Genomic DNA, 53,288 nt, shown 5'->3' with positions numbered 1-53,288 from the left:
TTTTTCTGGGGTTCGGATCTGGTGTTGAGTGGAATGTATCTGCTCTGATTCGCGCTGTACAGACGAGAGAAGGTTCTGATGGTGGATATCACTCTGACAGGGGAAGTGTGACTCTGTGGTGACTACGTGGCGTGTTTCGGCTGACCTGATGGACCAGAGCTTACCGGAAGTAATTGCGGACCGGATATAGACCGGACTAGAACGAAAAAAGGCTTACGGATTTCTCCATAAGCCTTAAGGAATAATGGTGGCCCCTATTGGGTTCGAACCAATGACCAATCGATTATGAGTCGACTGCTCTAACCACTGAGCTAAGGGGCCAAATTAGGTGTGTGATTATAGGGGATGGAGTTATGAGTGTCTACCCGCAAAATAGGGTAAATGCGCTTAGTTTTTATCCACTTAAACCATGAGATACAAAAAAGGTGAGCTTGTGCTCACCTTTTAGATTGGATAGGTTGCGATTACTCGTCTAGGAAGCTGCGCAATGTTTCAGAGCGGCTTGGGTGACGCAGTTTACGCAGTGCTTTCGCTTCAATTTGGCGGATACGCTCACGCGTTACGTCAAACTGCTTACCAACTTCTTCTAGCGTATGGTCTGTATTCATATCAATACCGAAACGCATACGCAGTACTTTCGCTTCACGAGGGGTTAGGCCAGCAAGAACGTCACGAGTCGCTGCTCTTAGGCTGGTGGCCGTAGCAGAATCAAGTGGTAGTTCAAGGGTTGTATCCTCGATAAAGTCACCAAGATGCGAATCTTCGTCGTCACCGATAGGTGTCTCCATAGAGATTGGCTCTTTAGCAATTTTCAGTACTTTACGAATTTTATCTTCTGGCATTTGCATGCGTTCTGCCAATTCTTCTGGCAGAGGCTCACGGCCCATCTCTTGCAGCATCTGACGTGAGATTCGATTCAGTTTGTTGATCGTTTCGATCATGTGCACTGGAATACGAATAGTACGTGCTTGGTCTGCAATTGAACGTGTGATAGCTTGGCGAATCCACCAAGTGGCGTAAGTTGAGAACTTATAACCACGGCGGTATTCAAACTTATCTACCGCTTTCATCAGGCCGATATTACCTTCTTGGATAAGATCCAAGAACTGCAGGCCACGGTTGGTGTATTTCTTCGCGATAGAAATAACCAGACGCAAGTTTGCTTCAACCATCTCTTTTTTCGCTCGACGAGCTTTCGCTTCACCGATAGACATGCGACGGCTGATGTCTTTAATGTTTTGCACATTCAAAGACGTTTCTTCTTCGATCATTTTCAATTTATGAATTGAACGACGAATATCTTCTTCTTGCTGTCTGATTTTTTCTGCATAAGGCTTTTCTGAAGCAAGTACTTCATCTAACCATGCATCGCTTGATTCATTGCCAGTGAATAAGGCAATGAATGATTTCTTAGGCATTTTACCGTATTCGACCGCAGCTCTCATGATCAGACGTTCTTGAGTACGAACACGATCCATAGAGGTGCGAAGCTTGTTGACTAGGTAGTCAAATTGCTTTGGCGTGAGTCGGAATTCACGGAAAATATCCAGCATCAACTCGGTAGCTTGGGCGGCTTTATTGCTGTCATAGCCATGCTCATTTTTCGCGAGTTGAAGATTTTGATACTTGTTGCGTAGTTCGGTGAATTTTTCTAGCGCAAGCTCAGGGTCGATTCCTGCATCTTCTTCAGAGTCAGTATCTTCGCTGTCGTCATCGTCGTCATCATCAAGGTCGTCTTCATCAGCAAGGTCAGCGCTAGCAAGCTCTGAACCGATATGGGTCGCTGTTGGGGCGTTCGTTGCATCTGAGTCAGGATCAACAAAACCTGAGATCAGGTCTGTTAAACGAAGTTCTTCAGCAAGAACTTTGTCAAATTGCTCTAAGATGTATGGAATGGTGCCTGGATATTCAGCCACTGCGCGTTGAACTTGGTTAATACCATCTTCAATACGCTTAGCGATATCAATTTCACCTTCGCGAGTCAGCAGTTCTACGGTACCCATTTCGCGCATATACATGCGCACAGGGTCGGTAGTACGACCAATTTCGCTTTCTACACTGGATAATGCAGCGGCTGCAGCTTCGGCAGCATCCTCATCGGTGATTGCGTTGTCATCATTTAGAGCAAGATCATCGGCATCAGGGGCAGTTTCTACCACCTTAATACCCATGTCATTGATCATCTGAATGATATCTTCTACCTGCTCGGAATCTACGATTTCTGCTGGTAGGTGGTCATTTACTTCGGCGTAGGTCAGATAGCCTTGCTCTTTGCCTTTAATGACAAGTAGTTTTAGCTGTGACTGCGGATTTTGATCCATAGACGGTATCCAACTTCATATCTGGTGAAGGAATTAGTATGCGAAATGCAAACCACATATACTAACAAATTTATTCATTGCTGACTATTTAAACTGGGTTACGCTTTCAAGTCTTTCATTAAGTCTTGAAGCTCCCGTCTCTCTTCGGCTGATAAACCGACGCTTCTTTCTTTTGCCTGCAGGTTTTCAATTTGCTTTTCGATGCATTGAGCCAATATTTTGTCCAATGAATCTAAAAATAGTTCTTCTTGGTTGTCTTCAACAAGTGGAATTTCCCAACTTGCGAGGCGAGACAGAAGGGTCTCGTTTTTATTACCGCGCCAGTGTTCAAGCAATTGGCCTGTAGTAATATTGGGGTACGCTTGACAATTCTCAAGTACCTCAATTAATAAACTTAAACCGGGTATGGGCAAGGATTGAACGCTGGAAATATCAGGCACCATTTCAGCATAGCTTGGATTTTGAATAAGCAAAGCGATCACTTCACGCATCGGTGTGCGTTTGAGCTCTTTGTGTGGCTGTGAGCGGTGTTTGTCTGATTCTGGCAGTGATGGCTTTTTATAAATCCCAGTCTTTTGCCCTAATATTTTGAGCAATTGCGCTTGTAGAGATGTGTCTGGCACTTTATTAATCAGTGGTAATGCCAGCGCCTCAAGCGCTGCTTTCCCTTCGTTATTACCGACATCAACTTGTGACAGTAGGTTGGTAAATAGGTATTTGGATAAGGGTTCAGCATCTTGCACTAACTGTTCAAAGGCCGCTTTTCCATGGGTTCTGATGTAGCTATCTGGGTCTTCACCATCAGGTAAAAACAGAAATTTAAGAATATTGCCACTTTTGAGATAACTCAACGCATTTTCCAGTGCGCGCCACGCCGCTTCTCGTCCTGCTCGGTCACCATCATAGCAACAGACCACCGTATTGGTTTGGCGAAAAAGCAGTTGCAGGTGATCGCCAGTAGTTGAGGTTCCTAGCGAAGCAACCGAGTAGTCCACTCCATATTGCGCCAGAGCCACCACATCCATATAACCTTCAACAACTAATATTTGCGGGGGTTCACGATAGGCTTGCATGACATCGTATAGGCCATACAGCTCTTTACCTTTATGGAAAATAGGAGTTTCTGGTGAGTTCAGGTATTTTGGCGTTCCATCACCAGTAACGCGTCCACCAAAGCCGATCACTCGTCCGCGGCGGTCGCGAATGGGAAACATAATACGTCCACGAAAACGATCGTAGCGATTGCCTTTGTCATTTTCGATCAACATGCCGCCAGTGACGAGCATCTCTTGGCTTTCTTGTTGTTGGCCGAAGTTTTTGCGCACTAAATCCCATTCGTCAGCAATATAGCCAATACCAAATTTCTGCACGATTTCGCCAGAAAGACCGCGATCTTTCAGATACTCGATGGCATGACGATTACCCGGAACTTTGAGTTGGTTGCGGTAAAACTGCGCAATGCTGCCCATTAAGTCATAAAGGGTGCGTTTTTCTTCACTATTGGCTTTAGGGGCTGATGAGAAATGGCCACTAGAGCGTTGCTCTCGGGGAACTTCTAGCCCCACAAAAGAAGCCAATTCTTCGATGGCCTCGACGAATTCAAGGCGTTCATATTCCATCATGAAGTCGATGGCGTTGCCATGCACGCCACAACCAAAGCAGTGATAGAACTGTTTTTCTTGGCTTACACTAAATGAGGGCGTTTTTTCATTATGGAATGGGCAGCAAGCACCGTAGTTCTTACCTTTTTTCTTAAGTTTCACACGTGCGTCTATGATGTCGACAATATCAAGTCGAGCAAGGAGATCATCAATAAAACTGCGAGGGATGTGTCCTGCCATAAAACCTAAAAGAAAAGATTAAAACGAATGATTAGATACAAACAAGCCGTGCGCTCCAGAGGATAGCACGGCTTGATGCAATTTGATGCGGGCATTTAAGCGAGTTTAGTTCGAACTAATCCGCTGACTTTACCCATATCTGCACGCCCTTGAATTTGCGGTTTCAAGACAGCCATCACTTTCCCCATGTCTTGCATGCCAGCAGCAGCGGACTGGGTGATCGCATCATCAATTAATGCGCTCACTTCATCATCGCTCAACGGCTGAGGCATAAATGCCTCAAGGATAGTGATTTCTGCTTGCTCTGCATCTGCGAGATCTTGACGATTGGCAGCTTCATATTGAGCGACAGAGTCGCGACGCTGTTTAACCATTTTTACCATCACAGCAAGAATATCGTCGTCGTTCAGAGTGATCTGCTCGTCGACTTCTCGTTGTTTGATCGCGGATAAGGCTAAACGAATAGTGCCAAGGCGTACTTTATCCTTGGCTTTCATCGCTAATTTTTGCTCTTCTTTGAGGATATCAATTAGAGCCATAACTCTCGTTCCTTAATGGAAAAAGGTTATTAGTACAGGCGAACGCGACGTGCGTTTTCGCGAGCTAGCTTCTTAGCGTGACGCTTTTGAGCTGCTGCTTTAGCGCGTTTGCGAACGGTAGTTGGTTTTTCATAGTGCTCACGACGACGCACTTCAGAAAGGATACCTGCTTTTTCGCAAGAGCGCTTGAAACGACGTAATGCAACATCGAACGGTTCGTTTTCACGTACTTTAACTATTGGCATATGCCTTTCACCTCAGGGGTTATTCGTTAACGCTGATATTTTGAGGCTTAAACCACAAGATTTCTTGTCTGTTTGCTCGGTTATCAGCTTGATCAAAAATGGTGCGGAATTTTAATCCGATCGCAATAGCTTTGTAAAGCACTTTGTCGATTATAGTCTGTACAAAATTTGTTTACGGAGCCAAGGCGGGGTAACATGGCGGCCATTTCCAATTGTTGATGAAAGCGTGCTGAGAAAATTATGCGCATTATTGGTATTGAAACCTCGTGTGACGAGACTGGCATCGCCATTTATGACGAAGAGAAAGGCTTACTTTCTCATCAATTGTACAGCCAAGTAAAACTGCACGCCGATTACGGCGGTGTGGTGCCGGAGCTTGCTTCTAGAGACCATGTTAAAAAGACCATTCCACTGATAAAAGCAGCGATGGCTGAAGCGAATTTGACGCCAGCGGATATTGATGGCGTGGCTTACACCGCAGGTCCTGGTTTAGTGGGTGCGCTGCTTGTTGGCGCGACGATTGGCCGTAGTTTGGCTTATGCGTGGAATGTGCCAGCGGTGCCTGTTCACCATATGGAAGGGCACCTTTTAGCTCCGATGCTTGAAGATAATCCGCCTCCGTTCCCGTTTGTGGCCGTACTGGTTTCCGGTGGTCATTCCATGATGGTAGAGGTGAAAGGGATTGGTGAATATAAGATCCTCGGTGAGTCTATTGATGACGCGGCCGGTGAGGCGTTTGATAAAACCGCGAAGCTGATGGGGCTTGATTATCCCGGGGGTCCATTGTTGGCTCGTTTGGCTGAAAAAGGAACGCCAGGGCGTTTTAAGTTTCCGCGTCCGATGACGGATCGACCAGGGTTAGACATGAGTTTCTCTGGTTTAAAAACATTTACAGCCAATACGATTGCAGCTAATGAGAATGATCATCAGACCCGAGCAGATATTGCGTATGCCTTTCAAGAGGCGGTGTGTGGCACTTTAGTGATTAAGTGCAAGCGAGCCCTTGAGCAAACTGGCATGAAACGTATTGTTATTGCCGGTGGCGTGAGTGCCAATAAACAGTTACGCGCAGAGCTTGGCGCACTGGCGAAAAAAATCGGTGGTGAAGTATATTACCCGCGTACTGAATTTTGTACCGACAACGGTGCAATGATTGCTTATGCGGGTATGCAGCGTTTAAAAAATGGTGAAACAGTCGATTTAGCGGTGCAGGCAACACCTCGCTGGCCGATTGATCAACTTAAACCCATTATTTAGCGGGTGTCGCAACGGTCTCTTTATTAGAGGCCGTTTTGTTCTTTGGTACTTCCGTTTCTGTGGCGTTCTGTATTGATTTTAATTAGCCATTGCTTACATTCTGCTCTGAGCTGTTATCGCTCATATCAATGCTACAATGCCAACCTACTTTACTAATATTGGATTCACAATGAAGACATTTGTTATTGATGATTGCCAGATGCGTTATTTGGATCAAGGGCAAGGTGAAGTGCTTGTTTTCGGTCACAGCTATCTGTGGGATAGCGCAATGTGGGCACCTCAGGTGGAAGCGTTGAGTCAACACTACCGCTGTATCGTGCCTGATTTATGGGCGCATGGTCAGTCAGATTTCGCACCGTCATCCATGAACACACTAAAAGATTATGCTCAGCATATTTTGGCTTTGATGGACCACTTATCGATTGAGCAGTTTTCTATCATTGGTCTTTCTGTAGGTGGAATGTGGGGGGCTGAGTTAGCCGTTCTTGCGCCTGCGCGCGTGAAATCATTAGTGATGATGGATACCTTTGTTGGTCTAGAGCCTGAAGTCAGCCATGCAAAATATTTTGCCATGCTCGATGCGATTGCGGCGATGCAGCAAGTGCCAGCACCGATTGTTGATGCAGTTGTACCGATGTTTTTTGCAAAAGATGGCGAGCAGAAATCTCCGGCATTAGTGGCTGGATTCAAGCAACATTTATCGGCGCTTACTGGTCAACAAGCGGTGGAAGTGGCTCGGTTGGGGAAAATGATCTTCGGTCGTCGTGACATGATTGAAGAGGTGGAGCAATTGAGGTTGCCAGTGTTGATTGCAGCTGGCGCTGAAGATATGCCTCGTCCGCCTCTTGAGGCTTACTTAATGAATGATGCCATTCACGGCAGTGAGTTAGAGGTTATTGCTAATGCTGGACATATCAGTAACTTAGAGCAACCTGAATACGTTACCGCCATGTTGACCCGTTTCTTGAAAAAAGCGCTTAGCTAGTCTTCCCTTATTAGCGGGTCATGCTTAATCAAAAAAGGCTTCGTAAGAGGCCTTTTACTTATTCGTCATTGACGTTATTTGCAAGCGGGTTTATCCATCATCCAAGCTAGCTCAAGAACCAAGCGTTTTTTTCTCACCCACTTTCGGCTCTGTGCCAGCCAATAACCGTTTAATATTTTGGTGATGACGAAACACGATAAGGCAGCACAGCATTGCTACCGGTAAGGTATATTGCGGTTTGATCAACCAAGTGTAGAACGGAGCGAGCAGCACGGTAACCAAAGCCGCTAAGGATGAATAGCGAAATAAAAATGCAACGCTGACCCAAGTCAATATGATAAGTGCGGTGAGATCTAAACCGATCGGTGCGATTGCTCCCAGTGCTGTTGCAACACCTTTTCCGCCTTTAAAATGAAAGAAAATAGGATACATATGGCCAAGGCAAGCGGCGATGGCGACTAGGCCCAATAGAATGGGGTCAATCCCCAAATAGTAGCTGCCCCATACTGGAATAGTACCTTTGAGCATGTCACACAGCAGTACCGCGATGGCGGCTTTTTTTCCACCAATGCGTAATACGTTAGTTGCACCGGGGTTATTTGAGCCCATATTGCGAGGATCGGGCAGGCGTAATAAACGGCAGATCAACACCGCACTTGAGATCGAACCCAGTAAATAGGCAGAAATGATCATTATCAGTGCGAGTGGTGTCATAAGTACCTCTGCAGTGGAAATGCCCTAAAGCAAGTTCACAAGCCATTGTTAACCATGATGAAAAGCAAAAAAATGTTTTGGATTTCGCATCTCGACTCAGTTTGGGTATATGATATCGCGATTAGGCAAAATAGTACGATTTTTTACGTAATTAGGGTATCCGACCTCTAGAGGAAGAGACGCAAAAATGGACAAAGTCTTTATTGAACAGCTGACGGTAATTACGACCATTGGCGTGTATGATTGGGAACAAGAGATTAAGCAGAAGTTGGTGCTCGACATCGAAATGGCGCACGACAATCAACCCGCAGGTAAAAGTGATGATGTGAGCGATGCATTAGACTACGCACAAGTGAGTCAAGCGGTGATCGCACATATTGAAAATGGTCGCTTTTTATTGGTAGAGCGTGTTGCAGAAGAAGTAGCAGAGCTTCTGATGCAGCGTTTTTCCGTTCCTTGGGTTAAAATTCGCTTAGCAAAGCCCGGCGCGGTAGCACAGGCATCCAGTGTTGGCGTTATTATTGAGCGAGGCGATGCATGACTACGGTCTATGTTGGCGTCGGTTCTAATATTGAAAGACGCAAACATATCGAAGTGGCCATCGAGGAATTGTCGACCATCGGAAATCATCTACAGATCTCGACCATTTACGAATGTGCATCGGTTGGGTTCAATAGTGCGGCCTTTTATAATTTAGTCGTTGTGCTGGAAACAAGGCTTTCGTTGAGTGATTTCGTGGCGCAACTTCGAGCGATTGAATCTCGATGGGGGCGCGACCCGCAGGCGAAAAAATTTCAAGATCGCACCTTAGATCTCGATATCATCTTGTTTGGTGAAGACATTTCAGCGCAAGATCCTGAACTGCCACGCAGTGATATCTTTAAATATCCATTTGTCATACAACCACTTTACGATTTGTCACCGGAACGGATCGTTCCCAATGATGGTCGTAGTGTGCGTCAAATATGGCAACAGGCGATCAACTTAGAATCGCTCACCCCTGTCAAACTTTGGTTCGACATTAATTAATAAGAGTCAGTAATGAGTTATTTAGAAGCGTTTTTTTTGGCTTTGATTCAAGGCTTAACCGAATTTTTACCTATCTCCAGCTCCGCCCATTTGATTTTGCCTTCAGCTATTTTAGGCTGGGAGGATCAAGGTCTTGCCTTTGATGTGGCGGTGCATGTCGGCACATTAGCTGCCGTGGTTATCTATTTTAGGAAAGAAGTCGTGACTTTACTGCGCGCTTTTTTTGCCTCGATTTTTAAAGGCGAGCGCAGTAAAGAATCGAAACTGGCATGGATGATCGTACTAGCCACCATCCCTGCCTGTATTTTCGGCTTTTTTATGAAAGATATTGTTGAACTCTACCTACGCAGTGCTTGGGTGATAGCAACCACCACTATTATTTTTGGTCTATTACTGTGGTATGTCGATAAAAACGCTCCATTAGCGGATGATGAATACCAAGCCGATTGGAAAAAATCGCTGATGATTGGTTTGGCACAAGCGGTTGCGGTTATCCCCGGTACCTCTCGCTCAGGAGCGACCATCACTGCGGCGTTGTATCTTGGTTTTACTCGTGAAGCGGCCGCGCGTTTTTCTTTCTTGATGTCGATTCCCATCATTGTTTTGGCGGGTGGTTATTTAGGGTTAAAGCTGGTGACCAGTGGCGAACCTGTGCATTTTGGTTTCTTAATGACGGGTATCCTTACCTCCTTTATCAGTGCTTATATTTGTATCCATTTCTTCTTAAAACTGATTTCTAAAATGGGTATGACTCCGTTTGTCATTTACCGTTTAATTCTCGGTGGCGGCTTATTTGCGTTCCTAATGATGAGTTAAATAAAGGCTTGTGGTATAAATAGCCATCATTTTCGTGCTGTGTTAGAGCGTCACTTTTTTTAAACAGCACGCTTTGTTTATCGTTTACGTTCTCTTTCATAGTGAACGTTTTGAATGGTTATAGATGTGATGCGACTTTTTGCGGTGACATTGGCGTTATTATTCGGTTTATTACAGTACGATTTGTGGCTCGGTAAAAATGGCATTGCTGATTATCGAACCATTGTCGATGAAATTGACGTGCAGCAACAAGTAAACGAAAACCTAACGCTACGAAATTCGGAAATGTTCGTCGAAATTGATGATTTACGACAAGGATTGGACGCGATTGAAGAGCGAGCGCGTCATGAATTAGGAATGATAAAAGAAGGTGAAACTTTCTATCGATTGGTCGGTGAGGATAGTCAATAAATGCCGCACAGTACGCTTTCTCTTACCGCGATTGTACCGGCTGCTGGTGTTGGCAGCCGAATGCAAGCAGATCGTCCGAAACAGTATTTAACCATACACAACAAAACCGTTCTCGAACACACAATAGCGACGCTGCTCGCGCACCCTAATATTGATCGCGTTGTTGTCGCCATTAGTGACGATGATCCTTACTATTTTGCTCTGCCATTAGCCACTAATCCCAATGTTATTCGCGTCAGCGGTGGTCAAGAGCGAGCCGACTCGGTGCTCTCTGCGCTGCAATATGTTTTAGCTAATTCCCTAGGTGAATGGGTTCTCGTGCATGATGCAGCGCGGCCTTGTCTTACTTTTGCAGATATTGACCGATTGATTACGACAGCTAAAGAGCATCCGGTAGGTGCGATTTTAGCTGCACCCGTTCGAGACACAATGAAGCGTGCTGATGGCGAAAACAACATTGATCATACCGTTGATCGCGTCGCATTATGGCATGCACTCACCCCCCAGATGTTTAGAGCCAAGCCGCTTTTTGAGGCTTTGTCGGATGCGTTAGATCAGCAAGTCATCATCACCGATGAAGCATCCGCAATGGAGTGGCAAGGGTTACATCCAGCGTTGGTCGCTGGGCGGGCGGATAATCTCAAAATTACGCAACCCGAAGATCTCGCTTTAGCTGAGTTTTATTTAGGTCGTACTTCTTCACTAGCCGCAATAGGAAATAACCATGATTAGAATTGGCCACGGTTTTGATGTTCATAAGTTTGGCGGTGAAGGCCCAGTCATCATTGGGGGAATTGCCGTTCCTTATGAGCAAGGCTTAATTGCTCATTCCGATGGTGATGTCGCCTTGCATGCTTTAAGTGATGCGCTGCTTGGCGCGATTGCCGCAGGTGATATTGGCCGCCATTTCCCCGATACTGATGATAAATGGAAAGGGGCAGATAGCCGTGAATTATTGAAAGATGTCTATCGCCGTGTGAAAGCGCAAGGCTACCGTTTAGGAAATGCTGACGTCACCATTATCGCGCAAGCACCGAAGATGGCGCCGTATATTGAAGCGATGTGCGCTGCCATTGCGCAAGATCTTGAAACGACGCTAGATAATATTAACGTCAAAGCAACCACAACCGAACGCCTTGGTTTCACTGGGCGCAAAGAAGGTATTGCTTGCGAAGCGGTTGTCTTATTGATCAAATGCACTACAGATTAAATGCACTACAGATTAAATGCACGGTTGATCAAAGCATAATATTGCCTTAATAAAACGACCCAAATTGAAGAGGTAATGGCAATTCACTTGCCTCTCCTTCTATGTAAAAACTATGTAAAAACACGTTATTGATGGACTACCGCCAATGAATGGCACGCTCAGTAACGCGCAATAGCGGCTCATGCGTCGCTGTTTTTATTATTACCGCCAACTCGCGTCAGCGACGGATGAAAACATGTCAGATATATTATCTTCATTGGCTTACCTTTGTGGTAAACCAGCCGCTAAAGCCAAACTAAAAGCCAAGCCAGAGCACTTTAAAGTGATTGAAGACTTAGGATTCGAACTGGCAGGAAGCGGCGAGCACTTAATGGTTCATATTCGTAAAACCGGTGAAAATACCAGTTTTGTGGTCAATGAATTGGCCAAAGCATGTGGTGTGAAATCAAAAGATGTGAGTTGGGCTGGTCTGAAAGATCGTCATGCGGTCACGCAGCAGTGGCTCAGTGTGCATTTACCAAAAGGTGAGACGCCAGATTTCACCGAGTTTTTGGCTCAATATCCGAGCATCGAAATTCTGGAAACTACGCGTCACAATAAAAAGTTGCGCCCCGGAGATTTAGTCGGCAATCATTTTGAAATCACGCTTTCTGAAGTCACCGACACCGCCGAAGTAGTGACGCGATTAAAGCACATCGCCACGCACGGTATGCCTAATTATTTTGGTAGCCAACGTTTTGGCAATCACGGCAATAACCTCAGTGAAGCGCGTCGCTGGGGAAAAGAGAACGTGCGTTCACGTAACCAAAATCAGCGCAGTTTGTATCTTTCGGCGGCCCGTTCGTGGATTTTCAACCAAATTGTCTCTGCCCGTATCGAGCAAGATAAGTTACACCAATTTATCGAAGGAGATATCGCACTTGAGGGAGAGAAAACGACCTTAGCCACCTTGGCGAATCTTACCGATCTCAATAACAAGCTGGCATTGAATGAAGTGCAAATAAGTGCTGCTTTGGCGGGCGATAACGCACTACCGACGCAAGGCGAGGCTTTAGATTTAGAACAAGTTCACCTTGATGCTGAACCTGACTTGATGGCACTGATCCGCAGCAATCGTATGCGTCATGAGCGCCGGGCGGTGATGCTTAAGCCTCAGAATCTTTCTTGGACAGTTGAACAAGACAATGTGACGTTACGTTTTGATTTAGATGCAGGAAGTTTTGCTACCTCAGTCATTCGCGAATTGGTTGAAGAGATAGCGGTTGAACGCGAGTTCTAAGGAAAAAACTCGATGAAGATTTTATTAAGCAATGATGATGGTGTATACGCGCAAGGTTTAAATACCCTAGCACGCGCGCTGGCGGATCTCGCCGAGATCGTGATTGTCGCGCCGGATCGTAATCGGTCAGGAGCCTCCAATTCGCTGACATTAGAGCAGCCGCTTCGTGTGGATCTCATTTCACCCAATACCTATTCAGTGCAAGGCACACCAACCGATTGTGTGCATTTTGCACTCAATGAACTGCTCAAAGATGATCTGCCTGATTTGGTGCTGACAGGCATCAATCATGGTGCGAATTTGGGCGATGACGTGCTCTATTCGGGCACGGTTGCGGCGGCGATGGAAGGGCACTTTCTTGGGGTGCAAGCGATCGCGTTTTCATTGGTCGGGACGGCTAATTTTACTACGGCAGCGCAGATAGCACGCCAGTTGGTCGAACAACATCTCAATGCCCCGATCCCAACCAATCGATTATTGAATGTGAACGTACCAGATCGTCCATTTGAGGAGTTAGCGGGTATTCAAGTGACGCGTTTAGGTGCTCGCCATCACGCAGAAAGTATGATTAAGCAGAAAGATCCTCGTGGGCATGATATTTATTGGTTAGGTCCTCCGGGTAAAGAGCAAGATGCAGGGCAAGGGACTGATTTCTATGCGATTGAGCATGGCTATGTCTCCTTGACGCCGTTGCAAGTTGATCTCACGGCTCATGAGTCACTGCCAAGTATGGATAACTGGTTGAAGGAAAAAGGGTAATGGCCAATCCACATGCCGACAGATTAATTGAATTTCTGATCGCGAATGGTATCCAAGATCAAACCGTTTTGGATGCCATTCATTGTTTGCCAAGAGAAAGCTTTGTTTCTCAGGCGATGATGCATCAAGCCTATGACAACAACGCCTTGCCGATAGGCCAAGGACAAACGATTTCACAGCCTTACATTGTGGCAAAAATGACGCAGCTTTTAGAACTTGAGCCGCAGAGTAAGGTCTTAGAAATTGGCACAGGATCGGGTTATCAAACCGCTGTGCTTGCCCAGTTGGTTGAGCACGTGTATTCGATTGAACGGATCAAGTCATTACAGTGGGGTGCCAAGCGTCGTTTAAAGCAATTGGATATTTATAACGTCTCGACTAAGCATGGTGATGGCTGGTTGGGCTGGGATGCTAAAGCCCCTTTTGATGCGATCATTGTTACGGCGGCGGCCGAATTTGTCCCAAATGCGCTGCTTGATCAGCTTGCGGAAGGTGGCCGTTTAGTGATCCCTGTCGGCAGTAGTGAGCAACAGTTATTGAAAATAGTTCGCCAAGGCGATGATTTTATTTCTAACACCATTGAGATGGTGCGTTTTGTTCCTTTAGTTGCCGGTGATTTAGCTTAGTGATGATGAGTAACCTAAGAAACAGAGTAATAATGGTGCTAATGAGTAGCGTCCTTATCGGATGTGCTGCTCATACTCCTGCACCCGTTTCTGGGCTCAATAAAGACTATAATGCCATTCCTCGTGGTAGTTATCGCGGCAGTTTTTACGAAGTGCAAAAAGGCGATACGCTCTATTTTATATCTTATGTCACAGATAAAAATGTAAACGACTTGATCCGTTTCAATAATTTAAAAAAACCTTACACCATTCATCCCGGTCAAAAACTCAAATTATGGATCCCCAATTACACGCCTCCTGCTTATGGTGGTAATGGTGTAACAGAAGTCATTGTGGCTGCAACCCCTTCGAGCACAATGGCTGGCTTAGTTTCCCCCCCAATGGTTGTAGACGGAGTGAGTAAAAACTCTAATCAAAATAGTGGATCTAATGCCGCAAGTTCTTCGACCAAAGTCGCAAAGAAAGATCCTCCTAAGGTAGTTGAACAATCGAAATCAAAAGAGTATGTTGATTCAAAAGGTAAGCAAAATGTTAATGCTAATGTAACCTTTGCTAAACCAAAAGATGATAAAGTTTCAAAATGGTTATGGCCGACACAAGGGAGAATAATTAAAAACTTTTCAGCAGGCGATCAAGGAAATAAAGGGATCGATATCGCAGGACAGCGTGGTCAATCCATTTTATCAACTGCTGCAGGAACCGTTGTCTATTCGGGAAATGCATTAAGAGGTTACGGCAATCTTGTGATTGTTAAACATAATGATAACTACCTCAGTGCTTATGCTCATAACGATCGGTTACTGGTAAAAGAAGGACAAAGTGTTAAAGCTGGCCAAAAAATAGCAACCATGGGTAGCTCAGGAACCAGTAGTGTTCGTTTACACTTTGAAATTCGTTATCAAGGTAAGTCGGTGAATCCAAAACGCTACTTACCGTAAACATACTTGAAAGAGTCATGTAGCGACATTAGAAAGTAGTAATGTCTTGCTAGCTCGCCAGGGGGAGGCGCTATGAGTATCAGCAATGCAGTAACGAAAGTCGAAGAGTTTGAAGACCAAGAGATCATGGATTCGATTGAGGTTGATGAAGAACTCACCACCACTAAAAGCCAAAGCGATGACGATGTTCAAATCGAAGATGCCAAAGAAGGGTTTGATGCGTCAACAAAAAGCTTAGATGCAACACAGATGTATCTTAGCGAGATTGGTTTTTCTCCATTATTAACAGCCCAAGAAGAAGTACTTTATGCTCGTCGTTCACTGAGAGGCGATGAAGCTGCTCGTAAACGCATGATCGAAAGTAACTTACGTTTGGTCGTTAAAATTTCTCGCCGTTATGGTAATCGTGGCTTAGCTTTACTCGATCTAATTGAAGAGGGTAATTTAGGCTTGATCCGCGCGGTAGAAAAATTTGATCCAGAACGTGGCTTTAGATTCTCAACCTATGCTACTTGGTGGATCCGTCAAACCATTGAACGTGCATTAATGAACCAAACGCGCACTATCCGTTTGCCAATTCATGTCGTTAAAGAGTTGAATATCTACCTTCGCACGGCTCGCGAGCTGTCGCAGAAGTTAGATCACGAACCTACCGCAGAAGAAATTGCGTTCCAACTGGATAAGCCAGTAGAAGATGTCAGTAAAATGCTACGTCTGAACGAGCGTATCAGTTCTGTTGATACACCGATTGGCGGCGATGGTGACAAAGCACTACTCGATATCATCCCAGATGCGAACAACTCTGATCCTGAAATTTCTACGCAAGATGATGATATCCGTGAATCACTACTGAATTGGTTAGATGAACTGAACCCAAAACAAAAAGAGGTACTTGCACGCCGTTTTGGGCTATTAGGTTATGAACCGTCCACCTTAGAAGAGGTAGGCCGCGAAATTAACTTAACCCGTGAACGAGTTCGTCAAATTCAAGTGGAAGGCCTACGTCGTTTGAGAGAGATCTTGGTTAAACAAGGCTTGAACATGGAAGCGCTGTTTAATGTTGAATACGACTAAAGGTTGGTTCAACAAGACCTTGATTCATAGAACCATTGATTTATAAAACTATTGCATAAAAGCACAAAAGGCACCGACTTAAAATCGATGCCTTTTTTATTTGTAATATCAGATTGTTACATTAGCTTCTTCAAGCGATAAAGCGCTTCTAATGCTTGGCGAGGCGTTAGATCGTCAGGATCAATAGCTGCTAATGCCTGTTCGACTTCGCTTGGCTCTGGGATCAAACTGAGTTGATTAGCAATATCTACGGTTGAGTTTTTGCTGCCATTGGGTTGTTGTTGACTCAATAACTCGAGCTGCGACAGTTTAGCGCGCGCGTTTTTGATCACTGTTTTAGGCACGCCAGCAAGACCAGCCACTGCTAGGCCGTAAGATTTACTTGCCGCCCCTTCTTGAACCGCATGCATAAAGGCAATGCTATCGCCATGTTCCACGGCATCTAAATGCACGTTGGCTAAGTGAGGTAGCTGGTTTGGCAGCTCGGTCAGTTCAAAATAATGAGTGGCAAATAGCGTTAGCGCGCCAATTTGGCTTGCGAGCCATTGTGCACTTGCCCAAGCCAGTGATAACCCATCATAGGTACTGGTGCCGCGGCCAATTTCATCCATCAATACCAAGCTATTTTGTGTCGCATTATGCAAAATGTTGGCAGTTTCGGTCATTTCAACCATGAAAGTAGAGCGACCAGAGGCGAGATCGTCCGATGCTCCAATACGGGTGAAAATGCGGTCAATCGAACCGATGTGTGCTGCTTCCGCTGGTACATAACAACCGATATGCGCTAATAAAGTAATCAATGCAGTTTGGCGCATGTAGGTCGATTTACCGCCCATGTTAGGCCCGGTAATGATCAACATTTTTCGTTGCGGATTGAGCTCAATTGGGTTGGCAATGAAGGGGTCATTCATCACCTGCTCAACGACAGGGTGACGGCCAGCTTGGATATGGATCGCTGGCTCTTTACTCAAGGTCGGGCGACAGTAATCTAAGCTTTCAGCGCGCTCAGCAAGGTTTTGCAACACATCGAGCTGCGATAGCGAAGATGCAAGGTTTTGCATCTGCTCTAAATGAGGCAACAATAAGTCAAATAACTCTTCCCAAAGCTGCTTTTCCACTGCCAGTGCTTTTGATTTCGAGTTGAGCACTTTATCTTCATGCGCTTTTAGCTCAGCAATAATATAACGCTCGGCATTTTTCAGCGTTTGGCGGCGCACATAGTGGGGAGGAACAAGGTGACTCTGGCCACGGCTGACTTGAATGTAGAAACCGTGAATCGCGTTGTAGCCGACTTTGAGCGTATCAATGCCGTGACGTTCGCGCTCTTCAGCTTCTAATTTATTCAAGTATTCGGTTGCACCGTTGGCTAAATCACGCCACTCATCCAGTTCGGCGCTGTAGCCATCAGCAATCACACCGCCATCACGAATCACAACTGGTGGGTTGTCTTTGATCGCTCGCTCAAGCAGTGTGCACAGCTCATCTAATGGTTGTACATGATGAGTTAACTGAACTAAGTGGGGTTGCGATAAGGGTTGCAGTATTTCACTGAGCTGCGGTAATTGCTGCATCGCATGTCGCAGGCGTGCTAAGTCTCTTGGGCGAGCGGAACGCAATGCCAAACGAGCAAGAATACGTTCAATATCGCCAATCTGTTTCAGCACAGGTTGTAATTCACTAAACAGAGCAAGCTGTTTCAACTCGCCGATCGCATCAAGGCGTTGATTCAGCGTATCAATACAGCGCATCGGTTGGTGTAACCAGCGTTTGAGCATGCGGCTGCCCATTGGGGTGGCGCAATGATCGAGCACTTCCGCTAAGGTGTTATCAAAGCCACCGGACAAGTTCTGCGTGATCTCTAAATTACGGCGCGTGGCGGCATCTAAGATCACCGAGTGATCTTGGCGATCAAACGTCAGTGAACGAATATGAGGCAGTGCAGTGCGCTGCGTATCTTTCACGTATTGAATCAAGCAACCAGCGGCGCATAAACCCAGTTTGGCCTGTTCTACGCCAAAACCGACTAAATCACGCGTACCAAATTGTTGGTTCAACTGCTGTTTTGCTGTCTCTAATTCAAATTCCCAAATAGGGCGGCGACGGTTGCCTTTGCGATTGCTCATTAAAGTGACAGGTGTGAAATCTTCAGGAAAGAGCAGTTCGCGCGGTGCGGTGCGTTGCAGTTCGGCGGCCATCGCCTCTTCGGTTTCAGGCTCACTCAGTTGGAAACGCCCTGAAGTGATGTCTAAGGTCGCGTAGCCAAAGCGACCATCGTGGTGGTAGATGGCGGCAATTAAATTATCGACTCGCTCAGAGAGCAAGGCTTCATCCGTGACCGTGCCGGGCGTGACAATCCGCACCACTTTACGCTCAACGGGGCCTTTGCTGGTGGCAGGATCGCCAATTTGTTCACAAATCGCGACGGATTCGCCCTGCTGTACCAATTTCGCTAAGTAACCTTCCACGGCATGATAGGGAACGCCCGCCATTGGAATAGGCTCACCCGCAGAAGCACCGCGTTTGGTGAGTGATATTTCCAGCAATTGCGATGCGCGTTTAGCGTCATCGTAAAACAGCTCGTAGAAATCGCCCATCCGATAAAAGAGCAGAATATCGGGGTTTTCGGCTTTCAATTGCAGATATTGCCGCATCATCGGGGTGTGCTGTGGTGAAGACTCGGCGGAAGATGCGCTGGATTTGCTCATGTTATTCGTCACTCGATTATCAATGGCTGACTGTGAAAATGACCACCCTACAGGAATGGCAGCGGTCTTAGCTCTGACATGAGTTAGAAAGAATCGTCAGAACATGCATTTAAAGAGTTGGAGAGGATAACAAACTTCGCTATTGCTGAGCAATCAAGGGATGCTGATGTGGAAGCAAAGCCAAGGGCTAAAGAGTGATGAGCGCGTCAGCACTGATTAGCCCGTTGGGTTGGAGATTTGATCTAAGAAAAAAGACCGGATGAGAGATAACGATCGCCTCGATCGCAAATGATGGCAACAACCACCGCTCCGGGATTTTGTTGCGCGATTTGTAACGCAGCGAAAACGGCGCCTCCAGAGCTGACGCCAGCGCAAATACCTTCTTGGGTTGCCAAAGCACGAGCCGTATTGATGGCATCTTGCTCTTCGATATCGAGTACCACATCAACACGTGATGATTCAAAAATGCCGGGTAAATAAGCTTGAGGCCAGCGGCGAATGCCCGGAATTGCACTGCCTTCTGCTGGTTGTAAACCGACAATGCTTATCTCTGGATTTTGCGTTTTTAGATAGCGAGAAGTGCCCATGATGGTGCCCGTTGTGCCCATACTTGAGACAAAGTGGGTGATTTCCCCGTGGCTTTGTTGCCAAATTTCTGGGCCAGTTGAATCAAAATGAGCTTGCGGGTTGTCGGGGTTATTGAATTGATCGAGTACTTTTCCTTTGCCTTCACTTTGCATTTTTAATGCTAAATCGCGCGCTCCTTCCATGCCTTGCTCTTTGCTGACTAAAATGAGCTCACAACCATACGCTTTCATCGCGTCTTTGCGCTCTTGGGTAGCATTATCTGGCATGATTAAAATCATTTTGTAGCCTTTGATGGCGGCCGCCATTGCCAGCGCGATACCCGTGTTGCCGCTGGTCGCTTCAATGATGGTATCGCCCGGTTGGATCTCTTGGCGAAGCTCTGCTTGCACTATCATATTGAGCGCTGGGCGATCTTTGACTGAACCTGCTGGGTTATTGCCTTCTAGCTTGACCAATACGGTGCTTGAGGTGTGAGCCGCCAGTCGCTGCAAGCGAACTAAAGGCGTTTGCCCGACATATGCTTCAATCGTTGGAAAGTCCGCCATCATGTTGTCCTTAATTTTTTAGTCGGAAGAGTAAGATGACGTATCCACCTTACCGAGCACTACTATAAAGTCGTGCTGGTAATTGGCATACAATTTATTGCTAGAGTTTATTCCAAAAAGTTCTAGTTATCCTCTTTGTTATAATTCATTTTCCTCATACTCTAATTGCCAAGGACGCCATTTTGGCCGTAGTGATTAGGGAGTAGCAATATATGAAGTTCATCAAGTCAGCCTTAGCAAGCTTATTAGCCGTAGGATCGTTGAATGTTTCGGCCGCGGATCAAACCATTCTCAACTCATCGTACGACATCGCTCGCGAGCTGTTTGCTTCTTATAACCCAGTGTTTGAAAAACACTGGCACCAAAAGACAGGCCAAACAGTGGAGATCAAACAGTCGCACGGTGGGTCATCTGCGCAAGCTCGCTCAATTTTGCAGGGGTTAGCCGCCGATGTAGTGACATTCAATCAGGTAACGGATGTTCAGGTGCTGCACGATCGCGGCAAGCTTATCGATGTTAATTGGCAAGAAAAATTGCCCAATGCAAGCTCACCTTACTACTCCACGACCGCATTTTTAGTGCGCAAGGGGAATCCAAAAAATATTCAAGATTGGGGCGATCTCGCCAAAGCTGATGTGGCTTCTGTATTCCCCAATCCTAAAACTTCAGGCAATGCACGTTATACCTATTTGGCCGCGGTCGGTTATGCACAAAAGACTTTTGGCAAAGAGAACCAAGCCGAACAGGATCAATTCCTCAAACAATTTTTAGCCAATGTCGCGGTATTTGATACTGGTGGCCGTGGTGCGACTACTTCGTTTGTTGAACGTGGCATTGGCGATGTGCTGATTACGTTTGAATCTGAAGTGAACAATATTCGTCAGCAGTATGGCGTGGATGAATATCAAGTAGTGGTGCCTAAGACCTCTATCTTGGCCGAGTTTCCCGTGGCCGTGGTGGAAAAAAATGCCAAGCGTAAAGGCACGCTTGAGGTAGCCAAAGAATATCTCGCTTATTTGTACAGTGAAGAAGCGCAACGTTTACTGGCTGGGTTTAACTACCGCGTTCATGATGAGAAAGTGAACGCAGAATTTGCTGATCGCTTCCCTGAAGTTGAATTGCTGACGGTTGAGAGCATTGCTGGCGGGTGGGAAAATGCCATGAAGCTTCATTTTGCCAATGGCGCGAAGCTTGACCAACTTCAACGTCGTTAATTCGTCATCGCCACCTGCGTTGAGTGTGGGTGGTTTTCTTAGGCATCCGTTTTGTTTCGAGGGTTTATGAGCCATTCCTTCACCGCTTCTTTATCTCGCCCACGCCATAAAAGGGTGCTACCCGGATTTGGTATTAGCCTCGGTACTTCGCTGTTTTTTGTCAGCTTAGTGCTGCTATTGCCCGCCAGTGGTTTGATTATGCAAACGAGCCAAATGTCGCTCACCGAGTATTGGCAGGTGGTGGCGGACCCTCGTGTACTGGCCAGTTACAAAGTAACGGTGGGCGCGGCACTCATCGCCTCATTGTTTAATGGCTTGCTAGGATTATTACTCGCTTGGGTGCTGGTTCGTTATGATTTTTATGGCAAACGTATTCTTGATGCTTTAGTCGATTTACCGTTTGCTTTGCCTACCGCCGTTGCAGGTATTACGTTGGCGACGCTTTACTCATCCAATGGCTGGGTGGGCAGCGTACTTGGCGAGCTTGGAATTAAAGTGGCTTATACCCCCTTGGGGATTGTTGTCGCGATGGCGTTTACCAGTATTCCGTTTGTGGTGCGCACGGTACAACCCGTCTTGGAAGAGATATCCAAAGAAGAGGAAGAAGCGGGCATGACGTTAGGCGCATCAGACAGCGCCGTATTTTGGAAAGTGATCATGCCTTCGATTCGTCCTGCACTATTGGTGGGTATTGCACTCTCATTTACGCGTAGCTTGGGTGAGTTTGGCGCAGTGATTTTCATTGCGGGCAATATGCCTTACGTCAGTGAAATTACCTCATTAATGATTTTTGTACGCTTACAAGAATTTGATTTTCCGGCGGCGAGTGCCATTGCCTCGGTAGTATTGATGGCATCGTTATCGCTGCTACTACTGATCAATCTATGGCAGGGCGCATACCTGCGTCGAATTCATGGACGTTAAGGAACCGATGATGAAAGTACATCAACCGTTACGAGTCGGTGAAGCACCTTGGGTGAAGTGGAGTTTGATTGGCTTTGCGCTGTTTTGGGTTGCATTGTTGCTGATTATTCCGCTAGTGAGCATTTTCAAACAAGCTTTTGCCAGTGGTTTATCGACTTATATTAGTCATTTAATTGAACCCGATACGCGTCATGCCATTGGTTTAACGCTACTAGTTGCGCTACTCACGGTGCCAATTAACTTAGTGTTCGGCGTGTTATTGGCTTGGGCAGTGACTCGTTTTGAATTTCCGGGTAGAAAAATATTAACCACTTTAATTGATATTCCGTTTGCCGTATCACCGGTTGTTGCAGGCCTTCTGTATTTACTGCTTTACGGCAGCAGCGGTTGGTTAGGCGAGTGGTTGTTTGAGCGCGATCTGCAAGTGATGTTTGCTTGGCCGGGAATTTTATTGGTCACGGTTTTTGTGACTTGCCCGTTTGTCGCGCGTGAGCTGATCCCGCTGATGCAGCAGCAAGGCCGATCGGATGAAGAAGCGGCGGTTATTTTGGGGGCATCTTGGTGGCAACTGTTTCGTCGCGTCACCTTACCAAATATAAAGTGGGCACTGATTTACGGTGTCATCTTAACCAATGCGCGTGCCATTGGTGAATTTGGCGCAGTAGCGGTTGTGTCGGGCAATATTCGTGGTGAAACCAATACCTTACCGCTACATGTGCAGCTACTGTATGAAGATTATCAATCGGAAGCGGCGTTTGCTAGCGCCTCGCTATTGGCTTTCATTGCATTATTAACCTTAGTTTTTAAAGCTTATGTTGAATGGCGTCAACACAACAATCAGACAAAAACGAACAGAGAGCAAGAGACGGTATGAGTATACGTTTAGACAACATTTCCAAACAATTTGGTCAATTTCAAGCGCTCTCTCCGCTCTCGTTACAGATTGATGATGGCGAGATGATTGGCTTACTTGGTCCTTCAGGCTCAGGCAAAACCACTTTGTTGCGCATTATTGCCGGCCTTGAAGGAGCCGATAGCGGAACCATTCATTTTAGAGATCGCGATGTGACTCATGTCCACGTCCGCGAGCGCCGAGTTGGCTTTGTGTTTCAAAACTACGCACTTTTTCGTCATATGACGGTGGCCGACAATGTCGCGTTTGGTTTGCAAGTGATGGATCGCCGTCATAGACCAGCGGCGGCGGAAATCACCAAAAGAGTCAAACAGCTATTGGATATTGTGCAACTTGGCCATTTAGCTGAGCGCTATCCTGAACAACTGTCCGGCGGGCAAAAGCAGCGCATTGCCTTGGCTCGCGCTCTTGCAACAAAGCCGGAAGTACTACTGCTGGATGAGCCTTTTGGCGCACTGGATGCCAAAGTGCGTAAAGAATTGCGCCGCTGGTTGCGCAGCTTGCACGAAGAGCTCGGTTTTACGAGCGTATTTGTCACCCACGATCAAGATGAAGCACTTGAACTCTCTGATCGCGTGGTCGTGATGAGCAATGGCCGCATCGAACAGATCGACTCGCCAGTGCAGCTTTATGCTCAACCGAACAGTCGCTTTGTCTTTGATTTTTTTGGCAATGTGAATGTCTTCCAAGCCAACTGGAATAACGAGCAGTGGGTCAATGGTCAATCGTTTATCTTACCGCCGAAAGATCACGCGATTAATCAATCAGGAAAGTTGTATGTGCGCAGCCATGAGTTGAGCCTATCGAACAAACAAAATAGCCAAGCTTCATTGCCTTTTGAAGTGGTCTCTGTCAATCCTGTTGGCGCGGAAGTGCGAGTGGAACTCGCGCCAGTCGGCTGGGAGAGTGAGCAATTATGGGAAGCAAAATTAACCCATAGAGCATTGAGTGAACAACCACTCACACGAGGCGACAAAACCTTTGCTACACCACAAGTGGGCTACTTTTTTGGTGGGGAGAGCAGCACTCCGCACACCATTCGTTGGCCATTCTTAGACGCAGATAGTTTAATGTTTGAGATCTAAATACAACGGACGAACGATTCAGAATGGGCACGCTTGCGTGCCCATTCTGTTTTCTGATGATTCAATCTGCTATAAAGGTTCAAGCGAAAATAACGTGGCTTTGGAGAGGGCGTAATGAAAGCGATTTTTGCATTAAGTGAGCAATTAGGTCAGCAATTGTTAGCACAAAAAGAGATCCTCACCAGTGCTGAATCATGCACTGGTGGTGGTGTGGCATTTGCACTTACCGAGGTTGCAGGAAGTTCGGCTTGGTTTGAACGGTCATTTGTGACCTACAGTAATCTCGCTAAACAAGAGATGCTCGGTGTCAAAGCACAGACACTGGTGGATTTTGGCGCGGTTTCAGAACCCGTTGTGCGCGAAATGGTACAAGGAGCACTTTTGCATTCCCAAGCCACTATTGGTGTAGCGATCAGTGGTATTGCTGGTCCTGACGGCGGTAGCGCAGAAAAACCAGTGGGAACCGTATGCTTTGCATGGGCTTCTAAGCAAGGCTGGGAACGTGCTGAGACGCTTTGTTTTAAAGGCGATCGCGCACAGGTGCGCAAGCAGGCGATTACTCATGCATTACAAGTGGTGAGTCACTTTTTATCGCAGCCAAATTGAACCTAGTCGAAATTTTTTCGACACAGCTATAGACACTGTATGAATCAACAGTATAATTAACCCCAATTGGCGACTAAAGAGTCGATAAAAAATTTAACGAGCCGCTACCCACAGCGACAGTTTGGAGAAAGTAATGGACGAAAATAAGCAGAAGGCGCTAGCCGCAGCACTGGGTCAAATTGAAAAGCAATTTGGTAAAGGTTCGATCATGCGCCTTGGTGACAACCGTACAATGGATGTTGAAACCATTTCTACCGGTTCACTTTCTTTGGATATTGCATTGGGTGCTGGCGGTTTACCAATGGGACGTATCGTTGAAGTCTACGGCCCTGAATCATCAGGAAAAACAACGTTAACGCTGGAATTGATCGCAGCAGCACAACGAGTGGGTAAAACCTGTGCTTTTATCGATGCAGAACATGCCCTTGACCCAATTTATGCTAAAAAACTGGGTGTAAACATCGATGAGCTGTTGGTTTCACAACCTGATACGGGCGAACAAGCGCTTGAAATTTGTGATGCCTTGGCCCGTTCTGGTGCCATTGATGTTATCGTCATTGACTCTGTGGCTGCACTGACACCAAAAGCTGAAATTGAAGGTGAAATGGGCGATAGCCACATGGGTCTACAAGCCCGTATGCTTTCTCAAGCGATGCGTAAGTTAACGGGTAACCTAAAACAGTCCAACTGCATGTGTATCTTCATCAACCAGATCCGTATGAAAATTGGTGTGATGTTTGGTAACCCTGAAACCACAACAGGTGGTAATGCCCTTAAATTCTACGCTTCAGTTCGTTTAGATATTCGTCGTACAGGCTCTATTAAAGAGGGTGACGAAGTCGTGGGTAATGAAACGCGTATTAAAGTGGTTAAGAACAAAATCGCGGCTCCCTTTAAACAAGCGGATACTCAAATTCTTTACGGACAAGGTTTTAACCGTGAAGGTGAATTGGTTGATCTTGGCGTGAAACATAAATTGGTTGAGAAAGCGGGCGCTTGGTATAGCTATAACGGTGATAAAATTGGTCAAGGTAAAGCAAACGCTTGTAAATTCTTGAGAGAGAATCCAGCTGCAGCTATGGCTCTTGATACTAAGTTACGTGAAATGCTGCTCAATCCAGCCGAGTTAATTGTTGAAGAACCTATTTTGAGCGAAATGCCTCAAGAAGAAGAGTTGTAATCTTCTCCATGTTTATATTTCAACAAAGCCCTGCAATGCAGGGCTTTGTTTTATCCATGACTAATAGGGACAGTATGTATTCCTCTAAATTCAAATCGACGTTATCGTGCAAAGAGTGCGCATTGCAATTACTGAGCCGACGAGATCACAGCGAGCATGAGCTACAGCAAAAGCTCATGAGTAAAGGGTATGATTCGGAAATTATCGTTCAAACCATGAGTTACTGCCTTGAGAACCATTATTTGGATGAACTGCGCTATGCCGCAAGTCAAATAAGACAACATGTCACTAAAGGTCATGGTGAGCGGCGTATTCGACAAGAGCTGAGCCAAAAAAGAGTCAATAGCGATGATATTGAAACCGCTTTACATCAAGAGCCTCAAGATTGGTTTGAATTGGCAAAAGCGGTGGCTGAAAAAAAATTCAGAGAACCTGCGGAAAAAGGTTCAAAAGAACATGCCAAACAAGTGCGTTTTTTGCAGTATCGAGGCTTTAGCTTCGAGCAAATTAGCTACGCTTTATCATCATCGGAAGCTTAACTCTTCGTCTGATCCGCAATTTATTTCCTGCCATGCCTTTTCTATAAGAAAACTAGTCGAACTCTTGTCCATGCTTTACAATAACGCAAAATTCTAACTTGAGTATTTCAGGAAGAGCTGCATGTTTATGAGCACTGATGAGGTTCGCCGCGCGTTCCTCTCGTTCTTTGAAAGTAAAGGACACCAAATTGTTGATAGTTCATCATTAGTCCCCGCTAATGACCCAACCCTGTTGTTCACAAATGCAGGAATGAACCAATTTAAAGATTGTTTTCTTGGTTTAGAAAAGCGTGCTTATACACGTGCAACAACGGCTCAACGTTGTGTGCGAGCTGGTGGTAAGCATAACGATCTGGAAAACGTTGGTTTTACCGCTCGTCACCATACCTTTTTTGAAATGTTGGGTAACTTCAGCTTTGGCGATTACTTCAAAGAAGACGCTATCGCATACGCGTGGGAGTTTCTTACTGTAACACTCAAGTTGCCCGCTGATCGTCTACTGGTTACCGTGTATGAAACCGATGATGAAGCATTTGATATCTGGAACAAAAAAGTAGGCATTCCGGCTGAGCGCATTATTCGCATTGGCGATAAACCGGGTGGTAAAGCTTATGAGTCAGACAACTTCTGGCAAATGGGTGATACGGGTCCGTGTGGTCCTTGTACTGAAATTTTCTACGATCATGGCGATCATATCTGGGGTGGTCCTCCAGGTTCGGCAGAGGAAGATGGCGATCGTTTCATTGAAATTTGGAACAACGTATTCATGCAGTTTAACCGTCATGCCGATGGCACGATGGAGCCACTTCCAAAACCTTCCGTTGATACCGGTATGGGTATTGAACGTATTTCTGCGATCATGCAGGGTGTTCACTCAAACTATGAAATTGATGTGTTTCAAGCCTTGATTAAAGCCGCCGCTGATGTAACGGGTTATGACGATCTTTCCAATCAATCGCTACGCGTTGTTGCTGATCACATCCGTTCTTGTGCTTTCTTGATTGTGGATGGTGTGATGCCATCGAATGAAGGCCGTGGCTATGTACTGCGTCGGATTATTCGTCGAGCGGTGCGTCATGGTAATAAATTGGGCGCACAAGGTGCCTTCTTCCACAAATTGGTTGGCCCATTAGCACAAGTGATGGGAACGGCTGGTGAAGAACTGAAAAAGCAGCAAGCGCTTGTAGAAAAAGTGCTGCGCATTGAAGAAGAGAACTTCGGTCGCACTCTTGAACGCGGTATGGCGATCCTCAATGATGCACTCGATAATTTAGAGGGTAGCGTACTGGATGGTGAAACTGTCTTTAAACTTTACGATACCTACGGTTTTCCGGCTGATTTAACTAATGATGTTGCACGTGAACGTGAGCTGACCATTGACGAACTAGGTTTCGAAAAAGCGATGGAAGAGCAGCGTCAACGAGCGCGTGAAGCGGGCCAATTTGGCACTGACTACAATGCAATCATTAAAGTTGATACCAATACCGCTTTCTGTGGCTACAGCGCGACAAAAGGCGAGAGCCGCATTGCCGCTATGTTTGTTGACGGCAATGAAGTTGACACTCTATCTGCGGGTGATAAAGCGATTTTGATCTTGGGCGAAACACCTTTCTACGCTGAATCCGGTGGTCAATGTGGCGATGCGGGTGTTATTCAAACGGCCACGGGCTTGTTTAAAGTTGAAGATACACAAAAACTCGGCAACGCCATTGCTCATCACGGTGAACTCATCGAGGGCGTACTCGCCAAAGGCGATGAAGCGAAAGCCATTGTTGATGCTAAGCGCCGCGCTGCAATTTCACTGAACCACTCCGCCACACATTTGTTGCATGCTGCACTTCGCCAAGTATTAGGTTCGCACGTGGCGCAAAAAGGCTCATTGGTAAAAGCGGAAAGCTTGCGTTTTGACTTCTCTCATTTAGAAGCAATGACGCCCGTAGAGCTAAAAGAAGTGGAACGTCTAGTGAACGCGCAAATTCGCCGTAACCACACGATTGAAACCAATATTATGGACATCGAAGCGGCAAAAGCCAAAGGTGCTATGGCACTGTTTGGTGAAAAATACGACGATGAAGTTCGTGTATTGTCGATGGGGGATTTCTCAACCGAACTGTGTGGTGGTATTCACGCAAGTAACACCGGTGACATCGGCCTATTCAAAATAGTTTCTGAAGGCGGTATTGCCGCTGGCATTCGTCGTATTGAAGCGGTGACGGGTGAAGGCGCGCTGGATCTATTGGATCAACAGCAGGCTCAATATGAAGTCAAAGTGGCTGAAATGGCGGCTAAAGCGAAATCTTTGGAAAAAGAGTTGCAGCAGTTAAAAGATAAACTTGCAGCGAAAGAAAGTGCCAATCTGATCAGCAATGTAAAAGAAATTGCGGGTGTGAAAGTGCTAGTTGCTCAACTTAATGGCGCTGATAACAAAGCGCTGCGTGGTATGGTTGATGAGCTAAAAAATCAGTTAGGCAGTGGCATTATCATGCTGGGTAATGTGGCTGATGATAAAGTGGGTTTGATTGCGGGTGTGACCAAAGATCTTACCGCCAAAGTTAAAGCAGGGGAGCTGGTCAATATGGTTGCCTTGCAAGTGGGTGGTAAAGGTGGCGGCCGTCCGGATATGGCTCAAGCGGGAGGTACGGATGTTAATGCCTTGCCTGGCGCTTTAGCTTCAGTAGATGCTTGGATTGCTGAGCATCTATAAACCGCTGTAATAAGTCACGCTCAATCACTGTTTTTTGATTGGGCGTAATTTTATTTACCAAACCAAGTGGTCTAATTGGCGCAATAGGATACGAGCCAGTTATCTGCTTGGTTTTGTTTTTGTAACTACTGAATCGATACTCAACATAGTGCTCTGCTTTCGATTTGGTCCTAATGAGACTTTGGTCTTGGGAAGGTGAAGATAGGTGAAAAAGCCCCTTATCGTGCAAAAGTTTGGCGGAACCTCGGTGGGTTCAATAGAACGAATCCATACCGTCGCTGAACACATCATTAAGGCGAAGAATGATGGTAATCAAGTGGTTGTAGTTGTTTCTGCAATGTCAGGAGAAACCAATCGACTGTTGGGCTTAGCACAACAAATCGATAGTGTACCAACTGCAAGGGAACTTGATGTTTTGCTCTCTGCTGGTGAGCAAGTGTCTATGGCGCTATTAGCGATGACACTCAATAAATTAGGCTATTCAGCTCGCTCACTAACCGGAGCTCAAGCGAACATTGTGACCGATAATCAACACAATGACGCGACGATTAAAATGATTGATACTCGAACGATTACCGAGTTGCTGGCACAAGATCATATTGTGGTGGTAGCGGGTTTTCAGGGTGTGAATGAGAATGGGGATATCACCACTTTAGGACGTGGAGGTTCTGATACTAGCGCTGTGACGCTAGCGGGAGCTCTTAAAGCCGATGAGTGTCAAATATTCACTGATGTGGATGGTGTTTACACATGTGATCCACGTGTGGTTGCAACGGCTCAAAAATTAGAGATCGTTGATTTCCCGTCAATGGAAGAAATGGCACGTAAAGGCGCTAAAGTTCTGCATTTACCTTGTGTGCAATATGCGTGGGAAAATGAAGTTCCTTTACGCGTACTGTCTACTTTTGATGTAAACGCAGGCAGTCTAATCAAAGGTGAGCAGTGTCATAAAGCAGTATGTGGCATTGCGATTCAACGCGATATGGCGCTTATTACTGTGCAACATGATCATTTCCCGAGTTTAGCCAAGCAGTGCCAAATGCTCGGTGTGGAAGTGTGGAGTGTGATCGAAGAGGCAGAATGGACAGGTGTCATTATAAAACGAGACGCTTGTGCTAAATTAGCTCTGGTTTTCAATGACAAAATCCGTAATAGTGAACCCGTTAGTTTATTGACCACGGTAGGTTTGCTGGCTCAGGAATTAGTTGAGCGCTCATGTGAATTACTGGCAGAACAAGGAATAGAAGTAAGTTCTCTTTCGGTTGATAAACAATCGTTAATGCTGGTTATGCAGCCACAACATGTTGATAAAGCAGCCAATATTTTACATGAGGCCTATATAGGGTCAGATGAGCTGTTAGCTTCTCACCTAAAACATGCATCTTTAGGGTGAGAGCGCACTAATAGATAGTTTACGAAAATATAACTTTTAGTGGATAATAGCGCAGTTGCAATATAATACAGAGATTACTCAAGGAGCAAAGAATGCTAATTTTGACTCGCCGCGTTGGCGAAACACTAATGATCGGTGATGAAGTGACAGTAACAGTTCTTGGTGTAAAAGGTAACCAAGTGCGTATCGGTGTGAATGCACCGAAAGAGGTTTCTGTCCACCGTGAAGAAATCTACATGCGCATTCAAGCTGAAAAAGGTAATGGTAGTGTTGCACCTAGCAACTACTAATTATCACAAGGAAGGCTAGCGAATTTTGCTGGCCTTTTTTATGCTTTGAAGTCACTGATATGACAGAAAAGTTTAATTTCACAGCGCTTTGATTAAATAGCCAACGGTTGATTTGATTTTTGTCGCTTTTACCAAGAAAGTGTTTGACATATTTTTGGTAAAAAGTAATATGTGCCTCCGCAAGACGGTGAGGTGGCCGAGAGGCCGAAGGCGCTCCCCTGCTAAGGGAGTATACGGTTTATAGCCGTATCGAGGGTTCGAATCCCTCCCTCACCGCCATTCTTGCTTATTTGGTTTAGCATCCAAATAAAGAACAATGTGCGTCCTTAGCTCAGCTGGATAGAGTACCTGGCTACGAACCAGGCGGTCGGAGGTTCGAATCCTCCAGGACGCGCCATATTCTTTCGTAANGCAAGACGGTGAGGTGGCCGGGAGGCCGAAGGCGCTCCCCTGCTAAGGGAGTATACGGTTTATAGCCGTATCGAGGGTTCGAATCCCTCCCTCACCGCCATTCTTGCTTATTTGGTTTAGCATCCAAATAAAGAACAATGTGCGTCCTTAGCTCAGCTGGATAGAGTACCTGGCTACGAACCAGGCGGTCGGAGGTTCGAATCCTCCAGGACGCGCCATATTCTTTCGTAAGATTGAATGTGAAAATGCGGTGAGGTGGCCGAGAGGCCGAAGGCGCTCCCCTGCTAAGGGAGTATACGGTTTATAGCCGTATCGAGGGTTCGAATCCCTCCCTCACCGCCATTTATTGACCATGAGTCAATTTTTTTGTTCAGAAATAAAATTTTTGTGATGTAATTCACATCTTGCGCGCTCATAGCTCAGCTGGATAGAGTACCTGGCTACGAACCAGGCGGTCGGAGGTTCGAATCCTCCTGAGCGCGCCACTTATTTAAAGTTAGTGATACTGTCATTAACTCTGCGCGTCCTTAGCTCAGCTGGATAGAGTACCTGGCTACGAACCAGGCGGTCGGAGGTTCGAATCCTCCAGGACGCGCCACTTATTCAAAGGGTCACTGATCCTGATACTGTTAGCGATTATCGCTGATTAATATCAAAACCTTGCGCGCTCATAGCTCAGCTGGATAGAGTACCTGGCTACGAACCAGGCGGTCGGAGGTTCGAATCCTCCTGAGCGCGCCACTTATTTAAAGTTAGTGATACTTTCATTAACTCTGCGCGTCCTTAGCTCAGCTGGATAGAGTACCTGGCTACGAACCAGGCGGTCGGAGGTTCGAATCCTCCAGGACGCGCCACTTATTCAAAGGGTCATTGACCCTGATATTGTTAACGATTATCGCTGATTAATATCAAAACCTTGCGCGCTCATAGCTCAGCTGGATAGAGTACCTGGCTACGAACCAGGCGGTCGGAGGTTCGAATCCTCCTGAGCGCGCCATTTATTAAGAAGCCTCGCATTGTGCGGGGCTTTTTTTATGTTGGTTTTTTGTTGCTATTTTGTTAAATTGAAAATGGCAACTATTTGTTTTATCTTGTTAATCTGCAATGTTTTAACTCCCTCTCAGTATCTGCATCATTTTTTGATTAACGTAGCCGTATTGGCTAGTTAAATGCCCTTCTTAATAGAGAAAATTCAGAGTTTTGTGATTTGTGTGAGTAATTGTTCGCCGATTTTGTGTGTTATCTACAAGAGTCCCTTAAACAAAATTGACAATTATTAACCAATCGAGATAATCCTAGTCCACTTGCCAAGATCGCACTTGTAAAAATGCGTAGCAATTGTTGTCAGGATGACACAGAAAGGAAGCAACATGACTACTATTGGAAGCCTATTAGTTGACGCCGCCACCCTTATGATTACGGGGATGGCTGTAGTCTTTATTTTTCTAACTATTCTCGTTTATCTCGTTCGGTTAATGTCAACCTTGGTACCGGAAGAAGTACCACAACCGATCGCAGCGCCGATTCAACATCGAAAAGTTCAACCAAACCCTTCAGCTGTGAGCCCGCAAATTGTGGCGGCAATTTCTGCAGCAGTGCATCAGCACCGCGCATTAGCTAAATAGCATAGAAAGGATGAAAAGGAGTTTATGAGCATGTCTAAACCACTAGCTATTACGGATGTGGTCCTTCGTGATGCCCATCAGTCACTATTTGCCACGCGCATGCGTATCGAAGACATGCTGCCTATTGCAGCAGAGCTCGATAAGATCGGTTATTGGTCACTGGAAACTTGGGGAGGAGCAACGTTTGATGCTTGCATCCGTTTTCTCGGTGAAGATCCATGGGAGCGTTTACGTTCGCTTAAGCAAGCGATGCCCAATACCCCAATGCAAATGTTGCTACGCGGCCAGAATTTACTAGGCTATCGCCACTATGCTGACGATGTTGTTGAAAAGTTTGTCGAACGAGCTCACGCGAATGGTATGGATGTTTTCCGTATTTTTGATGCGATGAATGATGTTCGCAATTTTGAAAAAGCGGTCAAAGCGACAATTGATGTTGGCGCACACGCGCAGGGCACACTGTCTTACACCACTAGCCCTGTTCATAATTCAGATACTTGGGTTGATCTTGCCAAGCGGTTGGAAGATCTCGGCTGCCACTCTTTGTGTATTAAAGATATGTCTGGGTTGCTCAAGCCGTATGAAGCTGAAGATCTGATCACCCGTATTAAATCCTCTTGTGCCGTACCTTTAGCGCTGCACAGTCATGCCACGACTGGTCTTTCAGCGGCAACAGCCGTTAAAGCGGTAGAGGCTGGTATCGATATTTTGGATACCGCTATCTCGTCAATGAGCCAAACTTACGGGCACACACCAACCGAAACAGTGGTCGCTATGCTTGAAGGAACCGAGCGTGATACGGGCCTGAGCCTGACACAGCTTGAACCGATTGCCACTTATTTTCGTGAAGTGCGTAAGAAATACGCTAAATGGGAAGGGCAGTTAAAAGGTGTCGATTCTCGTATTCTTATTGCGCAGGTTCCTGGTGGTATGTTGACTAATATGGAAGGTCAACTAAAAGAACAAGGAGCGGCCGATCGCCTTGATGAGGTTCTTGAAGAGATCCCTCGTGTGCGAAAAGATTTAGGTTTCATTCCCCTTGTGACTCCAACATCTCAAATCGTGGGAACACAAGCGGTGATCAACGTCCTGACTGGTGAGCGCTATAAGAGCATCACGAAAGAAACTGCAGGGGTATTAAAAGGTGAATACGGTGCAACGCCTGCGCCAGTGAATGCTGAGTTGCAAGCCAAGGTGTTGGGTAATCTTACGCCGATCACTTGCCGTCCAGCCGATTTGTTGGATGCAGAAATGGCCGTGTTGACCACTGAATTGCTTGAAAAGGCAAAAGCAGAGGGAATTTCATTAGCTACAGATACGGTGGATGATGTTCTGACTTATGCATTGTTTCCACAAGTCGGTTTGAAGTTCTTGAAAAATCGTCACAATCCGGATGCATTTGAGCCTGCGCCAACCTTGGAGTCAGCCAAACCTACACCTGCTACCGTTGTGACAAAAGGTGGTATTGAAACCTACAGTGTTAAAGTGGATGGGCAAATTTACACGGTTGAAGTGGGGCCACAAGGCCAGCTTAGCTCGATTTCTGCCAGCCAGTCTCAAGCAGCACAGCCATCAAGCGTGCCGGCAAGTAACAATGCAGAAGCGGTTCCTTCACCACTCGCTGGCAACATTTTTAAAGTGAATGTTCAAGCCGGTTCTGAGGTGTTAGAAGGGGATGTGTTAGTGATTCTGGAAGCGATGAAGATGGAAACTGAGATCCGTGCGGCACGTGGCGGTATTGTTCAAGATCTTCATGTCAAAGAGGGTGATGCTGTGACTGTTGGTGCACCATTGCTGAGCTTAGCGTAAGGGAGAACCATGGACGGATTATTGACCTTATGGTCTGAAACAGGGATCGCTAATTTTCAGCTAGGCCAAATCTGCATGATTTTGGTCGGTTGTTTACTGCTGTTTTTGGCTATTCGCAAAGGCTTTGAGCCACTGCTGTTATTGCCGATCGGCTTTGGTGCGATTTTAGCGAATATTCCGAATGCGGGTTTTACCGAACCCGGCGGTCTGCTTTATTACGTTTATCATGTTGGTATTGAGACGGGCGTTTTTCCACTGCTGATCTTTATGGGTGTGGGCGCGATGACCGATTTCGGGGCATTGATTGCAAACCCTAAAACGTTATGGCTAGGTGCGGCCGCTCAGTTTGGTATTTTCGCCACCCTGTTTGGTGCGATATTACTCAACTATGTGCCGGGTATGGAATTTACCATGGCCGATGCTGCGTCCATCGCCATCATTGGTGGAGCCGATGGCCCAACCGCTATTTTCCTTGCCAGTAAATTATCGCCGGATTTATTAGGTGCAATCGCTGTGGCGGCTTATAGCTATATGGCATTAGTCCCTATCATTCAGCCACCGATTATGAAGGCACTCACAACACCTGAAGAGCGAAAAATCAAAATGGCTCAGCTACGCCACGTTGGGAAGACAGAAAAAATACTGTTTCCTTTGGCGGTGCTATTGATGACGATTCTATTTTTACCGTCAGCAACGCCATTAGTGGGTATGTTCTGTCTAGGTAATTTAATGCGTGAATCGGGTGTGGTTGAGCGTCTATCCAAGACAGCGCAAAATGAACTGATCAACATCGTTACTATCTTCTTAGGCTTAGGCGTTGGTTCTAAACTGCAGGCTGATAAGTTTTTGAACTTGGAAACATTAGGTATTTTGGCGCTCGGTGCTATTGCTTTCAGTATTGGTACGGCTGGTGGTGTGTTGATGGCGAAAGTGCTTAATAAATTCTCGAAAGAGGATATTAACCCTCTTATTGGCGCTGCTGGTGTATCTGCGGTACCGATGGCGGCGCGAGTAGTGAACAAAGTGGGGCTTGAAGCTAATCCACAGAACTTCTTACTGATGCACGCCATGGGGCCAAATGTAGCAGGTGTACTGGGCTCTGCTGTTGCAGCAGGCGTTTTGCTTGCTCTTGTTGGCTAAGCCTAGACGAGCCGATGGTTATTTTGCGAGCTAAAGATTAACTAGAAGCAATAAAATGGTATATATTCAAAGGGATGCTGAGGCATCCCTTTCTTTTTATCAATAGGGAAGTTTGACATGGATAATAAACAGATCGCAATTACTGAGTTTGGTGGACCAGAGGTGCTCGTTATTCAAACCAGTGACGTTCCTCAACCTAAAGCTGGCGAAGTGTTAGTGAAAGTGGCTTTTGCTGGTGTAAACCCTATTGATGTAAAAACTCGGGCGGGTCTGGGGTGGGCTGCAGCGCAAAACAAAGATAAGCTGCCATGGGTGCCAGGTTACGATATTTCTGGACAAGTTGTTGAGGTGGGGGAAGATAATCGCCGCTTTCAAATTGGAGATAATGTGGCGGGCTTTGTTGGGTTTCCGTTGCGTGGTGGCGGTTACAGCCAATACCTGTGTGTGGCAGAAAGCGAACTCAGCCTTGTTCCTGATGCTGTGACCTTAGAAGCAGCAGCGGTGCTGCCACTGGCAGGGCAAACGGCGGCGCAAGCCCTAAATAAAGCGCAAGTGAAAGAGGGGGATCGCGTATTGATCCTCGCGGGCGCCGGTGGTGTCGGGCACTTAGCGGTACAAATTGCTTTAGCAGCAAAAGCCGAAGTGTATACCACGTGCAGCGAACAAAATTTGGATTATTTAGCGACTCTTGGTGCTCATGCGATTAATTACAATTTTGCTCCTGCTTCACAGCGTTTAGAAGAAGTGGATGTGCTGATTGATTTAGTCGGGGGTGATGCGGCTCTCGACGCTTTGAAATGCTTGAAAGATCATGCGCGTGTCGTTACTGTTCCGACTCTAAGTGCTGAGCTTATTTGTGAAAAAGCAAAATTACTTGGTTTTGAAGCCACAGGCATGTTAGTTGATCCTAATCCTGAACAGCTTGATACCATGCTTTATATGGTCAGCGTTGGCTTATTGAAAACGGAAATTCAAGCTGTTTATCCGATGGCGGAAGTGGCTGCGGCTCATCAACAGATTGAAACAGGCCATACTCGAGGCAAAGTTCTTCTTGATATGAAATGTTAGACATTTTTAGCACCTATTTGGAACCGCTCTCGTATTGGTTTGCTGGCTCTGCGCTGTGGGTGCTTTTTTTTAGTGGTTTTCTCAGTGCTACCTTATTACCGGGAAGCTCAGAAGCGAGTTTATTCGCCACATTAAGCCTGAATCAATTTCCCGTATTTTGGGTTATCGCCGTTGCAAGCGCTGGTAATACCCTCGGCGGTCTGACTAACTATTGGCTCGGTATCTGGTTGCCGAATCGAACTGAAAGCGAAAAGCACGGTCATAAAGCGTTAGCTTGGCTCAATAAATATGGTTATTGGGCTCTCTTATTTAGTTGGCTACCTGTGGTGGGTGATGTGCTTTGTTTGGCCGCAGGTTGGCTACGCATGAAATTTTTACCTACTTTTGTCATTATTTTGATCGGCAAAGCACTGCGTTACATCATGCTTGCCGCTGTATTCTATGGTTTTTTCTAAGGAGCTGTTATGAGAAAAATTTGGCTAGGTGCCCTTTCTCTTATTGCCATTTATGGCTGTTCATCAACGGTCGCACCTATCGCTTTTTTTTCATCATTACCGAAAGGGGTTACGCTGATTGAGCAAGTGGATGCTCAACCGGGAAAAGTGATGATCCCTTATGCAAAATATCAGCTCGATAATGGCCTTACTGTCGTGCTCTCACCGGATCACTCAGATCCTTTAGTGCATGTCGATGTCACTTATCATGTGGGTTCGGCACGTGAAGAGGTTGGAAAATCAGGGTTTGCTCATTTCTTTGAACACATGATGTTTCAAGGAACGGAGCACGTTGGCGATCAAGAACATTTTCGTTTGATCACCGAAGCGGGAGGAACCATGAATGGGAGTACCAACCGTGACCGTACTAATTATTACCAAACCGTGCCTTCAAATCAGCTAGAAAAGGTGTTGTGGCTCGAATCTGATCGGATGGGATTTTTGCTCAACGCGGTTTCTCAACGTAAATTTGAGATCCAACGTGACACAGTAAAAAATGAACGCGCACAAAACTACGACAACCGCCCCTATGGCTTGATGTGGGAAAAAATGGCGGAGGCGATGTATGCCGAAGGACACCCTTATTCATGGCAAACCATTGGTTATGTCGAAGATCTTGACCGAGTGGATGTCAATGATCTTAAAGCGTTTTTCTTACGTTGGTATGGGCCGAATAATGCGGTGCTGACCATTGGTGGCGATATTGATGTTCAGCAAACACTTGAATGGGTTAATCAATATTTTGGCACCATACCGGCAGGCCCAGCCGTTGATAACGCACCTAAACAGCCGGCCCAGTTGGCGCAAGATCGTTTCATTACCTTGGAAGATCGCATTCAGCAACCCATGGTTGTGGTGGGCTGGCCGACAGAATATAGCGGTGCTCAAAGTCAAGCCTCGCTAGATGCGCTTGCCAAAGTGCTAGGCAGCGGTACCAATAGTTATCTCTACCAAGCGTTGGTCAAAACTCAAAAAGCCGTCAATGCGGGTGCATTCCAAGATTGCGCCGAATTGGCTTGTACCTTCTATGTTTATGCCATGGCCCCTTCGGATGAAAAGGCTCAGCTTGCTCCTTTGTATCGAGAGTTAATGCAAACACTCAGTCAGTTTGAACAGCAAGGGGTAGATCAGAGTCGACTTGATCAAATTACCGGTATGGCGGAAGCGAATGCGGTCTTTGCGCTGCAAAGCGTATCTGGAAAAGTGACGCAGCTTGCGTCCAACGAAACGTTTTATGGGCAGCCTGATCGCCTCGAGCAACAATTAGCTCAGATTCATGCGGTCACCCCAGAGTCAATTCAACAGGCTTATCAGCGCTTCATTGCTCATCAACATAAGGTTACCTTAAGTGTTGTGCCTAAACATAAAGCCGATCTTGCCGTTCAAAAAGCCAATTTCGTACCCCCTAAAAGAGTGCTGCCCGAGCATCAAACGATAACCGAAGATCAATTGGCTTATCGCCAGGTTGAAGATCAATTTGATCGCTCAATCATGCCTTCTGTAGCAAAAGGTGTGAAAGCACAAATGCCGACACTGTATGAACTCTATTTTGATAACGGTATTGAGTTATTAGCCACACAAACCAGCGAAACGCCGACCGTGCTAATTAATATCAATTTACCAGCAGGAGAGCGACATGCCGCGCGTGGCAAAGAAGGGTTAGCTAATTTAACCGCGGCGCTACTTGAAGAAGGCTCAACTCGACGCTCAGTGGAAGCGATTCAAGCTCAACTCGACACGTTAGGTTCGACTATCAGTGTTACTGCCAATGAGTATTCGACCAGTATTATGGTCTCTAGTTTGAAGAAGAATGTTGCAGCAACATTGGATGTGGTTGAAGAAGTTTTATTTCATCCTGCTTTCAAAGAGAGTGATTTTACACGGCTGAAGCAGCAGATGCTGGAAGGGTTGGTTTATCAGCATCAAACACCGGGATGGCTTGCTTCACAAGCTACTCGTCAAGTACTGTTTGGCAACTCTATTTTTGCGCGTTCAAGTGAAGGCACTGAGCAATCACTAAACGATTTAACATTAGAAGATGTAAAACGCTTTTATGCGAAACATTACACGCCACATGGTACGCAAATCGTTGTCGTTGGCGACATTTCCAAAAAAGAGGTCGCTAAACAGTTAACCTTTTTAGGGCAGTGGCGCGGTGAAGCTTCTCCTTTGTTACGTCCCCAAGTGGTGAACTCACTGACAGAGCGGAAGATATATCTGGTTGATAAGCCTGATGCGCCGCAGAGCATCGTCCGTTTTGTGCGAAAAGGGTTGCCTTTCGATGCCACTGGCGAGCTTTTTCTCAGCCAACTGGCTAACTTCAATTTAGCGGGCAACTTTAACAGCCGCATTAATCAGAATTTGCGTGAAGATAAAGGCTACACCTATGGCGCTGGGAGTTATTTCGCGAGCAATCGAGAAGTGGGCGCTATTGTTTTCAATGCTCAAGTGCGTGCTGATGCCACCGTAGCTTCAATCGTTGAAATAGAAAAAGAGATGGCAACATTCAGTCAAAGTGGCTTAACCGACCAAGAGCTAAAATTTATGCGCCTTGCTGTCGGCCAACAAGATGCACTGACGTATGAAACACCATCACAAAAAGCGCAGTTGCTTAGTAATATTTTGACCTATAGTTTGGATGAAGATTACCTACAGCAACGAAATGAACTGGTAGAAAACGTAAAAAAATCAACGCTCAATAAACTCGCCGCTAAATGGTTTGAACCACAAGAGTATCAAATTATCGTAGTGGGTGATGCGAAAACGTTGAAGCCACAACTTGAAAAATTAGATATTCCCGTAGAAGAGCTTGAAATCATCCGCTAGAGTACACATTTATAGGGGGCAGATTGTTTGCCTCCATTCTACTCTCTTGCTGAGTTAGAGCCGCTTTCATTCGGATCATTCACCTATAAGCGAATCATTATTTTGACTAATTTTGCCGCACGACTTGAACAAGTCACTAAAAAATCAGAAGTGTTTAAGCAGTTTGGCCGAGGCGTTGAGCGTGAAACGTTACGCTATACCCCAGAAGGCTCGTTAGCTCTGACTCCTCATCCAGAAGCACTCGGCAGCGCATTAACCAACCGTTGGATCACCACTGATTTTGCGGAGTCATTGCTTGAATTTATTACACCAGTCTCTCATGACGTGCCGACTTTACTCTCACAACTGGCGGATATTCACCATTTTGCTCAAACCAAATTGGGTGACGAAAAGATGTGGCCGCTTTCTATGCCTTGTTATGTTGGCAGCGAAGATGATATCGAACTGGCGCAATATGGTTCATCGAATACGGGTAAAATGAAAACCCTTTATCGAGAAGGCTTAAAGCGTCGTTACGGCAGCTTAATGCAGATCATTTCTGGCGTACATTTCAATTTTTCATTTCCAGAATCATTTTGGGATGCCTTGCATGGCGAGCAAACTGAATCCCAGCGTACTGAGACAAAATCGGAAGCCTATTTTGGTGTGATTCGTAATTACTACCGTTTTGGCTGGCTTATTCCCTATTTCTTTGGCGCATCACCTGCGTTATGTTCATCGTTTGTGCGCGGACGTGAAAGCCATCTGCCATTTGAAAATATTGGTAAAACGCTTTATTTGCCTCATGCTACCTCGTTGCGCCTCAGTGATTTAGGTTATACCAATAGCGCGCAAAGTGGCTTGAAAATTGGTTTTAATAGCTTGGATCAATATCTAGAAGGGTTGAATCAGGCGATCCGCACTCCATCAAAAGAGTTTGCAGAACTAGGCGTGTATGTCGATGGTGAACATCGTCAGCTCAACAGCAATGTTTTGCAGATAGAAAACGAACTCTATGCACCGATCCGTCCTAAGCGTGTGGCCAAAAATGACGAAAAGCCGTCACAAGCGTTAGAGAGAGGCGGAGTCGAATACATCGAAGTGCGTTCGTTAGACGTAAACCCGTTTAGCCCGATTGGTATTACTGAAGATCAAGTGCGTTTTCTCGATCTGTTCCTCACTTGGACCGCTCTTTCAGATTCAGATCCGATGGACAATTGTGAGCTGGCATGTTGGCGAGATAACTGGAACAAAGTGATTTTAGAAGGTCGTAAACCGGGTTTAGAGTTACAAATTGGCTGTCGCGGAGAGAAACTGACGCTGCAAGCGTGGGCGCATAATGTATTCGATGACTTACGCAAAATAGCGCAAGTAATGGATAGCGCTTGTGGTGGCAATGCATACCAAGCCGTATGCGAGAAACTAAGCTCGTGGATTGATAATCCAGAATTAACCTTTTCCGCCCAACTACTTGAACAGACTAAACAGTTTGGAGGGCTCGGTAAGGTAGGTTGTGCATTAGGAGCCGAATACCGACAAGCCAACCTGGCACATCACTATCAAACTTATTCTGAGTCTGTGATGGAAGAGGAAGTGCTGCGTTCTCGAGCCGCTCAGCAACAGATAGAACAACACGATACTCAAAGTTTTGAAGAATTTCTTGAAAGCTATTTTTCGTACCTAAAATGATCTCTCGATCATAATCTAACATTGATAGGCAGAGCATCGCTCTTTGCCAAATAAGGAGAAAGCAATGCCATTACTCGACAGTTTTACTGTAGATCACACTCGTATGCATGCGCCTGCGGTACGTGTGGCAAAAAATATGCAGACGCCTAAAGGGGATACAATCACCGTATTTGATCTCCGTTTTACTGCTCCAAACAAAGATATTCTTTCAGAAAAAGGGATCCACACTTTAGAACATTTATATGCTGGCTTTATGCGCGCGCACTTAAATGGTCATGACGTAGAAATCATCGACATCTCACCTATGGGCTGCCGCACAGGTTTTTACATGAGTTTGATTGGCGCGCCAACAGAAGCGCAAGTGGCGCAAGCGTGGTTAGCGGCGATGCATGATGTGCTAAAAGTAGAGAGCCAAGATCAGATCCCTGAACTAAACGAATACCAATGTGGTACAGCCTCAATGCACTCGTTAACAGAAGCTAAAGAGATTGCTCAAGCGATTATCACGGCAGGTATTGCGGTGAATAAAAATGATGAGCTTGCTTTACCTGAGTCGATGCTCAAAGAGCTGAAAGTGGATTAAAGATCGCCAGATCTGGCCCTTTAAAAACAAAAAGCTTGGCAGTGACCAAGCTTTTTTTCTTTCTTTTATGCAGTGACTGGCGATTAATGTTTTTTGGTTTTGCGTGGAAAGACTTTAACCTGCTTAATGCGGTTTTCTTCTACATCCACAATCTCCATCGCATGACCAGAGACTTTGACACTTAAATGGCTACTTGGAATATCTTCAAGGTGCTCCAAAAGTAAACCGTTTAAGGTTCTTGGGCCCGTCGTTGGCAGTTTCCACTTCAGCCCTTTGTTAATGTCACGGATATTTGCGCTGCCATCAATCAAGAAGCTGCCATCACTTTGTGGTGTAATTTCATCGGCTAAGCTTGGTGCCATTGAGGTGGTGAATTCCCCCACAATCTCTTCGAGAATATCTTCAACAGTGATCAAGCCATTAATATCACCGTATTCATCAACGATCAGGCCAATCCGCTCTTTGTTGCGTTGGAATTTAAGTAATTGTACGTTGAGCGGTGTGCCTTCCGGGATGAAGTAGACTTCATCAGCGGCACGTAAAATCATCTCTTTATTGAACTCTTTTTTTTCCAACATCAAACGAGAAGCATCACGAAGGCGCAATATGCCCACCGCTTCATCAATTTTGTCTCGGTAAAGCACCACGCGTCCGTGTGGCGAGTGAGTTAACTGACGCACGATAGATTTCCAATCATCGTTAATATTGATACCAGTAATTTCGTTACGTGGGATCATGATGTCGTTCACCGTAACATGTTCGAGATCGAGAATGGAAAGCAGCATATCTTGGTGGCGACGAGGAATAAGGCCACCCGCTTCGTTGACGACGGTTCTCAACTCTTCAGAGCTTAGATGATCCTCCGCCCCATGCTTGGCCTTAAGGCCTAGTAAGCGGATGAAACCATTGGTGATGAAGTTAATGAACATCACCAATGGTGACAATATCTTCATTAAGAAGGTCAGTAAGATGCTGCTGGCGTAAGAGACGCGTTCAGGGTAAAGCGCTGCTAATGTTTTTGGCGTCACTTCAGCAAAAACCAGAACGACCAACGTCAGCGCACCAGTGGCAATGGCCACTCCTAGATCCCCATAAAGGCGCATACCAATAATAGTGGCAATTGCAGAAGCTAAAATATTGACTAGGTTGTTGCCAATGAGGATCAAACCAATGAGGCGATCTGGACGATCAAGCAGTTTTTCAACACGCTTTGCACCTTTGTGGCCGGTATTGGCCAAGTGCTTTAAGCGGTAGCGGTTCAAAGACATCATGCCGGTTTCTGAACCTGAAAAATAAGCCGAAATTACGATGAGACCCGCGAGTAGTGCAAACAATATACCCGTTGAAATGTCGTCCAAAACGTGGTGTTTCCTTATAAAATAGTGTGATTAAGTAATGATCTAATTAAATGAATGTGTCAATACGCTATCAAACGTGTTGAGTTAGCTCAAAATGATTTCTTTTACAAAACGGCTACCAAAGTAGGCCAGTGTGAGTAAGGTTGCACCAGCGACAGCAAACCAAGTCACTTTTCTACCGCGCCAACCTTTTCGGTAATGTCCCCACAACAATACAGAATAGACAACCCAAGCAATGAAAGACAAAATGCCTTTATGCGCTTTGCCTTGAGCAAACATATCACCGACAAAATCAAAACCAGTAATCAAGGTACCAGTAAGTAATACGTTACCTATCAAGATGATTTTAAACAGTTGCCTTTCTACCATCAGTAGTGGTGGTAAATTTGGGTTGATGGTTAGCATCTTCTTTTTCTTTAGCTTGTGGTCCAGCCAAGCCAATTGCAAAGCGTAGAGTGCGCCAATCGAAAGGGTTGAATACGAAAATAGTGCTAGAGAAATATGCAACAACAGTGGTGGATTGTTTTCTAAGTGAGTCATGAACATGCTGGGAAGAAATGAGGCGGCGCTGACGTTGATCGCGGCGAAGCTATACACCACCGGCAACAGAAACCACAAGCGCGTTTTTAACATCGCAATGCTCATCACCAGTGAGATGATAAAGCTGATCAATGATGCCACATTGAGCATGCTGAGGTTTTGCCCATTAGCGTTGAAGATTAAATCACTCAGTAACCACGCATGAAAAGCCAGCGCCAGTGCTGAACTGAACAATACTGTCTGCGCACGAATCCCAGTTTGATTAACTAAGCCTGGAATAATGGTCGCTATGGATAAAAAATACAAAATAGTGGCGACTATTGCGATTAAGTTTTCCATACTTCTTACAAAATGGTGGCTGAATTGGCGAATTATACCTTGCATCACGATAATGAGCTACGTTGGATACCGATTGATTTGACATATACCCACCTTAGTTGAGGTCATGGTGCAAATAATTAACAGGGTGAAGGCTTTTATTCGATAAATCGCAGAGATAACTCTTTTTGCCCCCCCCCTGTTTTGGGACCCAATGTTACGTTTACGGGTTTAAGTCGCTTATCGCGAAGCGTCAATGGGTATGACTATTAGATTGGCTAAGGTATACTGACCCCAATTAATCGCCGAACTAGCGAAGAGACAACGATGTTTGAAAATTTAACGGATCGACTATCCAAGACGCTGAAAAATATCAGCGGCAAAGGCCGTCTCACCGAAGACAATATTAAAGAAACCCTACGCGAAGTGCGCATGGCGCTGCTTGAAGCGGACGTTGCACTGCCTGTAGTGCGTGATTTTGTCGCGCGCGTTAAAGAGGGCGCCGTGGGTGTTGAGGTGTCTAAATCGCTGACACCGGGACAAGAGTTCATCAAGATTGTTCAAGCGCAGCTTGAAGCGGTAATGGGCGAATCAAACGAAGCGCTGAACCTTGCCGCCCAGCCGCCAGCAGTGATTTTAATGGCGGGTTTACAAGGCGCGGGTAAAACCACCAGTGTTGGTAAGCTTGCTAAGCTGCTTAAAGAACGCGATAAAAAGAAAGTACTGGTGGTTTCGGCTGACGTTTATCGCCCAGCGGCGATAAAACAGCTTGAAACGCTAGCTAACGATCTGGACGTTGAATTTTTTCCTTCTTCAGCCGACCAAAAACCGATTGATATCGCCAATGCGGCCATTGACCATGCGAAGAAGAAATTCTTCGATGTGCTGATTGTCGACACAGCAGGCCGTCTTGCTATTGATGAACTGATGATGGCAGAGATCCAAGATCTGCATGCGGCGATTAATCCGATTGAAACATTGTTCGTTGTGGATGCCATGACGGGGCAAGATGCCGCGAACACCGCAAAAGCCTTTGGTGATGCGCTGCCGTTAACGGGGGTTATCTTAACCAAAGTTGATGGTGATGCTCGAGGTGGTGCCGCACTTTCCGTTCGTCATATCACCGGTAAACCGATTAAATTCTTAGGGGTCGGTGAAAAAACTGACGCGCTCGAGCCTTTCCATCCTGATCGTATTGCATCACGCATATTGGGAATGGGCGATGTTCTCTCATTAATTGAAGATCTACAACGTAATGTTGATCACGAGCAAGCAGAACGCCTAGCTAAAAAATTCAAGGAAAAGAAAGGATTTGATTTAGAAGATTTCCGCGAACAGCTCGGGCAAATGCAGAATATGGGCGGCATGATGGGCATGCTCGATAAACTGCCTGGCATGGCAAACCTACCTGCCAACGTGAAAGATAAGGTCGATGATAAGATGTTCAAGCAGATGGAAGCGATCATCTGTTCGATGACCATGCACGAGCGTCAGCACCCAGACATGATAAAAGGTTCACGTAAAAAACGTATCGCGACAGGTTCTGGCACCCAAGTACAAGATGTTAACCGCTTACTGAAACAGTTCACCCAAATGCAGAAAATGATGAAAAAAATGCAGAAAGGGGGCATGAAAGGCATGATGCGTAATATGCAAGGCATGATGGGCGGAATGGGTGGCATGGGCGGCGGCGGTTTCTTTGGTCGTTAACCTAACTCATTGCGATGCTTAAAATTTACTAAAGCGTGATGTCCATCACTGCAAAAGCATAATGCTTCTGCTGGTGAAAAAATAGCTAAACCCCTTGCAAAGCCTCGGAATAAGAGTAAAATTCCGAGGCTTTATTTTGGCACGAGACCCCAGACTGTTTTTCGTAAATGGTTTTTGGGGTTAATTTTATTATTGAGAAAGCAAAGAGGACGACATGGTAACCATTCGTTTGGCACGTCACGGCGCTAAAAAGCGTCCATTTTATCAAATCGTAGTTGCGGATAGCCGTAACGCAGTAACTGGCCGTTTCATCGAGAAAGTAGGTTTCTTTAATCCTACGGCTACTGGCCAAGAAGAAGGCCTACGTGTTGATCTAGATCGCGTTAACCATTGGGTTGGTCAAGGCGCATCTCTATCTGATCGCGTAGCTAAGCTAGTAAAAGACGCTCAAAAAGCGGCTTAATTCTTACTTTTATAGAAGAACATTAGCTTATGTCGATGAAAGGTAAAGAAACAATGAGCAAAGAAAACGAAAAGATTGTTATGGGCAAGTTTGGTGCTACCTATGGCATTCGTGGCTGGCTCAAAGTTTTTTCCTACACAGACGAAGCTGAAAGTATTTTTGATTACAGCCCTTGGTTTATTAACCAAAAAGGCCAGTGGATCGAGTACAAAGTAGAGAGTTGGAAGCGCCATGGTAAGAGTATGGTGGTAAAACTTGAAGGTTTAGATGTTCGAGAAGACGCACATCTACTCACCAACTTTGAAATTGCTATTGATCCCGCATCATTACCAGAATTGTCAGCAGATGAATTCTACTGGCGTGAATTGTTCGGTATGCAAGTTATTACCACTAAGGGGTATAACCTTGGTGAGGTCACTGACCTATTAGAAACTGGCTCCAACGATGTTCTGGTTGTGAAAGCGAATTTGAAAGATGCTTTTGGCCAAAAGGAACGGTTGGTACCGTACCTTGAAGAGCAAGTGATCAAGAATGTTGATCGCGAAGCTCGACGGATCGAAGTTGACTGGGATCCGGCATTCTAACTCCAAAATTTCAGAGCGAGAGAACACATGTGGGTTGGCGTTATAAGCCTATTTCCTGAAATGTTCCGTTCTGTTACTGATTTTGGAGTAACAGGTCAAGCGGTTAAAAAAGGTTTGCTGTCTATTGAAGCTTGGAATCCTCGAGATTTCACTCATGACAAACATCGCACCGTCGATGACAGACCTTACGGTGGTGGTCCTGGAATGCTCATGATGGTTCAGCCTTTGCGCGATGCCATTCATGCAGCAAAACAAGCCGCACCGGGAAAGACGAAAGTCATTTACCTTTCTCCTCAAGGTCGAAAACTCGACCAAAAAGGAGTCGAAGAGCTTGCGACGAATGAGAACCTAGTTCTTATTTGTGGACGCTATGAAGGGGTAGATGAGCGTATCATCCAATCAGAAGTTGACGAAGAATGGTCGATTGGTGATTTTGTGATGACAGGCGGCGAACTGCCAGCCATGACGTTGATTGATTCTGTCTCTCGGTTTGTTCCGGGAGTATTAGGAGATTTCGCATCAGCAGAAGAGGATTCTTTTGCCAATGGCTTGCTAGATTGCCCGCACTATACGCGTCCTGAAGTGTTAGATGGAAAAGAAGTACCTGCGGTACTGAAATCCGGTAATCACGAGGATATTCGTCGCTGGCGACTGAAACAGTCGTTGGGCCGAACTTGGCATAGAAGGCCAGAGCTCCTGGAAAACCTAGCTCTGACTGACGAACAGGAACTATTACTGGTTGAGTTCATTAAAGAAACTCAAATACATCAGTAACCTATTTAATTTAGTATCAGTTTATTCTAGGAATTTTTAAAATGAGTAACATCATCAAGGCTCTTGAAGAAGAGCAAATGAAACAAGGCCTACCTAAATTCGCACCAGGTGACACTGTTGTTGTTCAAGTTAAGGTAAAAGAAGGTGATCGTGAGCGTCTACAGGCTTTTGAAGGCGTTGTAATCGCAATCCGTAACCGTGGCCTACACTCTGCATTCACTGTTCGTAAGATCTCTAACGGTGAAGGTGTTGAGCGTACGTTCCAAACTCACTCTCCAGTGGTTGATAGCATTGAAGTTAAACGCCGCGGTGCAGTACGTCGTGCCAAACTGTACTACCTACGTGAGCGTTCTGGTAAGTCAGCTCGTATCAAAGAGAAACTTGCTAAGAAGTAATGCTATAAACTAGCGTTCTCATAGTAATAAACAGGGGTCGAGTAATCGACCCCTGTTTTTATATGTACGCTAATATTGATCTTCTGACCAACCATCACTGTCTGACATATCCGGTGCACCGGGAATACTTTTTTCCTCATCGGCCCACTCGCCAAAATCGATCATCTGACACTGTTTGGAACAAAAAGGACGATAAGGGCTCTGTTCTCCCCATTCGACATCGGCTTTGCACTGCGGGCATTTTACAATGGTAATTTTCTTTGACATAACGGACTTCAAGTAACGATGGATAGGCGTAAGTGTATTACCTAACGCAATGGAAAGTAAGAGTCAGTCGGGAATTGAAGCGGAATTGATTAACAGCAGACGGCGAGATCAAACTCGATATCGCGCCCTGTTGCTTGGCCTGATTGGAATTCGATAAACTTAATCGCGAAGCGATTTTTATGTCCAGAGATCATGGGGTATACCCCATACTCAAGTGGGATCGACAAGCGCAATATATTAGCGTCTTCTGCATCGCTTTGATAAAAACCTAATCGTGCTAGGCGTGCTTTAAAATGGCCCGTTTCGCGGGTTAACTTCAACCAAAGTTGCAACGCATCTGATAACGGTCGCAGCGTTTCCATCCATTGGTGCGCATCTTGGGTCTTCTTTTCTATCGGAATGTGTAGCCAGTAGTGCAGGGCTGGCAGGTCAAAACAGCACGACCCGCCCGGTAAATTAAAACGTTGGCGAATCGTGCTTAAGAAACGATCTTCTTTGAGTGATTGACCAAAGCGTTCAGCGCTCATTAAATTACGATGGACCTCGTCGATCTCTTCAAGGAGCGATAGCAACATTTCTTGATCAACACCATCCACATTGAGCCAGCTACGGTAGTTCAAACGCTGTTTTTCAATATCTTTAGCCAACTCGCTTTTGAGTTGGATCTGTTCGAAGATTTCGAGTAAATCAAACAATGAACGAAAGAAGAGTTGGTGTTGAATACCGTCACGAAACTGAGCGGAATGCATCAACTGGTTAAGCAGCGCTTCGACTCTTAAATAGATACGAGTTTTTTCGTTCAGTGGGTGTTCAAACTTATGCGTGGTCATCTAGCTAGCCTTAGGTCCGGTCTGGGTTATTCTTACAGACTTAGGCTGCATATGGCTAGATACTTTTTGTGTAATTCTGTGATTTGAGGCAAAAGTTTTTGGTTTTCTGCGCTATTTTTAATCACATCGTCAGCGTATTGCAATCTTTGCTCACGGCTCGCTTGAGCGGCTAAGATCGAACGGACTTGTTGCTCTGATACCTTGTCTCTTGCCATAGTGCGAGCGATTTGGGTTTTTAGATCAACATCAACCACTAAGATGCGATCGACTAAGGTTTGTAGGTTATTTTCTATCAATAATGGCACAACCAATAAAGCATAAGGCGAGGTGGTTTTTGCTAAATCAGCAATCATTTTTGCACGGATCATTGGGTGAAGAAGCTGATTAAGCCAAGCCTTTTCTTGCTCATCAGCAAAGATCTTTTCTCTTAACGCGGTGCGATCTAATTGTCCATCGGGCTTTAATATGGTGAGGCCAAAGTGCGCGCAAATCGCCGTTAATCCTTCACTACCTGGTTCGACGACTTCTCGAGCGATGATGTCAGCATCCACGACATCAATCGAGAAATGCTGCTGAAATAAATGAGCAACGGTGCTTTTTCCGCTGGCAATCCCGCCGGTTAAACCCACCACTAACCCCATGACGATAACCCCATAATTGAACCTAAATACCAACTCATAATATCGTTACCCCACAACAAGGTTAGCCAGCCAGCAATGGCGAGATAGGGGCCAAAAGGAAAGGCTTTGTCGATCCCTTTTTTTTGCAAGCGCAATTGAATTAGGCCCAAGATAATGCCAACCACAGATGACATGAGGATGATGATGGGCAGATATTGCCAGCCCAACCAAGCGCCGAGAGCAGCCAGCAGTTTGAAATCGCCATAACCCATTCCTTCTTTGCCTGTGACGAGTTTAAACAGCCAATAGACCGACCATAAGCTTAGATAGCCAGCAATGGCGCCGATCACCGCATCTTGCAAATTGACAGGGCTAATGTGCATCAATGATAAGCTGAGGCCCGCCCACAGTAGTGGCAGTGTCAGCTTGTCGGGTAACAGCATGGTATCGAAATCGATAAACGTCGCCGCGATGAGCACAAAAGTGAAAAACAATAGCGCTAGTGAAAAATAACTAAAACCGAAGTGGCTAGCCACGACAAAGCTCATACTGGCGGTGAGCAGTTCAATCAAAGGATAGCGTGCACTGATCGGGCCTTGGCAGCGGGAACATTTCCCTTTTAAAAAGAGCCAACTGAGTAGCGGAATATTGTCAATAATACGGATTGGCGTATCACAGTGTGGGCAGCTAGAACGAGGGACACTGAGCGTGAGTTGCCCTTCCGGTGGCGCAATGTGATATTCGGGAAAGCAGTCAGCGCACTCTTGTCGCCATTCTCGCTCCATGATTTTGGGTAGACGATAAATGACCACATTGAGAAAACTCCCCACGATTAAGCCAAACAACGCTGCAAAAAGTGGAAAGAGCCAAGGGTAATAAATAAAAACTTCCATGCACAGACTCGATAATTAAAAGATTAGCAGTGCTAATACTATCCTAATACACTCATTAAGTTAAAGATGGGCAAGTACATTGCCACCACTAAACCGCCGACCACCGTACCCAAAAAGACAATGATCAATGGTTCGAGAATTTTGCCTAAGTTATCGACGGTATTATCGACTTCAAATTCGTAAATGGTGGCGACTTTATTGAGCATGTCATCCAATCGGCCTGATTCTTCACCAATCATCACCATTTGCAGCACCATTTCGGGAAAGGCTTCGGTATTACGCATCGCAATATACATTGGCATGCCAGCTGCCGTATCACGATAGACCTCATTAATCGCCGTCTCAAAATGGACATTGCCAGCGGTTTTGGCGGTGGTTTTTAAGCTGGCTAAAATCGGAATGCCTGCACTAAAACTGGTGGCGAGTGTGCGACTGAATTTAGCAATAGAGGCTTTGCCTATCACCCCGCCAAGAATGGGAAACTTTAATCCTAATCGGCTGGTTTTTAAGCGTATTAAAAAAGATTTTTGGCGTACTGCTTTCACGGCAATTGTGGTGAGGATTATGATGATGAGTACCCACAAACTGTAACTTTGCACCCAATGAGAGAGTTTCAATACTTGCTGTGTAAACCAAGGTAATTCGGCTCCGAATCCTTTGAACATGCTTTCAAACTCAGGGATCACCATAGTAAGCATTAAGTAAGAAACACCTAACGCGACCAACACCACCATGGTTGGGTAGATGAGTGCTTTAATGACTTTAGCGCGCAGTTGTTCACTTTTTTCTCGATAAGTCGCTAGCCGCTCAAACACTTCAGCCAAGTTACCTGACTGTTCGCCTGTGTGAATGAGATCAACATACAAGGTATCGAAATGGGTGCTGGCGGTACGCATCGCTTTGGAAATTGGCGTTCCGGCTTCAACCCCTTTGGTGACTTGCGACAAAATGGATTTCATTTCGGCTTTGCGATGGTTATCTCCGACCAGTTTTAAGGCTTGCACGATGGGCACGCCCGTGGTCAGCATGGTCGCCAATTGGCGTGTCAGAATGGTGATGTCTCTGGCCTTCACGCGATGAGTCAAGCGGGTGATAAAAGAGACGCCCCCTTTTTTGATTTTTTTGATTTGAATGTGCTGTTCTTTAAGTTTGTCACGCACTTCCAGTTCGGTTAAAGCGAGAGTTTGGCCAGATACTTTTTTGCCCGAACTATTGATGCCTTTCCAACGATAATTTTTGAGTTCTGATTTGATTTTTGTGTTCATACAATAGAGTCACTCAATGGCTAGCTAAGAGGGATCAAAGCGTTAGAAATAGAGCACGCGTTGCAGCTCTTTGAAGCTGGTTACGCCGTTTTTGAGCTTTTCAATGCCTGATTCTTGTAGTGTCTGCATTCCGTTGGCTTTCGCGATCTGTTTTATTTGATGAATGCTTGCTTTTTGCATAATCGCTTCGGCCAGCTGTGGGTTAAACGCCATCACTTCATAAATGCCGACTCGACCTGAATAGCCCCCTGTGCATTCGTTGCAACCATGCGGGTTCGCTTCATAAATGGTTTCTGTCGCTAGCAGCTGAAAATGTTGCTGCAACTGCATTGAGGGCACGACGGCAATTTTGCAGTGCCGACAAAGGCGACGAGCTAAACGCTGGGCAATAATTAAACTGAGTGAAGAGGCTAAGTTAAACGCTTCAATTCCCATATTACTCAAGCGAATTACCGTTTCGGCGGCGGAGTTAGTATGCAAGGTAGAAAGAACTAAATGCCCGGTTTGTGCCGCTTTCACGGCGATTTCGGCAGTTTCTAAATCGCGGATTTCGCCAACCATTACAATGTCGGGATCTTGCCGTAAGAAGGAGCGTAATGCTTGCGCAAAGCCAAAGCCAATTTTTGGCTGCACTTGAACTTGGTTGATACCGGATAAGTTAATTTCAACCGGATCTTCAGCGGTGGAAATGTTCACTTCAGCAGTATTTAAAGTGCGTAGCCCCGTATAGAGCGAGACGGTTTTTCCGCTACCCGTCGGGCCCGTCATTAAAATCATCCCTTGTGGTTTTTTCAGCGCAGCTAAGTAGAGTTGTTTTTGCTGGTCGTTATAACCCAACTTGTCGATATCTAAGTTAGCAGCACTGCTATCAAGTAGGCGCAGTACGATTTTTTCACCCCATAAAGTAGGGAGGCTGG

General features: G+C 45.8%; 51 protein-coding genes and 11 tRNA genes (1 of these 62 only partly in view). 46 read left to right on the top strand and 16 right to left on the bottom strand.

The features are described from left to right. Positions 1–245: 245 nt before the first annotated feature. The 5 genes from AACQ42_RS07990 to rpsU all read right to left on the bottom strand — a co-directional run bounded on the left by AACQ42_RS07990 (position 246) and on the right by rpsU (position 4,946). Positions 246–321: transfer RNA gene (locus AACQ42_RS07990), tRNA-Ile, on the bottom strand. A 143-nt stretch (positions 322–464) separates the two neighbouring features. Continuing rightward, entirely contained in the window at positions 465–2,321 is a 1,857-nt protein-coding gene (rpoD, locus tag AACQ42_RS07985) for an RNA polymerase sigma factor RpoD (protein WP_013857727.1), read from the bottom strand. A gap of 98 nt (positions 2,322–2,419) precedes the next feature. Then, positions 2,420–4,162: a DNA primase gene (dnaG, locus tag AACQ42_RS07980; protein ID WP_013857726.1), complete on the bottom strand. Its 1,743-nt coding sequence runs from the start codon at positions 4,160–4,162 to the stop codon at positions 2,420–2,422. Positions 4,163–4,257: 95 nt separating this feature from the next. Next, positions 4,258–4,701 (bottom strand): GatB/YqeY domain-containing protein, encoded by a 444-nt coding sequence (locus AACQ42_RS07975; protein WP_010318215.1) that lies wholly within the window; start codon positions 4,699–4,701, stop codon positions 4,258–4,260. 29 nt (positions 4,702–4,730) lie between these two features. Then, a complete protein-coding gene (rpsU, locus tag AACQ42_RS07970; RefSeq protein WP_004396009.1) occupies positions 4,731–4,946 on the bottom strand; it encodes a 30S ribosomal protein S21 in 216 nt (71 codons plus the stop codon). 240 nt (positions 4,947–5,186) lie between these two features. Between rpsU and tsaD the strand changes: the two genes are divergently transcribed. Together tsaD and AACQ42_RS07960 are read left to right on the top strand one after the other, a co-directional pair. Continuing rightward, positions 5,187–6,203, top strand: coding sequence for a tRNA (adenosine(37)-N6)-threonylcarbamoyltransferase complex transferase subunit TsaD (tsaD, locus tag AACQ42_RS07965; protein WP_013857725.1), 1,017 nt, complete (start codon positions 5,187–5,189; stop codon positions 6,201–6,203). A 136-nt stretch (positions 6,204–6,339) separates the two neighbouring features. Further along, complete coding sequence (locus tag AACQ42_RS07960; RefSeq protein WP_094165895.1) at positions 6,340–7,188, top strand: alpha/beta fold hydrolase; 849 nt, start codon at positions 6,340–6,342, stop codon at positions 7,186–7,188. 111 nt (positions 7,189–7,299) lie between these two features. On the opposite strand, the gene plsY is transcribed toward AACQ42_RS07960, so the two are convergent. Then, the gene (gene plsY / locus AACQ42_RS07955) at positions 7,300–7,902 is read right to left on the bottom strand and encodes a glycerol-3-phosphate 1-O-acyltransferase PlsY (RefSeq protein WP_017047525.1); all 603 of its coding nucleotides are present in this window, start codon (positions 7,900–7,902) and stop codon (positions 7,300–7,302) included. Positions 7,903–8,089: 187 nt separating this feature from the next. Between plsY and folB the strand changes: the two genes are divergently transcribed. The 11 genes from folB to rpoS all read left to right on the top strand — a co-directional run bounded on the left by folB (position 8,090) and on the right by rpoS (position 16,044). Further along, a complete protein-coding gene (folB, locus tag AACQ42_RS07950; RefSeq protein WP_013857722.1) occupies positions 8,090–8,443 on the top strand; it encodes a bifunctional dihydroneopterin aldolase/7,8-dihydroneopterin epimerase in 354 nt (117 codons plus the stop codon). Beyond that, a complete protein-coding gene (gene folK, locus AACQ42_RS07945) occupies positions 8,440–8,931 on the top strand; it encodes a 2-amino-4-hydroxy-6-hydroxymethyldihydropteridine diphosphokinase (RefSeq protein ID WP_019281914.1) in 492 nt (163 codons plus the stop codon). The genes folB and folK overlap by 4 nt, the downstream gene beginning before the upstream one ends. Positions 8,932–8,943: 12 nt before the next feature. Continuing rightward, a complete protein-coding gene (locus AACQ42_RS07940) occupies positions 8,944–9,747 on the top strand; it encodes an undecaprenyl-diphosphate phosphatase (RefSeq protein ID WP_017046711.1) in 804 nt (267 codons plus the stop codon). Between the two features lie 129 nt (positions 9,748–9,876). Further along, the gene (ftsB, locus tag AACQ42_RS07935; RefSeq protein ID WP_026027578.1) at positions 9,877–10,158 is read left to right on the top strand and encodes a cell division protein FtsB; all 282 of its coding nucleotides are present in this window, start codon (positions 9,877–9,879) and stop codon (positions 10,156–10,158) included. After that, positions 10,159–10,890 carry a 2-C-methyl-D-erythritol 4-phosphate cytidylyltransferase gene (gene ispD, locus AACQ42_RS07930; RefSeq protein ID WP_094165894.1) on the top strand — a complete coding sequence of 244 codons (732 nt, stop codon included), beginning with the start codon at positions 10,159–10,161 and terminating at the stop codon, positions 10,888–10,890. It abuts the gene before it with no gap. Beyond that, positions 10,883–11,368: a 2-C-methyl-D-erythritol 2,4-cyclodiphosphate synthase gene (gene ispF / locus AACQ42_RS07925; RefSeq protein ID WP_013857718.1), complete on the top strand. Its 486-nt coding sequence runs from the start codon at positions 10,883–10,885 to the stop codon at positions 11,366–11,368. Before ispD ends, ispF begins: the two co-directional genes overlap by 8 nt. A gap of 235 nt (positions 11,369–11,603) precedes the next feature. After that, positions 11,604–12,647, top strand: a complete 1,044-nt coding sequence (truD, locus tag AACQ42_RS07920; protein ID WP_441351195.1) for a tRNA pseudouridine(13) synthase TruD — start codon at positions 11,604–11,606, stop codon at positions 12,645–12,647. 12 nt (positions 12,648–12,659) lie between these two features. Beyond that, positions 12,660–13,406: a 5'/3'-nucleotidase SurE gene (surE, locus tag AACQ42_RS07915; protein ID WP_094165892.1), complete on the top strand. Its 747-nt coding sequence runs from the start codon at positions 12,660–12,662 to the stop codon at positions 13,404–13,406. Continuing rightward, the gene (locus tag AACQ42_RS07910; RefSeq protein ID WP_094149297.1) at positions 13,406–14,032 is read left to right on the top strand and encodes a protein-L-isoaspartate(D-aspartate) O-methyltransferase; all 627 of its coding nucleotides are present in this window, start codon (positions 13,406–13,408) and stop codon (positions 14,030–14,032) included. Before surE ends, AACQ42_RS07910 begins: the two co-directional genes overlap by 1 nt. 5 nt (positions 14,033–14,037) lie before the next feature. Beyond that, positions 14,038–14,970 (top strand): murein hydrolase activator NlpD, encoded by a 933-nt coding sequence (gene nlpD, locus AACQ42_RS07905; RefSeq protein WP_026028368.1) that lies wholly within the window; start codon positions 14,038–14,040, stop codon positions 14,968–14,970. 72 nt (positions 14,971–15,042) lie between these two features. Next, complete coding sequence (gene rpoS, locus AACQ42_RS07900; RefSeq protein ID WP_017047531.1) at positions 15,043–16,044, top strand: RNA polymerase sigma factor RpoS; 1,002 nt, start codon at positions 15,043–15,045, stop codon at positions 16,042–16,044. A gap of 116 nt (positions 16,045–16,160) precedes the next feature. On the opposite strand, the gene mutS is transcribed toward rpoS, so the two are convergent. Beyond that, positions 16,161–18,749 (bottom strand): DNA mismatch repair protein MutS, encoded by a 2,589-nt coding sequence (gene mutS, locus AACQ42_RS07895; protein ID WP_094165891.1) that lies wholly within the window; start codon positions 18,747–18,749, stop codon positions 16,161–16,163. Between the two features lie 242 nt (positions 18,750–18,991). Continuing rightward, on the bottom strand, positions 18,992–19,882 hold the full coding sequence (gene cysM / locus AACQ42_RS07890; protein WP_094165890.1) for a cysteine synthase CysM: 891 nt from the start codon (positions 19,880–19,882) through the stop codon (positions 18,992–18,994). Between the two features lie 212 nt (positions 19,883–20,094). On the opposite strand from cysM, the gene cysP reads away from it, so the two are divergent. From cysP to luxS, 28 genes are all read left to right on the top strand, one after another. Beyond that, complete coding sequence (gene cysP / locus AACQ42_RS07885) at positions 20,095–21,096, top strand: thiosulfate ABC transporter substrate-binding protein CysP (protein WP_094165889.1); 1,002 nt, start codon at positions 20,095–20,097, stop codon at positions 21,094–21,096. Between the two features lie 66 nt (positions 21,097–21,162). Next, on the top strand, positions 21,163–22,020 hold the full coding sequence (gene cysT, locus AACQ42_RS07880) for a sulfate/thiosulfate ABC transporter permease CysT (RefSeq protein ID WP_017046719.1): 858 nt from the start codon (positions 21,163–21,165) through the stop codon (positions 22,018–22,020). Between the two features lie 10 nt (positions 22,021–22,030). Next, positions 22,031–22,894, top strand: coding sequence for a sulfate ABC transporter permease subunit CysW (cysW, locus tag AACQ42_RS07875; protein ID WP_010320447.1), 864 nt, complete (start codon positions 22,031–22,033; stop codon positions 22,892–22,894). Continuing rightward, positions 22,891–24,018 (top strand): sulfate/molybdate ABC transporter ATP-binding protein, encoded by a 1,128-nt coding sequence (locus AACQ42_RS07870; protein ID WP_017043744.1) that lies wholly within the window; start codon positions 22,891–22,893, stop codon positions 24,016–24,018. The genes cysW and AACQ42_RS07870 overlap by 4 nt, the downstream gene beginning before the upstream one ends. Positions 24,019–24,132: 114 nt before the next feature. Then, on the top strand, positions 24,133–24,624 hold the full coding sequence (pncC, locus tag AACQ42_RS07865; RefSeq protein ID WP_013857707.1) for a nicotinamide-nucleotide amidase: 492 nt from the start codon (positions 24,133–24,135) through the stop codon (positions 24,622–24,624). Positions 24,625–24,757: 133 nt separating this feature from the next. Continuing rightward, positions 24,758–25,804, top strand: a complete 1,047-nt coding sequence (gene recA / locus AACQ42_RS07860; protein ID WP_010320444.1) for a recombinase RecA — start codon at positions 24,758–24,760, stop codon at positions 25,802–25,804. Between the two features lie 35 nt (positions 25,805–25,839). Next, entirely contained in the window at positions 25,840–26,343 is a 504-nt protein-coding gene (gene recX / locus AACQ42_RS07855) for a recombination regulator RecX (RefSeq protein WP_094123545.1), read from the top strand. Positions 26,344–26,464: 121 nt separating this feature from the next. Further along, a complete protein-coding gene (alaS, locus tag AACQ42_RS07850; protein ID WP_094123532.1) occupies positions 26,465–29,047 on the top strand; it encodes an alanine--tRNA ligase in 2,583 nt (860 codons plus the stop codon). 205 nt (positions 29,048–29,252) lie between these two features. Continuing rightward, positions 29,253–30,440, top strand: a complete 1,188-nt coding sequence (locus AACQ42_RS07845; RefSeq protein WP_064624385.1) for an aspartate kinase — start codon at positions 29,253–29,255, stop codon at positions 30,438–30,440. 92 nt (positions 30,441–30,532) lie between these two features. Further along, positions 30,533–30,730: a carbon storage regulator CsrA gene (csrA, locus tag AACQ42_RS07840; RefSeq protein WP_010320440.1), complete on the top strand. Its 198-nt coding sequence runs from the start codon at positions 30,533–30,535 to the stop codon at positions 30,728–30,730. 186 nt (positions 30,731–30,916) lie between these two features. Beyond that, positions 30,917–31,009: transfer RNA gene (locus AACQ42_RS07835), tRNA-Ser, on the top strand. 41 nt (positions 31,010–31,050) lie between these two features. Next, a tRNA-Arg gene (locus AACQ42_RS07830) sits at positions 31,051–31,127 on the top strand. 21 nt (positions 31,128–31,148) lie between these two features. Further along, positions 31,149–31,241 (top strand) — tRNA-Ser (locus AACQ42_RS07825). Positions 31,242–31,282: 41 nt separating this feature from the next. After that, positions 31,283–31,359, top strand: a tRNA-Arg gene (locus tag AACQ42_RS07820). Between the two features lie 31 nt (positions 31,360–31,390). Next, positions 31,391–31,483, top strand: a tRNA-Ser gene (locus AACQ42_RS07815). A 66-nt stretch (positions 31,484–31,549) separates the two neighbouring features. After that, positions 31,550–31,626: transfer RNA gene (locus tag AACQ42_RS07810), tRNA-Arg, on the top strand. Positions 31,627–31,662: 36 nt separating this feature from the next. Continuing rightward, positions 31,663–31,739 (top strand) — tRNA-Arg (locus tag AACQ42_RS07805). A gap of 66 nt (positions 31,740–31,805) precedes the next feature. Then, a tRNA-Arg gene (locus AACQ42_RS07800) sits at positions 31,806–31,882 on the top strand. A 36-nt stretch (positions 31,883–31,918) separates the two neighbouring features. Continuing rightward, positions 31,919–31,995, top strand: a tRNA-Arg gene (locus tag AACQ42_RS07795). Positions 31,996–32,061: 66 nt separating this feature from the next. Further along, positions 32,062–32,138 (top strand) — tRNA-Arg (locus AACQ42_RS07790). A 373-nt stretch (positions 32,139–32,511) separates the two neighbouring features. Further along, entirely contained in the window at positions 32,512–32,766 is a 255-nt protein-coding gene (locus AACQ42_RS07785; protein ID WP_029388148.1) for an oxaloacetate decarboxylase subunit gamma, read from the top strand. Positions 32,767–32,796: 30 nt separating this feature from the next. Further along, entirely contained in the window at positions 32,797–34,575 is a 1,779-nt protein-coding gene (gene oadA, locus AACQ42_RS07780) for a sodium-extruding oxaloacetate decarboxylase subunit alpha (protein ID WP_094165888.1), read from the top strand. Between the two features lie 9 nt (positions 34,576–34,584). Then, positions 34,585–35,715 (top strand): sodium ion-translocating decarboxylase subunit beta, encoded by a 1,131-nt coding sequence (locus tag AACQ42_RS07775; protein ID WP_013857700.1) that lies wholly within the window; start codon positions 34,585–34,587, stop codon positions 35,713–35,715. Between the two features lie 117 nt (positions 35,716–35,832). After that, positions 35,833–36,783 (top strand): NADP-dependent oxidoreductase, encoded by a 951-nt coding sequence (locus AACQ42_RS07770; protein ID WP_017045772.1) that lies wholly within the window; start codon positions 35,833–35,835, stop codon positions 36,781–36,783. Beyond that, entirely contained in the window at positions 36,777–37,238 is a 462-nt protein-coding gene (locus tag AACQ42_RS07765; protein ID WP_013857698.1) for a YqaA family protein, read from the top strand. The genes AACQ42_RS07770 and AACQ42_RS07765 overlap by 7 nt, the downstream gene beginning before the upstream one ends. A 9-nt stretch (positions 37,239–37,247) precedes the next feature. Continuing rightward, positions 37,248–40,103 carry a M16 family metallopeptidase gene (locus AACQ42_RS07760; RefSeq protein WP_094165887.1) on the top strand — a complete coding sequence of 952 codons (2,856 nt, stop codon included), beginning with the start codon at positions 37,248–37,250 and terminating at the stop codon, positions 40,101–40,103. A gap of 102 nt (positions 40,104–40,205) precedes the next feature. After that, positions 40,206–41,771 carry a glutamate--cysteine ligase gene (gene gshA, locus AACQ42_RS07755; protein ID WP_094165898.1) on the top strand — a complete coding sequence of 522 codons (1,566 nt, stop codon included), beginning with the start codon at positions 40,206–40,208 and terminating at the stop codon, positions 41,769–41,771. A 64-nt stretch (positions 41,772–41,835) separates the two neighbouring features. Continuing rightward, positions 41,836–42,354 carry an S-ribosylhomocysteine lyase gene (gene luxS, locus AACQ42_RS07750; RefSeq protein WP_010319518.1) on the top strand — a complete coding sequence of 173 codons (519 nt, stop codon included), beginning with the start codon at positions 41,836–41,838 and terminating at the stop codon, positions 42,352–42,354. Between the two features lie 83 nt (positions 42,355–42,437). Here the strand turns inward: luxS and AACQ42_RS07745 are convergent, their stop codons facing one another. Further along, positions 42,438–43,712: an HlyC/CorC family transporter gene (locus tag AACQ42_RS07745; protein ID WP_017046996.1), complete on the bottom strand. Its 1,275-nt coding sequence runs from the start codon at positions 43,710–43,712 to the stop codon at positions 42,438–42,440. A gap of 84 nt (positions 43,713–43,796) precedes the next feature. Continuing rightward, a complete protein-coding gene (locus tag AACQ42_RS07740) occupies positions 43,797–44,591 on the bottom strand; it encodes a cytochrome C assembly family protein (RefSeq protein ID WP_026028540.1) in 795 nt (264 codons plus the stop codon). A gap of 306 nt (positions 44,592–44,897) precedes the next feature. Between AACQ42_RS07740 and ffh the strand changes: the two genes are divergently transcribed. The 5 genes from ffh (at position 44,898) to rplS (ending at position 48,496) form a co-directional block, all read left to right on the top strand. Continuing rightward, positions 44,898–46,280 carry a signal recognition particle protein gene (gene ffh / locus AACQ42_RS07735; RefSeq protein WP_019281904.1) on the top strand — a complete coding sequence of 461 codons (1,383 nt, stop codon included), beginning with the start codon at positions 44,898–44,900 and terminating at the stop codon, positions 46,278–46,280. 214 nt (positions 46,281–46,494) lie between these two features. Next, the gene (gene rpsP / locus AACQ42_RS07730) at positions 46,495–46,743 is read left to right on the top strand and encodes a 30S ribosomal protein S16 (RefSeq protein ID WP_010319522.1); all 249 of its coding nucleotides are present in this window, start codon (positions 46,495–46,497) and stop codon (positions 46,741–46,743) included. A 29-nt stretch (positions 46,744–46,772) separates the two neighbouring features. After that, positions 46,773–47,327: a ribosome maturation factor RimM gene (gene rimM, locus AACQ42_RS07725; protein WP_013857691.1), complete on the top strand. Its 555-nt coding sequence runs from the start codon at positions 46,773–46,775 to the stop codon at positions 47,325–47,327. A gap of 27 nt (positions 47,328–47,354) precedes the next feature. Beyond that, positions 47,355–48,101 carry a tRNA (guanosine(37)-N1)-methyltransferase TrmD gene (trmD, locus tag AACQ42_RS07720; protein ID WP_010319524.1) on the top strand — a complete coding sequence of 249 codons (747 nt, stop codon included), beginning with the start codon at positions 47,355–47,357 and terminating at the stop codon, positions 48,099–48,101. Positions 48,102–48,142: 41 nt separating this feature from the next. Further along, entirely contained in the window at positions 48,143–48,496 is a 354-nt protein-coding gene (gene rplS / locus AACQ42_RS07715; protein WP_010319525.1) for a 50S ribosomal protein L19, read from the top strand. Positions 48,497–48,565: 69 nt separating this feature from the next. Here the strand turns inward: rplS and yacG are convergent, their stop codons facing one another. The 6 genes from yacG to pilB form a co-directional block, all read right to left on the bottom strand. Next, the gene (gene yacG, locus AACQ42_RS07710; protein WP_010319526.1) at positions 48,566–48,763 is read right to left on the bottom strand and encodes a DNA gyrase inhibitor YacG; all 198 of its coding nucleotides are present in this window, start codon (positions 48,761–48,763) and stop codon (positions 48,566–48,568) included. Between the two features lie 89 nt (positions 48,764–48,852). Next, positions 48,853–49,593 carry a cell division protein ZapD gene (zapD, locus tag AACQ42_RS07705; protein ID WP_013857689.1) on the bottom strand — a complete coding sequence of 247 codons (741 nt, stop codon included), beginning with the start codon at positions 49,591–49,593 and terminating at the stop codon, positions 48,853–48,855. Positions 49,594–49,625: 32 nt separating this feature from the next. After that, positions 49,626–50,234 (bottom strand): dephospho-CoA kinase, encoded by a 609-nt coding sequence (gene coaE, locus AACQ42_RS07700; protein ID WP_013857688.1) that lies wholly within the window; start codon positions 50,232–50,234, stop codon positions 49,626–49,628. Next, entirely contained in the window at positions 50,225–51,106 is an 882-nt protein-coding gene (locus AACQ42_RS07695; protein ID WP_094165886.1) for a prepilin peptidase, read from the bottom strand. Before AACQ42_RS07695 ends, coaE begins: the two co-directional genes overlap by 10 nt. A gap of 38 nt (positions 51,107–51,144) precedes the next feature. Continuing rightward, on the bottom strand, positions 51,145–52,371 hold the full coding sequence (locus tag AACQ42_RS07690; protein WP_047688859.1) for a type II secretion system F family protein: 1,227 nt from the start codon (positions 52,369–52,371) through the stop codon (positions 51,145–51,147). A 42-nt stretch (positions 52,372–52,413) separates the two neighbouring features. Further along, positions 52,414–53,288: the 3' portion of a type IV-A pilus assembly ATPase PilB gene (pilB, locus tag AACQ42_RS07685; RefSeq protein WP_094165885.1), read on the bottom strand. The gene runs 814 nt beyond the window's last position; 875 of the gene's 1,689 nt are visible here — the last part of the coding sequence; its start codon lies beyond the right edge, outside the window — the gene reads right to left on this strand; its stop codon occupies positions 52,414–52,416.

Origin of the sequence: Vibrio sp. V12_P9A6T4, from assembly GCF_963874835.1 — a bacterium.
In the GTDB taxonomy this organism is placed as follows: Bacteria; Pseudomonadota; Gammaproteobacteria; order Enterobacterales; family Vibrionaceae; genus Vibrio; species Vibrio anguillarum.
Note: the sequence above shows the minus strand (reverse complement) of the source record. Positions and strands in the feature narration are given on the sequence as shown.

Bases quoted from the DNA above. Each gene is read 5' to 3' on its own strand.
- rpoD (WP_013857727.1), bottom strand. From the start codon at position 2,321: ATGGATCAAAATCCGCAGTCACAGCTAAAACTACTTGTCATTAAAGGC.
- folB (WP_013857722.1), top strand. From the start codon at position 8,090: ATGGACAAAGTCTTTATTGAACAGCTGACGGTAATTACGACCATTGGC.
- trmD (WP_010319524.1), top strand. From the start codon at position 47,355: ATGTGGGTTGGCGTTATAAGCCTATTTCCTGAAATGTTCCGTTCTGTT.
- rplS (WP_010319525.1), top strand. From the start codon at position 48,143: ATGAGTAACATCATCAAGGCTCTTGAAGAAGAGCAAATGAAACAAGGC.
- coaE (WP_013857688.1), bottom strand. From the start codon at position 50,234: ATGGGGTTAGTGGTGGGTTTAACCGGCGGGATTGCCAGCGGAAAAAGC.
- recA (WP_010320444.1), top strand. From the start codon at position 24,758: ATGGACGAAAATAAGCAGAAGGCGCTAGCCGCAGCACTGGGTCAAATT.
- tsaD (WP_013857725.1), top strand. From the start codon at position 5,187: ATGCGCATTATTGGTATTGAAACCTCGTGTGACGAGACTGGCATCGCC.
- nlpD (WP_026028368.1), top strand. From the start codon at position 14,038: ATGAGTAACCTAAGAAACAGAGTAATAATGGTGCTAATGAGTAGCGTC.
- luxS (WP_010319518.1), top strand. From the start codon at position 41,836: ATGCCATTACTCGACAGTTTTACTGTAGATCACACTCGTATGCATGCG.
- recX (WP_094123545.1), top strand. From the start codon at position 25,840: ATGCAGGGCTTTGTTTTATCCATGACTAATAGGGACAGTATGTATTCC.
- AACQ42_RS07765 (WP_013857698.1), top strand. From the start codon at position 36,777: ATGTTAGACATTTTTAGCACCTATTTGGAACCGCTCTCGTATTGGTTT.
- truD (WP_441351195.1), top strand. From the start codon at position 11,604: ATGTCAGATATATTATCTTCATTGGCTTACCTTTGTGGTAAACCAGCC.
- rpoS (WP_017047531.1), top strand. From the start codon at position 15,043: ATGAGTATCAGCAATGCAGTAACGAAAGTCGAAGAGTTTGAAGACCAA.
- AACQ42_RS07870 (WP_017043744.1), top strand. From the start codon at position 22,891: ATGAGTATACGTTTAGACAACATTTCCAAACAATTTGGTCAATTTCAA.
- rimM (WP_013857691.1), top strand. From the start codon at position 46,773: ATGTCGATGAAAGGTAAAGAAACAATGAGCAAAGAAAACGAAAAGATT.
- ffh (WP_019281904.1), top strand. From the start codon at position 44,898: ATGTTTGAAAATTTAACGGATCGACTATCCAAGACGCTGAAAAATATC.
- AACQ42_RS07975 (WP_010318215.1), bottom strand. From the start codon at position 4,701: ATGGCTCTAATTGATATCCTCAAAGAAGAGCAAAAATTAGCGATGAAA.
- dnaG (WP_013857726.1), bottom strand. From the start codon at position 4,162: ATGGCAGGACACATCCCTCGCAGTTTTATTGATGATCTCCTTGCTCGA.
- pncC (WP_013857707.1), top strand. From the start codon at position 24,133: ATGAAAGCGATTTTTGCATTAAGTGAGCAATTAGGTCAGCAATTGTTA.
- yacG (WP_010319526.1), bottom strand. From the start codon at position 48,763: ATGTCAAAGAAAATTACCATTGTAAAATGCCCGCAGTGCAAAGCCGAT.
- alaS (WP_094123532.1), top strand. From the start codon at position 26,465: ATGTTTATGAGCACTGATGAGGTTCGCCGCGCGTTCCTCTCGTTCTTT.
- plsY (WP_017047525.1), bottom strand. From the start codon at position 7,902: ATGACACCACTCGCACTGATAATGATCATTTCTGCCTATTTACTGGGT.
- ftsB (WP_026027578.1), top strand. From the start codon at position 9,877: ATGCGACTTTTTGCGGTGACATTGGCGTTATTATTCGGTTTATTACAG.
- cysT (WP_017046719.1), top strand. From the start codon at position 21,163: ATGAGCCATTCCTTCACCGCTTCTTTATCTCGCCCACGCCATAAAAGG.
- folK (WP_019281914.1), top strand. From the start codon at position 8,440: ATGACTACGGTCTATGTTGGCGTCGGTTCTAATATTGAAAGACGCAAA.
- rpsP (WP_010319522.1), top strand. From the start codon at position 46,495: ATGGTAACCATTCGTTTGGCACGTCACGGCGCTAAAAAGCGTCCATTT.
- AACQ42_RS07940 (WP_017046711.1), top strand. From the start codon at position 8,944: ATGAGTTATTTAGAAGCGTTTTTTTTGGCTTTGATTCAAGGCTTAACC.
- AACQ42_RS07785 (WP_029388148.1), top strand. From the start codon at position 32,512: ATGACTACTATTGGAAGCCTATTAGTTGACGCCGCCACCCTTATGATT.
- cysW (WP_010320447.1), top strand. From the start codon at position 22,031: ATGAAAGTACATCAACCGTTACGAGTCGGTGAAGCACCTTGGGTGAAG.
- AACQ42_RS07690 (WP_047688859.1), bottom strand. From the start codon at position 52,371: ATGAACACAAAAATCAAATCAGAACTCAAAAATTATCGTTGGAAAGGC.
- AACQ42_RS07770 (WP_017045772.1), top strand. From the start codon at position 35,833: ATGGATAATAAACAGATCGCAATTACTGAGTTTGGTGGACCAGAGGTG.
- AACQ42_RS07960 (WP_094165895.1), top strand. From the start codon at position 6,340: ATGCCAACCTACTTTACTAATATTGGATTCACAATGAAGACATTTGTT.
- AACQ42_RS07760 (WP_094165887.1), top strand. From the start codon at position 37,248: ATGAGAAAAATTTGGCTAGGTGCCCTTTCTCTTATTGCCATTTATGGC.
- cysP (WP_094165889.1), top strand. From the start codon at position 20,095: ATGAAGTTCATCAAGTCAGCCTTAGCAAGCTTATTAGCCGTAGGATCG.
- zapD (WP_013857689.1), bottom strand. From the start codon at position 49,593: ATGACCACGCATAAGTTTGAACACCCACTGAACGAAAAAACTCGTATC.
- ispD (WP_094165894.1), top strand. From the start codon at position 10,159: ATGCCGCACAGTACGCTTTCTCTTACCGCGATTGTACCGGCTGCTGGT.
- rpsU (WP_004396009.1), bottom strand. From the start codon at position 4,946: ATGCCAATAGTTAAAGTACGTGAAAACGAACCGTTCGATGTTGCATTA.
- ispF (WP_013857718.1), top strand. From the start codon at position 10,883: ATGATTAGAATTGGCCACGGTTTTGATGTTCATAAGTTTGGCGGTGAA.
- AACQ42_RS07695 (WP_094165886.1), bottom strand. From the start codon at position 51,106: ATGGAAGTTTTTATTTATTACCCTTGGCTCTTTCCACTTTTTGCAGCG.
- cysM (WP_094165890.1), bottom strand. From the start codon at position 19,882: ATGGCGGACTTTCCAACGATTGAAGCATATGTCGGGCAAACGCCTTTA.
- oadA (WP_094165888.1), top strand. From the start codon at position 32,797: ATGTCTAAACCACTAGCTATTACGGATGTGGTCCTTCGTGATGCCCAT.
- AACQ42_RS07740 (WP_026028540.1), bottom strand. From the start codon at position 44,591: ATGGAAAACTTAATCGCAATAGTCGCCACTATTTTGTATTTTTTATCC.
- AACQ42_RS07910 (WP_094149297.1), top strand. From the start codon at position 13,406: ATGGCCAATCCACATGCCGACAGATTAATTGAATTTCTGATCGCGAAT.
- AACQ42_RS07775 (WP_013857700.1), top strand. From the start codon at position 34,585: ATGGACGGATTATTGACCTTATGGTCTGAAACAGGGATCGCTAATTTT.
- surE (WP_094165892.1), top strand. From the start codon at position 12,660: ATGAAGATTTTATTAAGCAATGATGATGGTGTATACGCGCAAGGTTTA.
- csrA (WP_010320440.1), top strand. From the start codon at position 30,533: ATGCTAATTTTGACTCGCCGCGTTGGCGAAACACTAATGATCGGTGAT.
- mutS (WP_094165891.1), bottom strand. From the start codon at position 18,749: ATGAGCAAATCCAGCGCATCTTCCGCCGAGTCTTCACCACAGCACACC.